Below are 56,423 nucleotides of genomic sequence, written 5' to 3'. Positions count from 1 at the left end.
GCCGGAGTGGCGGACGACGGCGGCTGGACGGCTGGCTTGTTGACTGGCATGACAAAGGGCGGAAGTTGGAGGTGAATCCGACTCCCGCCCTTTGCGGTTGCTGACTCCGTTAGTTCTTCGGGGTGGAGTTCGGCCACCACTCCGGCGCGGCCACAACCGTGCTGCTGGAGTTGCCCCCGTTGGCGGAAACTGCTGCCGAAGCCGAAAGGCCCGCTGCGGCCAAGGCTCCGGCGACGAGGAGTGTTGCGAGGGTCTTCTTCATTTGGATCTCCTGTTACGTAAGAGGCAGATGTGACTCAAGTGGTGCGGATTTAGTATATGGGCTGCCGACACGCCGTCTCATAACGATTTGAAGGGTTGTGTAAAACCTGTGCTATTTGTGCGCGGCTCCTGCGCCTCAAAGTGCAGGTAGTCGAGTGTGTTGCTCGTTTTAGCCGCTCCGGCGACGGATACTTGAGACATGCTTGAAAAGGTTGCCTCATCGGCATACGTCGCGGCAGAGCTTCGCGCGCGGCACTACCGCGACAACCATGAGTTCAACGCGGCCGCACAGAGCGCCAAGGAGGCCGCGCTTATTGCTGGTGAAGACGGCGACCCCGTCGCCAGCTGGGCGATGAAGTTCTTTCAAGCTGAGAGCCTCATGGAGACGGGGAATTTCGATGAGTGCGCGCACTTGGCCCTCGAGCTCTTGGCCAACCCGCAGGGTCCTCCCGCCGTTCAGGCCAGCGCGCGTGCCAATATCCTTCTTTCTAAGGCTTGGCAGGGTGCAGGGCTTCTGGAAGATGCCGCTGAAGCGGCCCGGGCTGCGGTGCATCTCTCCACCGACGAGGCGGACATTGACGTGAATGTCAAGGCCCGCCAAGCTTTGATTGCCGCGTTGGCGGACTGCGGAAAACTCGATGAGGCTTGGACGGAATGTCGTGACCTTGCGAGTGTGATCTCCGATGATGTCGACGAGCAGCTGGCCGGTAAGGCGTTTTGGGTAATCGGAAACGTGGCATTCCTATCCGACAGGGTGGAGGAAGGGCTTAGATATCACGAACTTGCGGCGTCGACTTTTTCCCCTGCTAGAAATTTGGACGTCTGGGCCAAGTTTAATAAGGCCTCGGCGGCCATGCGTTTGGCAGCAGAGGTGGCCGATGCAGACACCCTGCGCTGTATCGAGCGAGCGGAACTGGCGACTGAAGTCATTGGCGGCAGCTCCAATGATCACCTGCTGCTCAGATTGAACCGAGCACATTGGAGTTTTCTCGCTGGTGACCCCGTCGCCACCATCGAATTGCTGGACGATCTGCATAGCTTGGAAGACAACCTGTCGCCTCAGAGGTCTGGAGAAGCGTGCCTCCTGCTTGGCCGGTCACAGTTGGCTCTGGGGAATAAAGCAGAAGCTCGGCTCTGGATCCTTAAGGCTGCGAATCGGTTCGAATCGTCAGGGGCGCGTCACCGTGCGCAACAAGCCCGGGAGCTTATGAAGGCCGAACTGGGCCGGGACTCGCTATGGTCCTGGCTGCTTCGCGTCACGGGTTTCGACCGCAGCTGACTCCTGCTTCCGGGGCATGTCCACCGCCGGCGTCGAACAGTGGGCCTGTCCCGAGGGCTCAACGTTCTAGGTCCGGCGGGCAGGTCGGGCATGTCCACTGCGGGCGTCGTGCGGTGGACATATAGGGATTATGCTCATCGGTCGCGGCCAAGAGTGGGCATGTCCGGCGGCGCTGACGTACGTGGTCCGGCGGGGAGGGCGGGCATGTCCACAGCAGGCGCCGTGCGGTGGACATATAGGGATTATGCTCATCGGTCGCGGCCAAGAGTGGGCATGTCCGGCGGCGCTGACGTACGTGGTCCGGCGGGGAGGGCGGGCATGTCCACAGCAGGCGCCGAGCGGTGGACATTTAGGGATTATGCTCATCGGTCGCGGCCAAGAGTGGGCATGTCCATCGGGGCCGCAGAGCCGCGAAGCCGCGGATTACCCGGCCCGGGATCCCGATCCGTTAGGCCTGGGCGGAACCCGAAGCATCGGGCCGTGCGGCAGGGGTCTTCCGGCCCAGGAACACTGCCGCGGCGCCGACCACAAGGCTCAGCACAAGAAGTACCCAGCCAGCAACGGTGAGTCCCGACGCCAAAGCAACCTGGCCGCCGTCGAGCGTGTCAGCGGCCATCATGGCGTCAATTGCCGCGTTTCCCCACAGCCGCACACCCGCGAACAGCAGCGGCACTGCCCACAGCGCCCAACGGAGCGGTTTCCGAGCCACGTTCGTGCCGATCAGCAGCAACCAGGTGAATCCGAAGATCAGCGGAAACAGTGTCCCTGCCGTCTTGTGCACATAGTTGAGCTGTCCGCGGGCGTCCCCGTCCATGGCCGAGCGCAGCTGCTCCACAAAGCCCCGGTCAAAGCCGCCGAGCAGCGAGTCGGGCATCGGTAGGCCGCCGCTGAGCTGGGTGAGCTGGTTCAGGGTCAGCAGGTGGACGTACCAGAACAGGAACAGGCTCGCCACGACGCCCGCAATCAGGATCAGGCTGCTATTGCTCTGGGCCTTCTGTGGGGTCCGGGTGGTGCTGGGATTGATCACCGCGGGCAGATGGTGCTGGGGGACGGCCGCGCTCGCGCCGTGCTTCTTGATCCGCTGGGCGGGTGTCTTGGCCATGGCTCCATTATCGCCCCTCGCCGGCGCCACACCGGCCGGTCGCAGGCAGGGCTACCGTCAACCCGGTCTGCCTGTTCAGCACCTCCGGGCGCCCGATAGGCTGAACGCGTGAGCGAATCAGGCAGCAACGAACTTGTCAGGCACCGGCTCGGCCGGCACAGCACCGCGGAACTCAGCCCCGAACTGGACGACTACCAGCTCGCCGAGGCCTTGGTGCGGGAGGCCGGCAATCTGGCGCTGCTGATGCGGCAGGCAGGACTGGAGGGGCAGCGGAAAACGTCCGTCTCCGACGTCGTGACCGCCGCGGACCACGCCGCGGAAGCCTACGTGCTCGAACAGCTGCAGCGCTGCCGGCCCGACGACGGCGTCCTCGGCGAAGAAGGTGCCTCCGAGCGGGGCAGCAGCGGCCGGACCTGGGTGGTCGACCCGGTCGACGGAACCTACAACTTCCTGCACGGCTCAAGCTACTGGTGCTCCGCGATCGCGCTCAAGGATTCCTCCGGCCCACTGCTCGGCGCCATCTTCCAGCCGGAGGAAGACAAGCTCTGGCTCGGCGGCACCGCCCGGAAGGCAACCCTCAACGGTGAGGCGCTGACGAGTTTTCGGCCCCGCGACGCAGGTGGCATGGGCCGCGCGGAGACGCCGCTCGCCGAGCTTGGCGCCGCCACCTACATCCATCCCACCTGGCTGGCCGACCCGATGTGCGCCATGCCGTGGCACGCCGCGGCAACCTCGGCGGCGGCGCTGCGGATGTTCGGTTCGGGTTCGTGCGACCTCGGCCGGGTGGCCGACGGCGAACTGGACTGCTGGTTCCAGCACAGCTCCCCGGAGTGGGACTGGCTGCCGGGCCAGGCGATCGTGCTGGCCGCCGGCGGCGCCACCGACGTCGTGCGCGTCAACGGACTTGAGTGGTTCGTGGCCGGAGGCACGACGGCGGTGCGGCAGCTGCGGGCGGCGCTCGAGTCAGGCTCCGTCGGGTAGGGCGCACCGGCGCACGCTCGGCCGGAAGGGACGTGCCCACTCCCGATAACACACGATGGACATGCTCAATCGGGACGTCGGTGAGGAATGGACATGCTCATTCCTCGCGTTCAGGCATGGACACAATGGGCATATGTCCACTGCTGGGCGCAGGCAGGGGGCATGTCCCTCGGTGGACCAGGCGACGGGGACCGTGCCGGCGGCGGCGGAGGGGCATGCCCATTCCTGACGGCGCCGGCGGGGCCTGCTCGATCCTGACACCTGCGGCAGAGGGACATGCTCAATCGGGACGTCGGTGAGGACTGGACATGCTCAATCGGGACGTCGGTGAGGAATGGACATGCTCATACCGGGACGTAGGTGAGGAATGGACATGCTCATTCGTCGCGTTCAGGCATGGACACAATGGGCATATGTCCACTGCTGGGCGCAGGCGAGGGGCATGTCCGGAGGTGGACCGGGAGCCGCGGACGGTGCCGTCAGTGGCACCGCCTAGACTTGTTAACACCATGGATATGTTGTTTGACCCCTACGCCGACGGACCCTTCCAAGCTGCCTCGCATCCGGCCGCGCCGGCCAAAGCGTCCGGAAACCCGGGGACCGGAACCGGAATGCCGGACCTGAGGTCACCCGCTTTCGGGGCCCACGGCGGAAGCGGCGCTGGTAACGGTGAGGACTCGGACCGCCCCCAGCTGCCGAACGCGGAAGAGCTGCTGCAGGGACTGAACCCGCAGCAGGAGGAAGCAGTCAAACACGCGGGGAGCGCGCTGCTGATCGTCGCCGGCGCAGGTTCCGGCAAGACCCGTGTGCTCAGCAACCGCATCGCCTACCTGATCGCCACCCGGCGGGCGCACCACGGCGAGATCCTGGCCATCACCTTCACCAACAAGGCAGCCGCGGAGATGCGCGAGCGGATCGAGCTCCTGGTCGGCGGCCGGGCCAAGACCATGTGGATCTCCACCTTCCACTCCTCCTGCGTCCGGATCCTGCGGCGCGAAGCGGCCAACGTCGGCCTGAACTCCAACTTCTCCATCTACGACTCCGCAGATTCGCTCCGCCTGATTACGCTCGTGGCCAAGAACCTGGACCTGGACCCCAAGCGCTTCGCGCCCAAGGCCATCCAGCACAAGATCTCCGCGCTCAAGAACGAGCTGATCGACGCGGACAGCTACGCCTCCAGCGCGAACTACAGCGACCCCTTCGAACAGGCCGTCGCCGAAGTCTTCAAGGGCTACACGCAGCGCCTGCGCCAGGCCAACGCGATGGACTTCGATGACCTGATCGCCGAAACCGTCTACATGTTCCGGGCCTTCCCGGCGCTCGCCGACTCGTACCGGCGCCGCTTCCGGCACGTGCTCGTGGACGAGTACCAGGACACCAACCACGCCCAGTACGCCCTGGTGCGCGAGATCGTCGGCGAGGGCCCCGGCGCGGCCGAACTCACGGTCGTCGGCGACTCGGACCAGTCCATCTACGCCTTCCGCGGCGCGGACATCCGCAACATCGTGGAGTTCGAGAAGGACTACCCGGACGCCCGGACTATCAAGCTCGAACAGAACTACCGCTCCACCCAGACCATCCTCAGCGCCGCCAACTCGGTGATCTCCCGGAACCCCAACCGGCCGGAGAAACGGCTCTGGACGGCCGAGGGCGACGGCGAGAAGATTGTCGGCTACGTGGGCGAGAACGAGCACGACGAGGCCCAGTTCATCGCCAAGGAAATCGACCGGCTGCAGGACGAGGGCAACCTACGCCCCGGCGACGTCGCGATCTTCTACCGCACCAACGCCCAGTCCCGGTCCATCGAAGACGTCCTGGTGCGCGTTGGGCTGCCCTACAAGGTGGTCGGCGGCACCCGCTTCTACGAGCGCAAGGAGATCAAGGACGCCCTCGCCTACTTGCGCGTTCTGGTAAACCCCGACGACGACGTCAACCTGCGCCGCATCCTCAACGAGCCCAAGCGCGGCATCGGCGACCGGGCCGAGGGCGCCGTGGCATCGCTGGCGCAGCGCGACCGGACCTCCTTCATGGCCGCCGCCCGCCGCGCCGAGGAAGCACCCGGCATGGCCACCCGCTCCGTGAACGCCGTGCTGGGCTTCGTCAAGCTCCTCGACGACCTGGCCGAGGTGGCCTCCGGCTCCGGTGCCGCCGCTGCCCTGGAAGCCGTCCTTGAGCAGACCGGCTACCTCGCCACCCTTCGCTCCAGCACCGACCCGCAGGACGAATCCCGGGTGGAGAACCTCGCCGAGCTCGTCGCCGTCGTCCGCGAATACGAGCGCGACAACCCGGAAGGGTCCCTCGGCGCCTTCCTGGAGCAGGTCTCCCTCGTGGCCGACGCCGACCAGATCCCGGACGCCCCCGGGGCGGATATTGACGCTGCGGTCGCCGAAGCCAAGCGGCTCGGCGTCGTCACCCTGATGACCTTGCACACCGCCAAGGGCCTTGAGTTCCCGGTGGTGTTCCTGACCGGCATGGAACACGGACTGTTCCCGCACCAGCGCTCCGCCACCGACCCCAAGGAACTGGCCGAGGAACGCCGGCTCGCCTACGTGGGACTGACCCGGGCCCGGAAACGGCTCTACCTGACCCGCTCCGAGGTCCGCAGCATGTGGGGACAGAGCCAGTACAACCCCGCCAGCCAGTTCATCGAGGAAATCCCGGCCGAGCTGGTCGAGTGGAAGCGGGAAGGCTCCACCCGCCAGGCCAGCAGCTGGGGGAGCGGCGGATCGATCGGTTCCAGCCGCTACGGCGGGTCCTTCTGGGGCGCCGGCACCGCCCGGGGCGCCGGCGCGGACTCCGCGGCAGGCTTCAACGCGGACGTCCCCGCGGCCATCGCCAAGAACCGGGTGCAGCCGCAGAAAGAGATCGTCGCCGTCAGCGTGGGGGACAAGGTCAACCACACCAGCTTCGGCAACGGCACCGTACTGGCCGTCGAGGGCGCGGGGGACAAGACCGTCGCGAAGGTGAAGTTCGGCGTCGGCGAGAAGCGGCTCCTGCTGCGGTACGCCCCGCTCACCAAGATCGACGCGTGACCGGGGCTCTCAGCCGCCCCGCGGATCCACCGGTAACCGCGCGCCGACAGGCATAATGGAGCGCATGCGACGGACATCTTTGGGGATCCTGGCCGCCTTCCTGGCACTGGCGGCCACGGCGTGCACCGTCACGCAAAAGGACCCGGACTACGTCCCGCCGGCCCCGCTGCCCGCCCTGGAGCAGCTCAAGCAGGCACCCCTGACGGACCCGGCGACATTGGGAGCCGGCCAGGACTCCCTGAGCTTCGTCACCGCGGACCGCAACATCGTTTGTTCACTGACCTCGGCCCGGGGCGAGCACGTCAACCTGCCCTATGAACAGAACGGCTTCGGCGGCAGCGGGAACGGCAAGTTCGCGACCGTGCCGGTGGCCCACTGTGAGCTCGGCGCCTACCCGAAGCCGTCCGCCAAGGACATCCGCGACGACTGCGCCGGCACCGGACTCGGCTACCTGGGCGGCACGGCCCTGCTGACCCCGGCCGAGGCGGTTTACGGGGAGTGCCGCTCCGGCGTCACACAGCAGGAAACCGAATTCGGCCCCAAAGGCACCCGCAACGGTCCGATCTCGCAGCTTCCCGTCCTCGAGGATGGGAAGAACGTCGAGCGCAACGGCCTCCGCTGCTCCGCCTACAACGGCGGTGTAGCCTGCGGAAACGTCTCCGCCGGCGTCGCCTTCTTCGTTGCGCGCGACCGTTACGAGCTGATCTTGCCGGCCCCCAAGGCGGCCTCCGCGGCGCCGTCGGAGGCCCCAAAAACCCCGTAATCTAGCGGTTTTTCTACGCTCAATAGAATAGTGTCCTTACTCACATAACAGGTAGTCTGGGTCGGGCTGGTCCAAACGAAGGACTAGAGTTCGAAAGAGGAGCATTGCGCCGTGTGGCTCGTTTCCAAGCTTGTCGCAGGGTGCGTTTATTCCGCAGCCCGGTAACCGCGAGTACGTGGGGTCCGGCTGTACAGAAACTACTTCGACGTAGAAGGACACTAAACCGTGGACCTGTTTGAATATCAGGCGCGCGATATGTTCGAGGCGCACGGTGTACCCGTGCTTGCTGGCATCGTGGCGCACACCCCTGAAGAAGCAAAGGCAGCTGCCGAGAAGATCGGCGGCGTAACTGTCGTCAAGGCACAGGTTAAGGTCGGTGGCCGCGGCAAGGCCGGCGGCGTTAAGGTCGCCAAGACTGCCGATGAGGCACTCGAGCACGCCACCAACATCCTCGGGATGGACATCAAGGGCCACACCGTCAACAAGGTGATGATTGCCCAGGGTGCCGACATCGCCGAGGAATACTACTTCTCCGTCCTGCTGGACCGGGCCAACCGCAACTACCTGGCCATGTGCTCGGTTGAAGGCGGCATGGAAATCGAGCAGCTCGCCGTCGAGCGCCCGGAAGCCCTGGCGAAGATCGCGATCGACCCGGCCGTCGGCATCGACCAGGCCAAGGCCGACGAGATCGTCGCCGCCGCGGGCTTCGCCGAGGAACTGCGCGGCAAGGTCGCCGCCGTGATCCTCAAGCTCTGGGACGTGTTCAAGAAGGAAGACGCCACCCTCGTGGAGGTCAACCCGCTGGTCAAGACCGGCGCCGGCGACATCGTTGCCCTGGACGGCAAGGTCACCCTCGACGAGAACGCCGACTTCCGCCACCCGAAGCACTCCGCCCTTGAAGACAAGGACGCTGCGGACCCGCTCGAGGCCAAGGCCAAGGCGCAGGACCTCAACTACGTCAAGCTCGACGGCGAGGTGGGCATCATCGGTAACGGTGCCGGCCTGGTCATGTCCACGCTCGACGTTGTCGCCTACGCCGGCGAGAACCACGGCAATGTCAAGCCCGCCAACTTCCTGGACATTGGCGGTGGAGCTTCCGCCGAGGTCATGGCTGCGGGCCTCGACGTCATCCTGGGTGACGAGCAGGTCAAGTCCGTCTTCGTCAACGTCTTCGGCGGCATCACCGCCTGTGACGCTGTCGCCAAGGGCATCGTCGGCGCACTGGCCGAGCTGGGCCACTCCGCGAACAAGCCGCTGGTCGTCCGCCTCGACGGCAACAACGTCGAGGAAGGCCGCCGCATCCTGGCCGAGGCCAACCACCCGCTGGTTACCCTGGCCGCCACCATGGACGAGGGCGCCGACAAGGCTGCCGAGCTCGCCAACGCAGCTAAGTAAAGGGACACGACTATGTCTATTTATCTGAACAAGGACTCCAAGGTCATCGTCCAGGGCATCACCGGCGGCGAAGGCACCAAGCACACCGCCCTGATGCTCAAGGCCGGCACCAAGATTGTCGGCGGCGTCAACGCCCGCAAGGCCGGCACCACGGTCCTGCACGGCGATAACGAGATCACCGTCTTCGGCACCGTCAAGGAAGCCATGGCCGAGACCGGCGCCGACGTCTCCATCGTCTTCGTGCCGCCGGCGTTCACCAAGGACGCTGTCGTCGAAGCCATCGAGGCCGGCATCGGCCTGGTCGTCGTCATCACCGAAGGCGTGCCGGTCCAGGACTCCGCCGAATTCTGGGCGCTGGCCCAGTCCAAGGTCGACGCCGACGGCAAGCAGGTCACCCGAATCATCGGACCGAACTGCCCCGGCATCATCACCCCGGGCGAGGCCCTGGTCGGCATCACCCCGGCCAACATCACGGCCAAGGGCCCCATCGGCCTGGTCTCCAAGTCGGGCACCCTGACCTACCAGATGATGTACGAACTGCGTGACCTGGGCTTCTCCACCGCCATCGGCATCGGCGGCGACCCGGTCATCGGCACCACCCACATCGACGCCCTCGAAGCTTTCGAAGCTGACCCGGAGACCAAGGCGATCGTCATGATCGGCGAAATCGGCGGCGACGCCGAAGAGCGTGCAGCCGACTACATCAAGGCCCACGTCACCAAGCCGGTCGTCGGCTACGTGGCCGGCTTCACCGCCCCGGAAGGCAAGACCATGGGCCACGCCGGCGCCATCGTCTCCGGCTCCGCGGGCACCGCCCAGGCCAAGAAGGAAGCCCTCGAGGCTGCCGGCGTCAAGGTCGGCAAGACGCCGTCCGAGACCGCCAAGCTGCTGCGCGAAGTTTACGCGGCACTCTAGGCACCAGCACCAAGGCAACGCGGGGTCACTTGCGGCCCATTCCACTCGGTGGGATGGGCGCGAAGTGACCCCGCGTTTCTTCGTTAAGGCACGACGGCGGCGAGGACCGCCGCCGTCCGTCTAGTAGTGTTTAGGAAAGGCAAAGTGCGCGCTTGAGTGCGGGCAGGCAGGGGATCACGATGGCAGAAACGCGACGGACGCTGGTCGACGTCGTCGTGGACAAAGTCCTCGAGTACATCCTCAGCGGCCAGATCAAGGCCGACGACGCCCTCCCGCCGGAAGCCGACATCGCCAAGGAGTCAGGGGTCAGCCGCCTGACCGCCCGCGAAGCGATGAAGGTCCTCAAGGCGCAGGACGTTGTCTACGTGAAGCGGGGCCTGGGCACCTTCGTGAATCCGCCCGAGCGCTGGACCGGCCTGGACGCGATCATGCGGGCAGCGTCAAGGGGGGTGGCCTCGGACCAGGTGGCACTGCGCCTGCTTGAGGTCCGCCGGATGGTCGAGACCGGTGCCGCCGAGCTCGCGGCCTCACGCCACAGCCAGGCCGACCTCGCCGCCATGACGGAAAGCGTCGAGCTGATGGAGGCCGCGCACCACTCGGGCGACGTCGACGCGCTGACCCTGGCGGATATCTCCTTCCACGACACCGTGCTGCGGGCCTCCGGCAACCCGTTCGTGCCCGCCCTGCTCGGCCAGCTTTCGACGCTGCTCTACGCCATGCGGCGGGAGACCTCGGCGTTCCCGGATGTGCAGCGGCACGCGATCCACCACCACAAACTGGTCCTGGCCGCCATTGCCGCCGGCGAGCCCGGCGCCGCGCGCTCCGCGATGGACGCCCACATCACCCAGACCTTCGAGGACTACGAACGCTACCTCGCGGTCTCCAGCCGCGGCGCCGCCGCCAGCTGACCCGCGCGGACTCGAGCTGACCCGCGCCGCGAGCTGACCCGCGCGGGCGCTGCGCCGGTTTCGATCCCGCCCGGCTGTTTTACCAATCCTGTTGACGCTGTCCTTTCGTGTGATTAGAATCTCATACAGATATCAGACATCTGATATCTACTTTCGACAAACGAACGCCGCCAGCCAAAGGAGCCTTCATGCGCGCGCACGTCCCTTCCCAGGGCACCCTGATCACCGGTGGAGGCCCGCGATGACCTCCCTGACTGCAGCTCCGGCCCTGAGTGAACTGGGCCAGACCACCCTCCGCAAGGTCCGCCGGCGGCTCATGCCGCTGATTGTCCTGCTGTACTTCGTTGCCTATCTGGACCGCAACAACGTCGGCTTCGCCAAACTTGGCATGCAGGGCGACATCGGCCTCACCGAAGCCGCCTACGGTCTCGGCGCCGGCATCTTCTTCCTCGGCTACGCCCTGCTGGAAATCCCCAGCAACGGCGGCATGTACCGCTACGGCGCCCGCAAGTGGATCGCCCGCATCCTGATCAGCTGGGGCATCTTCGCCACCGCCATGTTCCTGGTCAACGGCGAGACCACCTTCTACATCATCCGCTTCCTGCTGGGTGCGGCCGAAGCCGGATTCTTCCCGGCCATCCTGTTCTACCTGACCCTCTGGTTCCCCGCCGCGCAGCGCGTGACCGTCCTGGGCATCTTCATCCTGGCCCAGCCGATCTCCAACGCCCTCGGCGCGCCGGTGTCCGGCATGCTTCTGGGCCTGGAAGGCGTTGCCGGGCTGCACGGCTGGCAGTGGCTGTACATCATTGAAGGCATCCCGGCGATCGTGCTGGGCCTCATCACGCCCTTCGTCATGACCGACCGCCCGGAGCACGCCAAGTGGCTCAAGCCCGAAGAGCGCGACTGGCTCGCCACCACCATGAGCAAGGAACTGGCCGACAAGCAGAAGTCCGGCAACCACAACTTCCTCGCCGGCCTCAAGGACCCCCGCACCCTGGCCTACTCGGCCCTGTACTTCGGCCTGGTCTGTGGCATCTACGGCCTGGGCCTCTGGATGCCGACCATCGTGAAGGCGCTTGGCAAGTTCGACACCGTCCAGGTGGGCTTCATCGTCTTCATCCCGTATGCCATCGCCGCGGTGTTCGTCTACTTCTGGAGCAAGCGCTCGGACCGCACCGGCAACCGGGTCTGGCACGCCAGCGTCAGCATGGTGATTGCCGCCGTCGGCCTGCTCGGCGCCGGCTACCTGCTCCCGGTCAACGCGGTCCTCGCCATGGTCTTCCTGACCCTCGCGGCGATGGGCATCTACTCGGCGATCGCCCCCTTCCTGGCTATGCCGTCCGCGGCGCTGACCGGTGCCGCAGCAGCGGCCGGCCTCGCCATGGTGAACTCGCTCGGCAACCTGGGCGGCTTCGTCGCCCCGTACATTGTCGGCATCCTCAAGGACGCCACGGGCAACAGCCAGAGCGGCCTGACCTTCCTGGCGGCCTGCCTCGCGATCACCGCCGTCGCCACTTATCTCTACGCCCGCACGCGTCCGGAAGGTGTCTCCGCCCCCCGGGCGACCGCCCCCGCCGCAGACAGCCATTAGGAACCACTCATGACACAGAGCACTTTCCCCGCCGAACGCACCGTCGTCCTGACCGGCGCCGCCTCCGCCCGCGGCATCGGCCGCGCCACGGCCGACCGGCTGGCCCGCGACGGCTGGTCGATCGCGATCCTGGACATCAACGCCGAGGACGCCAAAGCCGCCGCAGCCGAGATCGGCTCCAACCGGGCCGTCAAGGCGATCGGCGTCGGCGCCGACGTCTCGGAGGAGGCCTCGGTGGACCGGGCCATCACCGAGGTCGAGGAGTCGCTTCCGCCCATCGTCGGCCTGGCCAACCTCGCCGGCATCAGCTCGCCGACGCCGTTCATGGAGACTTCCGTCGCCGAATGGGACAAGGTCTTCGCGATCAACATGCGCGGCACCTTCATCGTTTCGCAGCGGGTCCTCAAGGGCATGATCGAACGCCGGCTCGGCCGGATCGTCAGCGTTTCCTCGATCTCCGCGCAACGCGGCGGCGGAACGTTCTCCAAAGTGGCCTACAGCGCCTCGAAGGCCGGAATCCTCGGCTTCACCCGGGCACTGGCCCGCGAAGTCGGAGAGTTCGGCATCACCGTCAACGCGGTGGCCCCGGGCCCGATCGACACCGACATCATGGGCGGCACGCTGAGCGAGGAGCGCAAAGCCGCCATGTCCGAGGGCATCATGATGGGCCGGGTCGGCACCCGCGACGAAGTCGCGGCGCTCATGGCTTTCCTCCTGAGCGAGGACGCCGGCTACATCACGGCCGCCACCTACGACATCAATGGCGGCCTGCAGGTCTCCTGACCTCCCGGCGCCTCTGGAAGTGCCGTGCGGTTCCGGCCGCACGGCACCCGGAAGGATCACAGCATGACCCACGAAACCTACCCCGCCGGCCATCCCACTGCACACCCAAGCGCCCCGGCCGGGCCCGCACCCGCCCCTGAACCCTTGCGCCTGGCCGATGCCCGGCAGCGGATCCGCGACTCCCGCGCCGCAACCGGACGGCGGACCGCAGTGCTCGACGACGACCCGACCGGTTCGCAGTCCGTGCACGGCGTCTCCGTCGTCACCGTGCTCGAGGCAGACGAGTACGCCGCGGCCCTTGCACGGCCGGAGTCGACCTGCTTCATTCTGACCAACACCCGCAGCCTCGACGAGGCCGACGCGGTCGCCCTGAACCAGGCGGCCGGCCGGGCCCTGTTCGAGCTCGAGGAGCGGCTCGGCGCGCCCCTTGACCTGGTCAGTCGAAGCGACTCAACACTCCGCGGCCATGTCATGGCCGAAATCCGCACCCTTGACGCCGTCCGGCGCGAGGTGACTGGCCACGGGTTCGACGGCGTCCTGCTGGCGCCGTCCTACTTCGAAGCCGGACGCTTCACCGCCGGGGATGTGCACTGGGCCATGGTGGGCGGGGAACCCGTCCCGGCCGGGGAAACCGAGTTCGCCAAGGACGCGACCTTCGGATACCGGTCCTCCGACCTGAAGGATTTCGTCGCGGAGAAAAGCGGCGGCACCGTCACGCCGGAACAGGTGCTCAGCATCAGCCTCGAGGACATCCGCCACGGGGGAGAGGACCGGGTTGCGGAGATCCTGCGCTCGGCCAGCGAACTGCAGCTCATCATCGTCAACGCCACCGAGTTCGCGGACCTGGAAATCGTCGTCCTGGGCCTGCAGCAGGTCCAGCGCGAAGGCAAAGTGTTCCTGCACCGCACCGGGCCGTCCTTTGTCCGCGCGCTCGCAGGGCTCGATCCCAAGCCGACCCTGCAGGCGCAGGACATCTGGCCCGACGGCCGCCCGGCCGGCCACGGGCTCGCCGTCGTCGGTTCCCATGTGGGCCAGACGGCACGCCAGGTCGCTGCGGCGCAGGCCCGGGGCGGCGTGACCGAGGTCGAACTGTCCGTCGCCGAGCTCGTCAATCCGGCGGCGCGCGGTGCGCACATTGCAGACACCGCGGCCCGGGTGGTCAGCGCCCTCGCCGACTCCGACGTCCTGCTCTACACCTCGCGGTCGCTGCTCAAGGGCGCCGACGCTGCCGCCAGCCTGGAGATCGCCCGCAGCGTATCCGCGGCCCTGATCGAGGTGGTCCAGGCCGCCCTTCCCGCCCAGCCCGCCTGGGTGATCGCCAAGGGCGGCATCACCTCGCACGACGTCGCCGTGCGGGGCCTCGGAATCAGGCGGGCCACCGTGCTCGGCCAGCTGTTCCCGGGCATGGTCTCGGTGCTCCGGCCCGACGACGCCGCCCCGGGCGTGCAGGGGATGCCGTACGTCGTTTTTGCGGGCAACGTCGGCGACGAGAACGCGCTCGCCGACACCATTGAACTCTTCCGCGGCGCCACGTCCGCGGCACCAGGAAAGGAAGTAACCCCATGACCAAGGTCGGATGGATCGGGCTGGGCGCGATGGGCGGACCGATGGCGGTCGTCCTTGCCGAAGCCGGACACGAGGTCGCCGCCTTTGACGTTGCCGAAGGCCGGGCGCAGTCGCTGGCAGTTCCCGGCCTGACACCGGCGGCCACGGCCAAGGAGGCGGTGGCCGAGGCCGACGTCGTCGCCCTGATGGTCGCGACGCCGGCCCAGGCCGACGCGGTGCTCTTCGGCGTGGACGACCTCGCTGCGGCCCTGCGTCCGGGCACCGTGGTCCTCCTGATGGCCACCGTCGGTCCAGCCGCGGTGGTGTCGCTGGCTGAGCGGCTGGCGGCGTTCGACGTCGAACTGGTGGACGCCCCGGTTTCCGGCGGCACCAAGCGCGCCGCCACCGGCGAGCTGCTGATGATGGTCAGCGGCTCCGAGCGGGCCCTGGCGGTGGTGCGGCCGCTGCTGGACGCGATGGCAAGCTCTGCCCCCGTGGTGGGTGCGAACGTTGGCGACGGTCAGAAGATGAAGCTCGTCAACCAGCTGCTGTGCGGCGTCCACATCGCCGTGGCCGGGGAGGCCCTGGCCTTCGCCGAGGCCCTGGGCCTGGACCCGAAGCAGACCTGGGAGGTGCTGCGTTCGGGCGCCGCGGCGTCGTTCATGTTCGATGACCGGGGCTCCCGGATGGTGGACCCGGACAACACCGAGGTCCGCAGCGCCCTGGACATCTTCGTCAAGGACATGGGGCTTGTGGTCGAGGCGGCGCGGGAAAGCACCTACCCGGCTCCGCTCGCCGCCGCGGCCGAGCAGCTCTACCTCAGCGGCCGGCGTAAGGGGCTCGGCCGGCGGGACGACTCTTCAGTGATCGAGGTGCTGCGCGGGCACTAACGTTGACTGCCGGCGGGCCGGGGGAGTGTTCAGCCCCCGGCCTGGCTGATGGTGAAGGCCGCCAGGAAGCCCACAGCTGCAATGAGGCCCGTCAGGACATGGTGTTCCTCGAAAGCCTCCGGGATCATGGTGTCGGCAAGCATGGCCAGAATCGCGCCGGCGGCGATTGCGGTGATGAAGGCGACCATCTCCGCCGGAGCGTTTTGCAGGCTGGCATAGCCGATCAGCGACGCCAGCCCGGAGATGAGGGCAATGCCTCCCCACACGCCAAAGACGTACCCGGCGCTGCGGCCGGATTTTTTCATCCCCGCTGTGCTGGATAGCCCTTCGGGGACGTTGGAGATGAACACAGCTGCGAGCACGGCCGTGCTGACCGATCCTCCTGAGACGAGACCGAGCCCCAGGACGACGGATTCGGGAATCCCGTCCAGTAAGGCTCCGATGGCGATCGCGGTGCCGCTGCCCGGCTTGTCCTTTTCAGAGGGTTGCTTTCCGCCGGAGCGTTTCCTGTGTTTGGCTCCTCGCCGGGCCAGCAGCGCGTTCGCCCCAACATAGACCAGTGCTCCGGCAAGGAATCCCGCCACGGTCGGCCAGAGACCGCCGCCCTTTTCGGCTTCATCGACGAGGTCAAACGACAGGGCGGAGATGAGGACTCCGGCCCCAAAAGACATGATGGAGGAGACGACTTTGGGGGCGATCGTCCACTTCCAGGCAATGGCCGAACCCAGAACCAGCGCTGCGCCCGCCACGGTTCCCCATAGCAGGGCCTGCACCCATGTGGGCATCTTGTTCCACCTTCCATTCTTTCCATCACGATGACGCCATGGCCGGCACGGCGCAGCGACCCGGCGCGCCGCAAGTCGACCCAGTCACCACTGAGCGCTGCCGCACCCCGATCATGACAATATAAGCATGCTTTCTAAGTTGCGCCGTCGCCGGTCCCGGCGACGGTATACCCGGGGGAGCGATCCCGGAAAGGCTTACGGCCGGCGTCCCGCGGGGCGGGGCGGCTATAGGATTCCAGTATGGCAATCAAGGATCCGGCCGCACGCGGCGTCAGCAGGCAGGTCCTCGCCGACCACGTCTACGAAGCGCTTCTCATCGCCTTGATGGACGGCCGGCTCGAAGCCGGCACCCCGGTCAGCATCGACGGGATGGCCCGGGAACTGGACGTCTCGCCGACGCCCGTGCGCGAGGCGCTGGCCCGGCTGGAAGCCACCGGCATGGTGCGCCGGACCGCCCTGCGCGGCTACCGGGTGGCGCCGCTCTTCACCGCGGACGAACTGGCGGACCTGATGGACGCGCGCCTGGTGATCGAACCGGCCAACGCCTTCATGGCCTGCAGCCATGCCGACGCCGACCTCACCGCCCAGCTGGCGCAGGCCATCGACGACCTCAAAGCCGCGCCCCGGGGGCCGTCCTTTTCCGAGTTCCGCGCCTACTGGGAGGCCGACGAACGGTTCCACCGGCTCATCGCGGAGCACGCGGACAACCAGTTCCTGCTCTCCGCGTACAACGCGCTCGGCGGACAGGTGCAGCGCTTCCGCTTCTTCGGCGGCCTCGGCGTCACCGACGCCGACTTTGCGATCGCGGAGCACACCGAGATCCTGCGGGCCTTTGAGGCCGGCGACGCCGACCTGGCGCGGAAGAAGATGATCGCGCACATCGAAGGGGTCAAGCAGCGTTCCCAGCACGACAGCGAAGTACACGACAGCGAAGTGCGCAGCTAGGCCAAACCCGCCGGCTACGCCGGGCGACGGCACCCTCCGCTGCCCGCTGCCCGCTGCCCGCTGCCCGGCCCCGGCCTCCGGTTCGGCCCGCGTCCCGATCCACAAAAACCCTTGACAAGCCTTCCTATCGGGTGAATCCTATAGGAAATGTGATTCAAGATTTGGAGTGACAATGTCGTACACCGCTGAAAACTGGCCCATCACCGCGGCCCTGCTGCAGTTCCCGGGCGTCCGGCCCGACGGAACCTCCGTCCAGGATGCCCCCGCCGCCGAGTGGCAGCGCGTGTTCGAGGAAGTCGCGGACGCGGGCTTCGCCAACGCCGACCTGACCGACAGCTGGGTGCGTCCGGGGGACCTGAGCCCGGCCCGGCTGGATGAACTCACGGCCGCCGCCCGGCACGCCGGAATCGGCCTCCCGGCCATCTCGGCCATCCGCCGCAGCGTGATCGACGAGGCCAACTGGGAAGACAACCTGGCCTACACGCACCGCACCCTCGACGCCGCCGCGCAGCTCGGCTGCGAGGTCGTGTCGATCGGCCTGCACCAGGCCCTGACTCCCGCCCAGCGCGAACAGCTCTGGTTCTGGACCGTCCAGGGCCACCGGGACCCGGTGGGGGACAAGGAAACCTGGCAGAAGGCTGTCACCCGGATCCGCGAAGTCGGCCGGCACGCGGCCGAGCTCGGGCTCCTGGTCTCCCTGGAGATGTATGAGGACACCTACCTCGGAACCGCCGACTCGTCGGTGCAACTGGTCCAGGACATCGGCCTGTCCAATGTCGGGCTCAACCCGGACATCGGCAACCTGATCCGCCTGCACCGGCCGATTGAGGACTGGCGGGAAATGGTCCACAAGACGCTGCCGTACGCCAACTACTGGCACGTCAAGAACTACGTCCGCGACGAAAACCGGGCGAAAGACCAGTACGTCGCCATGCCCGCGCCGATGGAATCCGGTCTGATCAGCTACCGCGAGGCCTTCCACTTCGCCATCTCCGTCGGCTTCCAGGGCATCATCTGCACCGAGCACTACGGCGGGGACGGGCTCAGCGTCACCGCCGCCAACCAGGACTACCTGCGCCGCCAGGTCCTGCCCAAACGCGACGGGTACGCGCTCGGCACTTCCCTGGTGGCCCAGGGCCGGCAGCTCCCGGCCGCCGTCCCCGCACTCTAAACCGGCGGGGCCCCCGGTCCTGCCGTCTGTTCCAGCCGCTCCAACCGGTTCAACGAGGAATCATGACCAAGATATTTGACGATCCCGCAAGCTTCGCGGACGACGCCCTGGACGGCTTTGCCGCCGCCCACCGCCGGTACGTGGCACGGGTGGATGGCGGTGTTGTCCGCTCCACCGAGACGCCGGAAGGCCAGGTCGCGCTCGTGATCGGCGGGGGATCCGGGCACTACCCGGCCTTCGCCGGCCTCGTCGGCGCCGGACTGGCCGCGGGCAGCGCCTGCGGAAACATGTTCGCCTCGCCATCCGCGGGCCAGGTCTACCGCGTGGTCAAGGCCGCGGAGTCCGGAGGCGGTGTGCTCCTGAGCTACGGCAACTACGCCGGGGACGTGCTGCACTTCGGCCAGGCGCAGGACAAGCTGAACGCCGAGGGCATTGAGACCCGCACCGTGCTGGTGACCGACGACATTGCAAGCGCCCCGCTCGAGGAGATCGCCAAACGCCGCGGTATTGCCGGGGACCTGACGGTCTTCAAGGTTGCCGGGGCCGCCGCCGAGGCCGGGCTGGACCTGGACGAGGTGGAACGGCTGGCAGTCAAGGCCAACCACCACACGCGCTCGCTGGGCGTCGCCTTCGCCGGCTGCACCCTTCCAGGCGCCGCGGAACCGCTGTTCACGGTGCCAGAGGGCATGATGTCCGTGGGCCTCGGCATCCACGGCGAACCCGGGATCTCCGAACAGCCGTTGCCGACGGCCAGCGAACTGGCAGCACTGCTGGTGGACGGACTGCTCAAGGACAAGCCGGAAACCGCGGGCCGCCGCGTGGTGCCGATCCTCAACGGCCTCGGCACGGTCAAATACGACGAGCTGTTCCTCCTGTTCGGGAAGATCGAGGCCCTGTTGACCGCCGCGGGACTTGAGATCGTTGAACCGGAATGCGGCGAGCTCGTCACCAGCCTGGACATGTCCGGACTTTCGTTGACGCTGTTCTGGCTGGACGCGGAGCTGGAAAAGTTCTGGTCCGCACCGGCCGACACCCCCGCCTTCCGCAAGGGCAACCTGGCTCCGCGCCGGGCCCGGACCCTCTCCGCGCAGGACGACGCCGCAGCAGCGCCCGCGCTGGCTGCCACGGCGGCGTCGACCTCGCTGGCCGCCACCGCCGTCGGCGTGCTCAAGGTGGCCCAGTCGGTCGTCGTCGAACACGAGGAAGCCCTCGGCAAACTCGACGCGATCGCCGGCGACGGCGACCACGGCATCGGCATGCGCCGCGGCGTGGACGCCGCCGTCGCCGCGGCCGAACAGTCGCACGCGGCCGGCGCCGGACTGGAGGAACTCCTCACGGCGGCCGGCGAACAGTGGGCCGAACGCGCCGGGGGCACCTCCGGAGCGCTCTGGGGCGCCGCGGTCACCGCCGTCGGCCGGGCCCTCGGCAGCAAGGACGCCTACACTCCGGCGGACGCGGCCGCCGCCGTCGACGCCCTCCGGGACGCCATCATCACCCTCGGCAAAGCCGAAGCGGGAGACAAGACGATGGTGGACGCGCTGCTTCCCTTCGCTGACGTTTTCAACCGGGCAATCGACGACGGCGACGGCGTGGCCCGCAGCCTGCGGACCGCGGCCGAAGCGGCCGCCCAGGCCGCCGAAGCCACGGCGTCGCTCAGCCCAAAGAAGGGCCGGGCCAGGCCGTTGGCCGAGAAGAGCCTGGGCCACCCCGACCCCGGGGCCGTGTCATTTGGCCTGATCGCCGGCCGGGTGGCCGACTACGCAGCCTCCATCGAACGCAGCTGAAGGAGAAATCCCTTGTCACACGAGACACAGAGTCACAGCACCACCGACCCCCAGCCCGGCTGGCGGATTGTCGTCGGCAACGACGAGGCCGGCGTCGAATACAAGAACGCCCTGCGCGAACTGCTCGAGGCGGACCCCCGGGTCGCGTCCGTGGAGGACGTCGGCGTCGGACCGGACGACAGCACCGCCTACCCGCACCTGGCCGTCGCCGCGGCCCGCAAGGTCGCCGCTGGCGAGGCCGACCGGGCCCTGCTGATCTGCGGCACCGGACTGGGCGTGGCCATCTCGGCCAACAAAGTCCCCGGCATCCGTGCCGTCACCGCGCACGACAGCTACTCCGTGGAACGCTCCGTGCTGTCCAACAACGCCCAGGTGCTGACCATGGGCCAGCGCGTCATCGGCCTGGAACTGGCGAAGAAACTCGTCGGCGAATGGCTGGGCCACCGCTTCGACGACACCTCCGCATCCGCGGCCAAGGTGGACGCAATCCACTCCTATGAAGGAGCCCCGGAAGGAATTGAAACCACATGACCCCTCGTAACATCGCCGTCGTCGGTTCCGGCTACATGGGCGGCGGAATCGCGCAGGTACTGGCCCTCGCGGGAGCCCGCGTTGCCCTCGCCGACGTCTCCGCCGAGATCGCCCAGAGCAACTACGAGCGGCTGCTCAAGGAATCCGACGAGTTCGTCGCGGCCGGCCTGTTCCCGGCCGGCTCCACCGAACGCCTGAAGGAAAACCTCTGGGCCGCGAAGGACATCGAAGAGGCCGTCGCGGACGCCGAATACATCGAAGAAGCCGTACCCGAGGTCCTGGAGATCAAACACGGCACCCTGGGCCGGATCAGTGCCGCCGCCCGGCCGGACGCCATCATCGGCTCCAACACCTCCACCATCTCCATCGCGAAGCTCGCCGAAGTCGTGGTGAACCCGGAGCGCTTCCTGGGCGTCCACTTCTCCAACCCGGCGCCGTTCATCCCGGGCGTGGAAGTCATCCCGCACGCGGGTACCTCCGAGGCCGCCGTGGAAGCCGCCCGCGCGATCGTGGCGGAGACCGGCAAGGAAACAGCGACCGTCAAGGATGTCACCGGCTTCGTGCTCAACCGGCTGCAGTACGCCCTCTTCCACGAGGCCGCGCAGGTTGTGGAGGAAGGCATCGCCACGGCCGAGGATGTGGACACCATGGTCCGCACCACCTTCGGCTTCCGGCTGCCGTTCTTCGGGCCGTTCGCGATCGCGGACATGGCCGGGCTCGACGTGTACGCCTTCTGCTACAAGTCACTGCAGACCGGCTTCCCCGAGCGGTTTGCCACGCCGCAGATCCTCCAGGAAAAAGTCGACGCCGGCCAGCTCGGAACCAAGACCGGCTCCGGCTTCCTCAACGTCCCCGCCGACCGGACCGCCGCCCTGGTGGCCTACCGGAACAAGGCCTACGTCGCCATGCAGAAGCTCATCGAGGAACTGGGCCCCGCGCCCCTCGCATGACAACCCCCTCACCCTAACCTCTCAAGGAAACCTCCATGACCTCATTCCCCACAGACCGCACCGTGATCGTGACCGGAGCCGTCTCCGAGCGCGGCATCGGCCGGGCCACGGCGGACTACCTCGCCGAACGCGGCTGGAACATCGGCGTGATCGACCTGGACGACGCCGCCAGTAAGGCCCTGGCCAAGGAACTGGCCGAAAAGCACGGCGTGCAAGCCCACGGCGCCGGCGCCAATATCGGCGACGAGGCCTCGGTCCGCGCCGCGATCGACGAGATCGAGGCCGAACTGCCGCAGCTCGTAGCCCTGGCCAACGTCGCCGGGGTGAGCTCTCCGGTGCCCTACCTGGAACTCGACGCCGCCGAGTGGGACCGGGTGCTCAACATCAACATGAACGGCGTGCACTACGCCACCCGCCGGGCGGCCGAATCGATGGTAAAGCACCGGCTCGGCAGGATCGTCAACATCTCCTCCGTCTCCGCCCAGCGCGGCGGCGGAACCTTCAGCAAGACCCCGTACTCCGTGGCGAAGGCCGGCGTCATCGGTTTAACCCGTGCCACCGCCCGCGAACTGGGCGAGTACGACATCACCGTAAACGCCATCTCACCCGGTCCGATCGATACCGACATCATGGGCGGGACGCTCAGCGAGGAACGCAAGGATGAGCTCGTCAAGGACCTGGTGGTGAACCGCGTGGGCAGCACCCGCGACATTGCGGCCGCGATCCACTTCCTGATCGGCGAGGACGCAGGCTACATCTCCGGGCAGACGCTCAACGTCGACGGCGGCCTGTACATGCACTGACGGCTCCCGACCGCGGGAGCCAGCAGAAACCGCGGGCCGCCGGCCCGCGGGGGAACCACCCCACCTCATCACTCGAAGGAGAGTGCTGTGTCCGTAACCACCGCTACATCCAAGGAGCTTCTGGCCCGTCCGGTCCTGAAGTCCGCGATCTCCAAGGCGGCCCGCCGGCTCATGCCGATGCTGGTCATTCTGTACGTCGTTTCGTTCCTGGACCGGACCAATGTCGGCTTCGCCGAGGCCGCCCTGGGTGCGGACAAGGGCGTGTCCGCTGCGGCCTTCGCCCTTGGTGCCGGCATCTTCTTCATCGGCTACGCGATCTTCGAGATTCCCAGCAACCTGCTGCTCAAGAAGGTGGGCGCCAAGATCTGGCTGGCCCGGATCGCGATCACCTGGGGCATTGTCTCGGCCTGCTTCGCCTTCGTGCAGGGCGAGACCTCGTTTGTGGTCCTGCGCTTCCTGCTCGGTGTCACCGAGGCCGGGCTCTTCCCGGGCGTGATCATGTACCTCGCTGAATGGTTCCCTAACAAGGTGCGCGTGCAGATGTTCGCCATCTTCTACCTGGCCCAGCCGTTCTCCCAGATGATCGGCAACCCGCTCTCCGGCTGGCTGATCAACATCGGTGACCAGGTTCCGGGACTGCGCGGCTGGCAGGTGATGTTCTTTGTCGAGGGCCTGCTCGCCGTCCTGGCCGGCATCGCGGCCTTCTTCTTCCTGATCAACGGTCCGGCAAAGGCTAAGTTCCTCAGCAGCGAGGAGAAATTCGCGCTCAAGGAAGTCATGGCGCTGGAGGACAACATCAAGGACGAGCACGGCCCCCGCGGCATCCTCGCCGCCATGCGCAACGGCAGGGTCTGGTACTTCACCGCGATCTACTTCTGCCTGCAGATCGCGGTCTACGGCGTGACGTTCTTCCTGCCGCAGCAGGTCTCGTCCCTGACCGGGCAGAAGGTGGGCCTCGCCGTCGGCCTGCTGATCGCCGTGCCCTGGTTCTTCGGCATCTTCTCCTGCTACTTCATCGGCAAGGCCGCCAACACGGTGGCCAAACGGCGCAAGTTCGGCACCGCGCTGTTCATCTCGACCGGCCTGTGCATCTTCGGCTCGGCCTGGGCCGGCACCAACCACCAGCCGGTGCTGGGCATGATCTTCATTACCCTGGCGGTCTGCAGCTTCCTCGCGGTCGGCCCGGTGGTGTGGTCCTACCCGACGGCGTTCCTCGCCGGCTCCGCCGCGGCGGCGGGCATCGGCCTGATCAACTCGCTGGGCAACCTGGGCGGCTTCGTCGCCCCGATCCTGCGGACGGCGGTGAACGAGGCCACGCATTCGCCCACGGGTTCGATGGGCGTCTACGCCCTGGGTGTGCTGCCCTTCGTGGCGGCGGCGATGATGTTCGCCACCCGGCGGTTCAGCAACAAGGCGGACGAGCTGCTGGACTAGATCCGGTCCGGCCGCCCAGCCCCAGCTAAAGGAGACCCATGAGCCGCACCTCCGGCACCAGCGCCACCGTCGACCCCCTGTACATCGGTGTCAGCACCAAGATGTACCTGGGTTATCAGGAAAGCCTGCGCTGGCTCTCGGAGGTGCGCGCCGTGGTGGACGCCCGGCCCGCCCTGGCCGCGGGCCGGGACGTCCGGGTGTTCGTCATCCCGTCCTTCCCGGTCCTGGCCGAGGCCGGGAAAATCCTGGCCGGCTCGCCGGCGCTCCTTGGCGCACAGAACTGCGCCTGGGGGGACGGGGCGCTGACCGGGGAGGTCAGCCCGGGCATGCTGGCCGAACTCGGCGTCTCGCTGGTGGAGCTCGGCCATGCGGAGCGCCGGGCACTGTTCGGCGAGAACGACGACGTCGTGGCCCGCAAGGTCCGGGCAGCCGTCGACGCCGGGCTCACGCCGCTGCTCTGCATCGGCGAGCCCGGCACGTTGGGCCCCGAGGAGGCCGCGGCCTTCTGTTTGCGCCAGGTCCGGGCCGCGACCGGGGGCGACGAGTCGCTGACGCCCCGTCTGGTCCTGGCCTACGAACCGGTCTGGGCGATCGGGGCGGACCAGCCCGCCGCGCCAACGTACGTCAACGCGGTGGTGCAGCTGATCCGCCAGGGGCTCGGCGCGCCGTGTCCCATCATTTACGGCGGCAGCGCCGGACCCGGGCTGCTGCCGCAGCTGGCGTCCGCCGACGGGTTATTCCTGGGGCGCTTTGCGCACGACGCCTCGAACCTCGGCCGGGTGCTGGACGAAGCGCTTCAGACCTTCGCGCCGGCCAGCAGCTCCTCGAGCCGCTCGTAGCCCTCGGTCAGGCCGCCTTCCATCCCGGACTGCGCCATGCCGTCACGGGCTTCCATGCTGGGGTAGACGGCATGCGCACTCAGCCGGGTGCGGCCGCCGCCGAGGTCCCGGAAGGTGAGGAACTCGATGCTCACCACGTCCGGGTAGCCGCCGTATTCGAAGGTCTGGGCCGCGAAGTCGTTCTCCCGGACGGTGTGGAAGACGCCGCTGAACCGGTGCGCGACGCCGTCGGGCCCCGTGTGCGTGTAGCGGTAGCTGCCGCCGGTGCGGAAGTCGTAGTGGTCCACGTCCATGGTGATCCGCCGAGGGCCGAGCCACTGGGCGACGAGTTCGGGTTCCTTGTGGGCCCGGAAGACGTCCGCCACGGGAAAGTCGAACTCCCGCTCGAAGTCGATGAAGGGCAGTCCTTCCGGAACCGTGAGTTTCAGGGCGTTGCTCATGATGAGTCCTTTGCCTGGGTGCCGCGCGCGGCGGCCTGGGATCGGAGCACGGCGTCGAGGCTGCGGAACTGCTCCTCGCGGACCAGCCGGTACTGGTCGATCCAGGCGGTGAGCGCCTCCAGCCGTGCGGGGTTCAGGTGGACGGGCCGGCGCTGGGCGTCCCGCGTTCGCGTGACGAGCCCCGCCTGCTCGAGGACCTGGATGTGCTTCGAGACCGCCTGCTTGGTGATCGCGAAGGGTTCCGCCAATTCGTTGACCGTGGCCGGGCCCCGGCTGAGCCGGGCGATGATGCGGCGGCGGACGGGATCGGCAAGCGCCAGGAAGGCGGTGTCGAGGTGTTCGTCGTCGGCCATGTGGTCAAGCTCCGTTATTCAACTGCCGGTTATTCAACTGCCATTATTCAATGCATACGTTGATCAACCTGCTGGTTGTTTAAGGCTAGCCCTGACCCTGCGGGCTGGCAAGAGGTTCAGACTGCCGCGTGCAACCGGGGGAGCGCGTCCACCAGCGGGGCGAGCTCCGGAACCTCCTGCGCCTGGGCCAGGGCGCGCTCCAGCGTGTGGTCGTGGACGGGCCGCGCCTGCTCCAGTAGCTCGATGCCGCTGGGCGTGAGTTCGGTGTAGATCCCGCGGCGGTCGTCCGCGCACAGGATCCGGGTGAGCAGGCCGCGCTCCTCGAGCCGGTTGACCAGCCGGGTGGTGGCGCTGGGGCTCAGGGCCGTGGCCCGGGCAAGCTGCTGCATCCGCATGTGCCAGCCGTCCTGCCGGCTCAGCGCGTCCAGCACCGTGTACTCCACTACCGAGAGCTGCGCCTCGCTCTGCAGCGAGCGCTCCAGCTCCGCTTCGATCAGCCCGTGCAGCGCCGCGAGGGTCCGCCAGCCTTGCGCCCGGACCTCGACGGCGTCGTCTTTGATGCCCATCTGTTGTGCTCCCTTTCAGCTCGGGCAGCCGCGCTCCGAACGGCGAAGTGCGGACAGCCCACAAAAGTAGTTGCTTGCGCGCTATAATTGCGTGTGCAACAATAAATAACGCGTCTGCAACTACTAGCTTACGCTTCGCACATCCCCCCGTACAGTTTTGAAGGAGCTCAGCCATGCCTATCGGCCTGATAGCACTCGCCCTCGGCGGGTTCGGAATCGGACTCACCGAGTTCGTCATCATGGGCCTGCTGCCTCAAGTGGCCGCAGACTTCCGCGTCACCGAGGCCACCGCCGGATGGCTGATCTCCGGCTACGCGCTCGCCGTCGTGGTGGGAGCGCTGCTCCTGACCGCCGCAGTGTCGCGCTTCGAACGCAAACCTGTCCTTGCGGTGCTCATGGTGCTGTTCATCGCGGGCAATCTCGTCTCCGCGGTCGCGCCGGACTACGCCCTGATGATGGTCGGCCGGATCATTGCCGCACTGGCCCACGGCGCGTTCTTCGGGATCGGCGCGGTAGTGGCCGCCAGCATGGTCGCCCCGAACAAGAAGGCCGGCGCCATCGCCATCATGTTCACCGGGCTGACGGCGGCCAACGTCCTGGGCGTGCCGTTTGGCACCATGCTCGGCCAGGCCGCCGGCTGGCGGTCCACGTTCTGGGCCATCACCGGGATCGGCGTACTGGCCCTCGTGGGAATCCTTGCCCTGGTGCCGAAGACCGGGGCGGGTGAAGCTGCCGCTGGCGGACTGCGGGGCGAACTCCGGGCCTTCCGGTCCGGCCAGGTCTGGCTGTCCATCTTCGTGACCATTCTCGGCTACGGCGGCATGTTCGGCGCCTTCACCTACATTGCGTTCACCCTCACCGAGGTCACCGGCTTCTCGGCGGCCACCGTGCCGTGGCTGCTGATCATCTTCGGCGTGGGCCTCTTCATCGGCAACACCGTCGGCGGCAAGGCAGCGGACCGGAACGTGGACCGCACCCTGCTCGTGGTGCTGGCCGCCCTCGTCCTGGTGCTCGTCGTCTTCGCCCTCACCTCGGCCAACCAGCCGATGACCATCGCCTCCATGGTGCTGCTGGGCGGCTTCGGCTTCGCCACCGTGCCCGGGCTGCAGATGCGCGTCATGAAGTACGCCGACAGTGCGCCCACCCTGGCCTCCGGCGCCAACATCGGCGCGTTCAACGTCGGCAATGCCCTGGGCGCGTGGATGGGCGGCGTGACCATCACGGCCGGCCTCGGCTACACCTCGCCGATCTGGGCGGGCGCCGGAATCACCCTGCTGGGCCTGGTCGTGATGGCGTTCGCCGCCGGTGCTGCCAAGAAGGGCGACGGCAAGGGTTCCGCCAAGCACGACGCCGGACGCCTCGCGGCGGCCGTGGCCGGGCCGGCTGCCAGCGACACTAAGGACGCGCGGGAAGACGCCGCGCTGCAGCGGCTCTAACCAGCGGCCGCCGCACGGCTCCGGCAGAGCTCCACGAAGGCGCGGAACGGGGCCTGCCGCTCCTCGGCGGGAAGCTCAAGGGCCTCCGGATGCCACTGCACCGAGGCCACCCAGCGCTCCGGATCTTCCAGGGCCTCCACCGTCCCGTCGTCGGCCACCGCCGTCACCACAAGTCCCTCGGCCACGCGGGCCACGGCCTGGTGGTGGCCGGAGGCAATCTTGACCGTGACTGCGGCTGCAGCGCCGGATCCCGTGGCGGGTCCGGTGTTGCCGTACAGCCCGGCCACCTTCGAGCCTCCGGCGATCCCGACCTCGTGCCAGGCCCACGGGCCCGAGCCATGGACGGGATCCGGCTCGCGGTGCGCCACGGTGCCCGGGTCCATGTCCTGGATGAGGGTTCCGCCGAAGAGCACATTCAGGAGTTGGTGCCCCCGACAGATGCCCAGCACCGGCAGTCCGGCGTCGATGCACTGCCGGGCCACCGCGAGATCCAGCTCGTCCTGCTCCTGGTTGACGTCGTAGCAGGTTCCGCTGTCCTCCTCCCCGTAGAGCCGGGGGTCCAGGTCGCCGCCGCCCGGAAGCACGACGCCGTCGAGCCCGCCAAGTCCCTCGGCGCTGGTCAGCGGCACGGGCTCGCCGCCGCCCTCGCGCACCAGCTCAACGATGTAGTCAAATAGTCCGTTGGCCTCGCCCACCCTGGGATCGGGGTCCAGGGAGCTGCTGAGCCGGACCGGAAGGCCGATGCGGGGGCGGCCGCCGGAGGGCCGTGCTGGAATCTGCATGACTCATTTTGCACCACCGGTTCCGCATCGCAACGCAGGGCTAGGATTGCCGGATGACCAACAGATATCTCGTGTCCCGCAGCCGCTTCATCGCGGCCGCTCCGGAAGCCATCTTCGAAGTGCTTGCCACACCCGCACTGCACAGCGTCATCGACGGCTCGGGCACAGTGAAGGGTGCCCAGCCGCGCGGTCCCGAACGGCTGGCGCTCGGCGCGAAGTTCGGCATGGAAATGAATATCAAGATGGACTACAAGATCCTCAACACGGTCTGTGAGTTCGAGGAGGGCCGGCGGATCGCGTGGCGGCACTTCGGCGGCCACGTCTGGCGCTACCTGCTGAATCCGGTCGCCGACGCCGCCGGAAATCCGGGCACCCTGGTCACCGAGCAGTGGGACGCGCGGGAAGTGCGGGCCAGGATTCTCCTCCGCTTGGCCGGCTACCCCCGCCGCCACCCGGCCAGCATCGAGCAGACCCTCGCCAAGCTCGACGCCTACATGACCTCGGAAGCCGCAGCCGGGTCCGGACCCGCCCCGGACCAGCTTCACTAGGGCCGCCGGATGAGCGCCGCCCGCAGCCTGCATCCGAGTCCGCGCACCCTTGAGGTCGAAAGCGCCGGCAGTTTCGACCGGCTGCTGGCGGCAGGCGCGCGGTCCATGCACGGCTGGCACGTCCAGTCGCTGGACCTGCGTGGCCGCCGGGAGCCGCTGGAGTCCCTCGACGCGCAGGGTGCCATCTTCCTGGGCTGCACCTTCGATGAGGGCGTGGAAGATTCACTGCGCGGCCGCGGCGCCCTGATCTTTCCCAAGCTGGAAAAGGTCCCGTTCAACCCCTACCGCGGCCGGCTCTACACGTCGCAGGAGCTCTACGCGGGCATAGCGGAGGCCCGCTACGAGGACACCCTGGACGCCAGGGTCTACCAGTGGAGCATCCGCCCGGGCCAGCGGCACCGCCTGGACGCGACGCTCGCCGCGGCCCTCCATGACCACTCGATCGGTGATGCGCTCGAAGAGCTGACCCGGTCGGAGCTGTGCCTTGGCCGAACCATGGTGGGCGTCATGGGTGGCCATGCCGCGAGCCGCGGCTCGGCCGGCTTCACCGAGGCAGCGCTGCTGGGCCGCCTGCTGGCGCGGAACGGAAGGGTGGTCGCCACCGGCGGCGGCCCGGGCACCATGGAAGCGGCTAACCTGGGCGCCTACCTCAGCGCGGCGGACGAAACGGATTTCCAGCAGGCGCTGACTGAGCTCGCCGTCGTGCCCGGCTTCCGGCCCTCGGTGTCGGCATGGGCGCGGGCAGCGGCCGCCGTCGTCGAACGCCATCCGGACGGCACGCCGTCGCTGGGGATTCCCACCTGGTTCTACGGCCACGAGCCGCCCAACTTCTTCGCCACGCACATCGCCAAGTACTTCGCCAACGCGATCCGCGAGGCCGTCCTGCTCGAGCTGTGCAACGGCGGGATCATCTTCCTGCCGGGATCCGGCGGCACCGTGCAGGAGATCTTCCAGGACGCCTGCGAAAACTACTACGGCGCCCCGGAGACCATCACGCCCATGGTGCTGGTGGGCGAGGAGCACTGGCTGCGCAGGTTCCCGGCCTGGCCCCTGCTGCAGAGCCTGGCCGCGGGCCGGCGGATGGAAAACCGGATCTTCCTGGTGGACACGGTCGACGAAGCCCTCGCGGTGCTGGAACGCTAGGAGCCCGCGGCGCTCAAGGGGCCGGCGTGCCCAGGGGCCTAGAGGTCCTTGCGGCAGGGGGCGTGGCCCAGCTCGTAGAGGCCGTTCAGGTCCCCGGCGGCCAGCCCGTCCGGCGCGCCGATCTCGGGGTACATCAGCTGCGTGGGGTCGTCCACATGTTCCAGGCCCATCACGTGGCCCAGCTCATGCAGGATCACCGCCGTGGCATACGCCGAGCTGTCCCCGCGGTCCAGGTCCTGCGTGATCTGCGGCGCGTCCAGTTCCAGGCTGCCGGTGACGAAGCTCTTGGGGCCGTCACCGAAGCTGAAGTGGGTGCTGCCGCCGGTGCCGATCACGGCACCCTTGAGTTGCGGCGCCTGCTCCGGGGTGGTCCAGGCGATCAGCAGGGGAGCCCAGCGCTCGCCGTATCTCGCCTTCTGGTACGGCGCGCGGGACTGGGACGGGGCCTCCGTGGTGGGGCCGTCGTTGACGAACTTGATTCCGGTCGCCTCGGAGATGGTCCTGATCGCGTTTTCCACCAGCGGCCCGGCGCCCCTGGGGGCCAGGGCGGAGTTGACCACATAGTGCAGGGGCCGGCAGGGGGAGTAGCCCACCGGGCCGCCGTCGGCGTTGGTGGCCAGGAACTTATAGGACTTGCTGGCGGACGGCGGCGTCTGCGGCTGTCCCAGGGGCTGGTCCTGCTCCTCGTAACCGGGCGGTGGAACAGCCATTTGCGATTCGTCTTCGGGGATTCCGGCTTTCCTGCCCGCCGGACTGGCCGTCGGGTGGCTCGCCGGGGCGCTGGCCGGCTTGGCGTCGGCTCCGCCGTTGAACTCGAAGAGCCCGACAAAACGCGGGTCGCCGTACACCAGCCCGGCCGACAGGAAGGCCGCTCCGGCGATCAGGATGACAGCCGCAACGTTCCGGACCACCCTGACGGCACTGCGGGCGCGGCTGTGCCGCGGGGAGCGGTCCCGGAACCCGGGATCGTCCACTAGGCGACCACCGCGCCGAACACCATGCCCAGAAGATAAGTAACAGCGGCCGCACCGATGCCGATGGCGAGCTGGCGGAATGCGCGGCTGGCAGGGGAGGTGCCGGAGAGCAGGCCGACCACGCCGCCGGTCAGCAGGAGCGCGATCCCCACCAGGACGGCGGAGACCACGAGGGCGGCGATCCCGGTCATGCCCAACAGGAACGGGATGATCGGCACGATCGCGCCGGAGGCGAAGAAGCAGAAGCTCGACGCCGCGGCACTCCAGGCTGTGCCCACGGCCTCGTGCTGGTCCTCCGTTTCGGGAAGTTCCGGCCGCAATGAAAGGCTCGGATCGCAGTCGCAGTCCAGCAGCCCCATGCGCTCGGAGACGCGGTGCTCGGCCGCCTCCCGGGACATGCCGCGGGCCAGGTAGACGAGCAGGAGTTCGTTGTGTTCGATGTCCAGCGACGGCGCCGCCGCGAGCGTGACCTGGGTGGGGCGGGTGGCGGCCAGCAACTCACGCTGGGAACGCACGGAGATGAACTCGCCCGCTCCCATCGACAGGGCCCCGGCCAGCAGGCCGGCCACACCGCTGAGCAGGACCACGGAGCTGCCCACGCCGGAGGCGGCCATGCCCATGACGAGGGAGAGGTTGCTGACCAGCCCGTCGTTGGCGCCGAACACCGCGGCGCGGAAGCTCCCGGCGAGGCGGTTGCGGCCGCGCGTGGCCAGCCCGCGGACTACTTCCTCGTGAATCTGCTCGTCGGCGACCATGGCCGGCGTGGCGTTGGGGTCGTTCGCATACGGGGAGCGGCTCTCGGCGCGCTGCGCCAGGGCCAGGACAAACACAGAGCCGAAATGCCGGGCCAGGAAACCGAGGAACTGGCTGCGGAGCGAGGCGGGGCGCGGCCGGCCGGCATGTTCGCCGAGGAGCTGCAGCCAGTGCGCCTCGTGGCGTCCCTCGGCTTCGGCCAGGGCGAGCAGGATGTCGCGTTCCTCGCCGCTGCGGTTCTGTGCGAGGTCGCGGTAGACGGATGCCTCGGCGCGTTCGTCGGCGAGGTACTGCCGCCAGCGCTTGATGTCCGCCGAGGTGGCGGCGGGACTTGCCGTGAGGCTTGCCGCCGGGCGCGGCGGGGATCCCGCGGCGGGGCTGTGGGCAGAATGGTTTGGGTCAGATGGGGCGTGCTGAGACACGTAAACTCCTGGGCTTGATGGGGCATGGTTCGGCCCCATTGCGACTCCAGCGTACCCCGTAATTCCGCGGATTTTCGGCTGGCAATCCTCAGTGGAAAGTTTCGGTACGCCGTAAAGTAAGCACCCTTACTTCCCGGCGGCGTCCGGGCAGGACGGCCCTTGACCCCCACTGCCGGCGGTGTTCGAATAAAGGTCAGGGCGGGTTCTTCGGCAGGCCCGTCCGGCCGTTTCCGGGCGTGAGCCTGAGGGCCCGGGCGGCTTGAAGACCACTGCCGCAGCCCGAGCGCACGGAGGTCGCACCATGGACAACACCGGACCACAGGCCGCCCAGCCGGCCAGGGACTCCGTCGAGTCTGATCCTGCCTACGACTTTGCCGAGGATGCCCCGGTCGGCGATGCGGAGACCGTGGACGAGGAGCTTCTCGAAGAAGCAGACCGAAACGTCCCGCTCGATGCGGAGGATTTCCTCGGAGACGACCAGCCGATAGTGCCTGCCGATACGGACGAGTTCCGTGAAGCCGAGGAAGAAGAGTAGACGGCCCGCGTCAGACCGGCTGTTTCAGCAACAATCCGGACAGTACGACGGCGGTGCCTCTCCGGGTGGGAGGCACCGCCGTCGTTGTTGTGGGAGCCGGTGCTGCCTGGCCCGCTTTCCCGGGCCGGGCATGTGTTCAGGCGTGGACTAGTGGCTCAGCGCCGGGACCTTTTCCTGTTCCTCCGTGACGTCGCCGGCAACACGGTCGTGCCAGTTCTTCATCACCGCGGGATCCGTCGGCCTGGTCAGCAGTGAGACCGCGACGTAGACCACCGCGGAGGCCAGCAGGCCGTAGTAGATCGGTTCGTTGGCGTAGATGCCGTCCAGCGGGACCTCGGCATTGATCTCCAGCACGATCATGGTGCCGAGGGTCAGGACCGACCCGACGGCCATCGAGGCAGCCGCAGCCACCCCGGTGCCGCGCTTCCACACCAGGCCGCCAAGGATCGCGACCAGCAGGCCGCCCACGAGGATGTCGTACGCGATGGTGAGCGCCGCGACGACGTCCTTGGTGATGATGGCGATCACGATCGCGACGACGCCCAGGCCCAGCACCCACAAGCGGTTGGCCCTGACGTCGTGCTCCGGGTTGTCCGTGTCGTCGGTATTGATGGTCTTGCCGAACCAGCCGGCGACGAAGGGCAGGACGTCGGCGCGGGCCACGGTTGCGGCGGCGATCAGGGCGCCGGAGGCGGTGGACATCATGGCGGCAACGGCCGCGGCGAGCACCAGGCCGCCGATGCCGATCGGCAGCAGGTTGGTCGCGACCTCGGCGTAGACCACGTCCTTGCCGAGCGCTTTGACGTCGATGTCGGGCAGGGCGACCCGGGCGCCCAGGCCGATCAGGGCGCCGGCGGCGCCGTAGAGGATGCAGTAGACGCCGGCCGTCGCGCCGCCCCAGCGCGCGACCGTGGGGGTCTTGGCGGTGAACACGCGCTGCCAGATGTCCTGGCCGATCAGCAGGCCGAGGGTGTAGACGACGAAGTAGGTGATGATCGTCTGGACGCCGATGCCGTCAATCTGGAAGAAGCTGGCATCCACGCGGCTGCGGATGCCGTCGAGGCCGCCGGCGGCGTTGAGTGTGAACGGCAGCATCAGCAGGAAAATACCGACCGTCTTGATCACGAACTGCACCTGGTCGGCCAGGGTAATGGACCACATGCCGCCGATGGTCGAGTAGACCAGGACGATGGCGCCGCCGATGGCGATGGCCAGCGCCCGGTCCCAGCCGAAGAGGACGACGAAGATTGTGGCGTACGCGCCTGTGGAGGTGGCGCAGAGCATCAGCGTGTAGGCGAGCATGACGATCCCCGAGGTCTGGGTGGCCCGGCTGCCGTAGCGCAGGGTCAACATCTGGGAGACCGTGTAGATCTTGAGCTTCTGGATGGTGCTGGCGAAGAGCAGGCTGAGCAGCAGCACCCCGGCGCCGATCGCGACCACGAGCCACATGCCGGAGATACCGAACTTGTAGCCGAGGCCCACGCCGCCGACTGTCGAGGCGCCGCCAAGGACGACGGCGGCCATGGTGCCGGTGTACAGGAAAGGCCCGAGCCGGCGACCTGCCACCAGAAAGTCGCTGTTGTTCCTTGTGCGGGACTTGCCCCACCAGCCGAAGGCCAGCATGGCGATGAGGTACACCACCACGATGGCGATGTTGACGAAACTTGCGTCCATAAGGGGGCTCCTTGGAGCTGTTCGGAAGCAGCGCAGGGCGTCCGGGCCGCAACCTTGCGGCCGGCGTCCGTTACTGCTTGACGGTAGATTGCGGGAGGGCAGCCGGTGAGACTCCCGCCATTGCCCAATAGGCAACAGTTGTTGCCAAACAGTAAGTTGTGACGGGGGTAACAGTCAAGGTCTTTCCGCGGCGTGTCCTTCCGGGCATCCCGGTGCCGGTCTGCGGCTAGGATTGGCTCCAATGATGGGGCCGCGCGGCCGGCCGTGAAAGGTTCCCTTATGAAGGCTCTACCCGTAGAACCGAGCAACGTTCCCGTTGCCATCGGTTCCAGGATCCGTGCCGCCCGGCAGTCTCAGCGGCTCACCATCGAACAGGTCGCTGATGCCACCGGCCTGACCAAAGGCTTCCTCAGCAGGGTCGAGCGGGATCTCACCTCGCCCTCCGTGAGTTCGCTGGTGACGCTGTGCCAGGTCCTCTCCATCTCGATCGGCGAGCTGTTTGCCGCGCCGGAAACCCACCTCACCAAGCAGGGCGAGGGCCCCCGGATCTCGCTCGGCGGCGAAGGGATCGTGGAACGCCTGCTCACCGCCCGCTCCGAGCGCCGGGTGCAGATCATCCAGGCCGTGATCGAGCCCCGCGGGCGCGGCGAATCCGAGTTGTACGCCGTGGACTGCGACGTCGATGTGCTCCATGTGGTCAAGGGCAGCATCCGGCTCATCCTGACCAACGAGGAGTTCGAGCTGGGAACCGGAGACACCGTGACCTTCCCCGGCCGCGAGCCGCACACCTGGATCAACCCCAGCGACGAGCCCGTTGAGGTGCTCTGGGTGCTGGTTCCGGCCGCGAGCCGGTAGGTTCTCCGGGCCCGGCCGGACCCGCCAGGCGGCCGCGCTGCCTGGGCCGGCCGCTGCGTTCCTGCCCGGTTGTTGGCTCCCCGGCTAGTGCCTGGCCGAGGCGAGCCCCGGAGTACCGCGGGTCGACGCTGCAGCGCGGGAGTCCGACGTCGAAGAACTGGGCTGGAACGTCAGCGGGCAGACTGCGGGCCCCGGCCCAGCACGGCCCGGATCTCGGCCAGGACGCGTTGCGGCTCGAACCAGATGTGTTCGGGCATGTACCGGAGCACGGCAAACCCGTGCAGGGTCGAGGCGTTGTTCCGGCCCAGGTCGCGTCGGAGCGCGTCGCGGTTGGAATGGAACGCGAAGCCGTCCACCTCCACAATGAGGAATCCGTCGAGCAGGAAGTCCACCCGGCCAATTCCGGGCAGGTAGACCTGGGCGTCGTAGCCGATTCCGTTGGTTTTGAAGAGGTGCTGGGCGTCGACCTCGACAATGGATTCGGCCCGCAGGTCCAAGAGATGCAGTGCCGTGCGCACCGGTCCGGATCTTTTGCCCGGGAGCTCGCCCTTCAGCAACTCCAGAGGCACACCATGCAGCCGTAGCGCCGAGGTCGCCATCGCCGTCGACGCCGGGGGAGCGAGGCAGCTCATGGCGTGCAGGACCACGTCCTCGACCGCCGCCAGCGGTAGTGTCGCATGACCCTCGAACCTGACGGTCCTGTGTCTGATGAAGCCGGATCCGTGGCCGTGGTTGCAGGCGAGGTGGTGCCGGTCCGGCGGTTCATGCAGCCAGAGGCCGTAGTGCCCGGCGGCGCTGGCGCAGCTGACCCGGGCATTGTGCCGGACTGCGGCTACGAACTCGGGAGCGCATCCGGGAAGGACAAATACGCCCCGCCGCAGCTGGCGCACGCCGGCGTCAGGCAGCCGGGCAACGTCCGTTCGGGAAAAGCCGGCAGCCAGGACTTGGCCGGTCCGGGCGACGCCGCCCACCCGGCCGAGGTAGTCGAGGAGGTCCATCAGGCCAGTACAGGGGCGTGACCGGTCCGGCGACACCCGGCAACCGGGCTATCTGGACAAACCCCGAGGGCGCCCGGACCCGCCCGGACCCGTCGGCGGCCGCGTTCCCGCCCAGTTCTCCAGGCCCGGCCGGCCCCGGTGGACGTGGAAAGCCCGGAAAGCCGAGGACCGGCCGCGGCGGCGCACGCTGCGCGACCCAAGAACTGGGCGGGAGCGCTCGCTGCCGGTCCGAGCGCGAGCTCAGTCGCCATCGTTGGTAAACAACTGATGCGCAGCAGACAACTCCGAGTGTATGATGGCAGTCACACCCGTCGGACAACCCTCGAAGGAGACTCCTCCCTTGGAAGAGCTGCGCATCGAGGCCAATGGCAACCTTGGCCCCATCGATTCCTCCCGCATCCCGCGCTACGCCGGCGCCGCCACTTTTGCCCGCCTGCCCCGGCTGGACCAGGTGGCCAAGGCTGACGTCACGGTGGTCGGCGTTCCTTTTGACTCCGGTGTCTCCTACCGCCCCGGCGCGCGCTTCGGCGCCAACCACGTCCGTGAAGCCAGCCGGCTGCTGCGGCCGTACAACCCGGCCTGGGACATCAGCCCCTTCGAGAACATCCAGGTCGCCGACGCCGGGGACATGGCCGTCAACCCGTTCAACATCAACGAGGCCATCGAAACCATCCAGCAGAACGCGCTGGACCTGACCGCTGCCGGCGGCAAGCTGCTGACGCTGGGCGGAGACCACACCATCGCGCTGCCGCTGCTTCGCGCCGCCGCCGAACGCGCCGGACAGCCCGTCGCCATGCTGCACTTCGACGCGCACCTGGATACCTGGGACACCTACTTCGGCGCCGAATACACCCACGGCACCCCCTTCCGCCGCGCCGTCGAGGAAGGCATCCTGGACACCGAGGCGATCAGCCACATCGGCACCCGCGGCCCGCTCTACGGCAAGAAGGACCTCGACGACGACCACCGCTTCGGCTTCGGCATTGTCACCTCCGCCGATGTCTACTACCAGGGCGTGCTGGAAACCGTCGCCAAGGTCCGCGACCGGATCGGCAACCGCCCGCTCTACATCTCCGTCGACATCGACGTCCTCGACCCCGCCCACGCGCCCGGCACCGGAACCCCGGAAGCCGGCGGCATCACCAGCCGCGAACTGCTGGAGATCATCCGCGGCTTCCGCGGCATGAACCTGGTGGGGGCCGACGTCGTCGAGGTCGCCCCGGCGTACGACCACGCCGAGATCACCGGCGTCGCCGCCAGCCATGTCGCCTACGAACTCGTCACCCTGATGGCCGACAGCGCCGTCGACGGCGACCGGACCGGCGCGCCCAACGGCTACGCCGCGCAGGCCCTCGGCCACGAGTCCCGCCGTCCGGCCGGCTTCGCCGCTCCGGCAGCCCAGCCGGTCGAAACCGGGGCCTCCCAGTGACCGGCGTGCGCAACGGCGGCGACCTCGTCGTCGAAACCCTCGAGGCGCTCGGCGCCAAGACCGTCTTCGGCATCCCCGGCCAGCACGCCCTCGGACTCTTCGATGCGATGGGCCGCGGAAAACTGCATTTCATCTCCTCGCGGGTGGAGAACAACTCCGCCTTCGCCGCCGACGGCTATTCCCGTGCCACCGGTGAAGTCGGTGTCCTGTTCCTCTCCACCGGCCCCGGGGCGCTGACCTCCCTGGCCGGCCTGCAGGAGGCCTACGCCACCGGGGTGCCGATGGTGGTGGTGGCCAGCCAGATTCCGCTCGACGGCCTGGGCGCGCGGCGCAAGGGCATGCTGCACCAGCTCGATGACCAGAAAGCTTCGGCCGCCAACGTCACCAAGAGCCAGCGGCTGATCCAGCACGCCTCCGGCATCCCCTCGGCCATCCAGGACGCCTGGACCGAGGCCATCTCCTCACCGCAGGGCCCGGTGTGGATCGAAATCCCGCAGAATGTCCTGCTGGACCCGATCATGGTGCCCCCGGTGGAGGACGCACTCGCCGAAGCCGCGGACAACCCGCCCCGCGTGGAGCTGGTTCGCGAAGCCGCGAAATGGCTTGCGGAGGCGAAGCGTCCGGCCATCATCGCCGGCGGCGGCACCCGCCGCGGCCACGCGGAGAAGTCGCTGCTGTCCCTCGCGGAGAAGCTCCACGCGCCGGTGATCTGCACTCCCGGCGGCAACGGCGCGTTCCCCTGGACCCATGAACTCTCGCTCCAGTCCTGGATCGAGGACCAGTACATGACGGAGCTGCTCGAGGACGCCGACGTGCTGATCGTCATCGGCTCCTCGCTCGGCGAGGTCACCTCCAATTACTTCACCTTCGAACCCCGCGGCCGGATCATCCAGATCGACGCCGAGCCGCGGGTGCTCGAATCCAACCGTCCGGGCCTGGGCATCCGTGCCGACGCCGGCCAGGCGCTCGCAGCCCTCGACGAGGCCCTGGCAGCCGCACCGGCCGACGCCCGCCCCGACTGGCACGGCAGTTCGGCCGAGAGCATGGTCAAAGAGACCCTGGTCAAGGTCAAGGCCCGGCTGGAATCGCAGGACCTCGCCAAGGAACTGAAGTTCATGGCCGACATCCGCGAAGCCGTTCCTTCGCAGATGCAGACGTTCTGGGACATGACGATCTCCGCCTACTGGGCCTGGAGCTGCTGGGACGCCCGCGAGGGCCAGTTCCACTCCGCCCAGGGCGCCGGAGGCCTCGGCTTTGGCTTCCCGGCGGCAATCGGCGGCGCCGTGGGGCTGGAGACCACCGGTAAACCGGGCGGTTCGGCCCGGGTGCTCGCGGTGTCCGGCGACGGCTCGGCGATGTACTCGATCTCCGAGCTGGCCACCGCCAAGCAGCACAACGTTCCGGTCACCTGGCTGATCGTCGACGACGGCGGCTACGGCATCCTGCGCGAGTACATGGTGGGCGCGTTCGGCAAAGCCACTGCCACCGAGCTGGCCCGCCCCGACTTCGTGAAACTGGCTGAGGCCTTCGGCGTCCCGGCGGTCCGGGTGGCCCCCGAGGACGTCGGTGACGCGCTGAAGGCGGGCTTCGCGGCGGACGGGCCGAACGTCGTCGTCGTCGAAACCCTACTCAAGATGTTCGCCCCCACGCACCTGGACGTCTAAACCCCCATCCCAACGAACGAACACAACAGGGCCCCGAATCCTCACGGATCCGGGGCCCTGTTGTGTATGGGTGCGCTCCCCGTCGAGGCTTCTTAGTTTCCCAAAGCAATCAATTTATTGTATTGTTGCTTCAGGCAAGTAAGTAAGGGGCTTCCAAACATGTCAGTTGCATCGACCACTGCAGCCAAGCTGGTCCACCAAATCTTCGATCTCCAGCGCGCCGTCCGGTGCGTCGCCGCGGCGAACCTTCGCGGCGACGATACCGGCGTCGCGCTGCAGGGCGTCCTGCGCTTTGTGGGGGAGGGCGAAACCCGTGCCACGCAGCTCGCGGAGCGGCTGGGCGTCAGCGCCCCCGTCCTCAGCCGGCACCTCGCCGAACTGCTCGAGCAGGGCTACGTGGTCCGGCGGCCGGATCCCGAGGACGGCCGGGCGCAGCTCATCGCGCTCTCGCCGGCCGGGACCGAGAAACTGCGCTCCATCGAGGCGCAGCGCGCCGCCACGCTGCAGGGCTTCCTGCAGGACTGGAGCGAGGACGACGTCGAAGAGACCTCGCGCACCTTGAAGAAACTAGCTGAATCCCTCAGGAGTTCAGCCCGGGCAAAGACGGCCGGATCCGCCGACACGACCAACTTTGTTGAGGAGTAAATCTATGGCCAGCCACGCTGCCGCCGCCGGGCCGTCCCCGGCCACCACCGCGCAAGCGGCCCCCGCACCGCAACCGCACCACGAACCGCAGGCGGCCATGAGCCACCGGCAGATCATGGAAGCGCTGACCGGCCTGCTGGCGGCGTTCTTCACTGCCATCCTGAGCAGCACCATCGTTGCGAACGCGCTGCCGACCATCATGTCCGAACTCAAGGGCACCCAGACGGACTTCGCCTGGGTCATCACGGCCGCATTGCTGGCCAACGCGGCCACCACCCCGATCTGGGGCAAGCTCGCGGACCTCTTCAACAAAAAGGTCCTCGTCCAGCTCAGCATCGTGATCTTCGTGGCCGGCTCCGTCATGGCGGGCCTGTCCGAGACCATCCCGCTGCTGCTGACCGCCCGCGTCATCCAGGGCATCGCGATGGGCGGCCTCACCGCCCTGGCGCAGGCCATCATCGGCTCGATGATCCCGCCGCGCGACCGCGGCAAGTACTCCGGCTACATGGGCGGCGTCATGGCCGTCGGCACGGCGGGCGGCCCGCTGCTCGGCGGCTTCATCGTCGACAGCCCGCTCGGCTGGCGCTGGACCTTTTTCGTCTGTGTCCCGCTCGCCGTCGTCGCCCTGATCCTGCTGCAGGTCACACTGAAGATCCAGCACGTCAAGCGCCCCGCCAAGATCGACTGGCTCGGCTCCATCCTGCTGACCTCCGGCGTCAGCCTGCTGCTGATCTGGGTCTCCTTCGCCGGCAACCCGGACTACTACGACTGGTGGTCCTGGCAGACGGTCGCCATGGTGGGCGGCGGCATTGTGCTCCTGGGCCTGCTGGTGCTGGTGGAATCCAAGGTGGCCCAGCCGATCATCCCGCTTAAGATCATCTCCGAGCGCACCACCGCCCTGGCGATCCTCGCCTCCGTGGCCGTCGGGGTGGGCATGTTCGGCTCCTCGACGTTCCTGGGCCAGTACTTCCAGGTGGCCCGCGGTGCCACCCCCACCGAAGCCGGCCTGCTCACGCTGCCCATGATCGCGGGCAACCTGATCGGCTCCGTGCTCTCCGGCCAGCTGATCAGCCGCACCGGCAAGTGGAAGCGCTACCTGGTCGCGGGCGCCGTCGCGCTGATCGGCGGCCTCGGCCTGGCCGGCAGCATGGACCACACAACCGAGCTCTGGCTGACCGGGATCTACACGGCCATCCTCGGCGTCGGGCTGGGCTTGCTGATGCAAAACCTCGTGCTTGCCGTCCAGAACACGGTCCAGGCCAAGGACATCGGCACGGCCAGCGCCTCGGTAGCCTTCTTCCGGTCCGTCGGCGGCGCCATCGGCGTCTCGGTCCTCGGCGCCGTGCTGGGCAACCGGGTCAAGGATCTGGCCGTGGAAGGCCTCGCTGCCGCCCGGATCAAGGTCCCGGCAGGATCCACAGGGGCCAGCATGGACCTCAAGGACATGCCCGCACCGATCCGCGACATCATGCGGGCCGCCTACGGTGACGCGATCGCAGAGGTCTTCCTGATCTCTGCCATCATCGGTCTCGTGGCGCTGGTGGCCATCCTGTTCATCAAGGAAAAGCCGCTCCGCCGCACCGTCGACATCCGACCGGAAGCTTCGGCCTCCGCCGCCGTCACCGGGTCCGGAACCGCCGCCGACGTCGAAGCTGCCGCCGGGGTGGCTGCCCACGCCGCCGCCGCTTCCGGCCCCGCAGCGGGGCCCGCCGCGGCTCCCACGCAAGGGCACGACTCCGCCGAGACCGGCATCGTCGACCTGGACCGCGAGTTCATCGAGGTCCTGAGCCGGCAGCGCGCCACCGGGTCCCGGTTCCCGGACGCCGCGCGGCTGGGTGCGGACAACCGCCAGAACAGTGACGGCGAAGCCAGGGCCGAGCGTGAAGGCGCCCGGCTCCGGGCCCGGACCATGGTGGCCGAGGCGCGCGCCGACGACGCCGACGTCGTGCCCCTGCTGCTCCAGACCCAGCGGTTGCTGGCCGAACAACAGGTGCAGCTGGCGGATGCCCTGCGTGCCGTCCACGAGCAGGCGGCGGAACAGCGCGCGATCGCGGCCGAACAGGCCCGGGTGGCGGAGCAACTCACCACCCTGCGGCGCCAGCTCGCCAAGGAACGCAAGCTCCAGCGCGCGGCGGCCGACTACATCGCCACGCAGGGCCGGCACCGCGGAGAGTAAACGACCCCACGAAAGCGGTCCCGCGTCTGCCCTCCGGGGGAGCCGCGGGGCCGCTTTTGGACGCCTCGGCGCCCTGGCGGTGGCCGCCGCAGCGGGTTAAGTACAACGATTGGCTGACATCCGCAGCTGGAGGTACCACCCCGGCACGGGATTTCGTAGAGTGGGACAGCTAAGGCTGTCGGTCCCGGCTGCTATAACTTTCCTTGTTCGTCTGCTGTTCTTCCTCTTCTGCGCTTCATGAACCATTCTTAAGGACCCGTGGGCATGCTTGTCACCCTCATACGGCGCTATTCCAAGCCGTATTTGCCGTTTATTGCGGCCGTCGTCATCTTCCAGTTGGCCTCCACTATCGCGGCCCTGTACCTGCCCAGCCTCAACGCCCAAATCATCGACGAGGGAGTCTCCCGCGGCGACACGGACTACATCTGGCGCACCGGCGGTCTCATGCTCGGCGTCGCCCTGGTCCAGGTGGTCACCGCGATTGCCGGTGTGTACTTCGGTTCCAAGGCCGCGATGGCGTTCGGCCGGGACCTGCGCCGGGGCGTTTTCCGCAAGGTCAGCAGCTTCTCCGCCAGGGACGTCAACGTCTTCGGCGCCCCAACGCTGATCACCCGCGGCACCAACGACGTCCAGCAGGTCCAGATGCTCATGCTGATGGGGCTGAACTTCATGGTGGCCACGCCCATCATGTGCATCGGAGGCATCGTCATGGCCCTCCGCGAGGACCTCAACCTGTCCTGGCTGGTCTGGGTCTCGGTGCCGCTGCTGGTGGTCGTGGTCGGCTACCTCGTGGTCCGCCTGATGCCGCTGTTCCGTTCCATGCAGGCCAAGATCGACCGGCTCAACGGCATCCTGCGCGAGCAGATCATCGGCATCCGCGTGGTCCGTGCGTTCGTCCGCGAGCCGCACGAAGCGCAGCGTTTTGGCGCCGCCAACAAGGAACTCACCGAGGTCTCGCTCAAGATCGGCGCCTTGTTCGTGCTGATGTTCCCTGCGATCGGGATGATCCTGCACGTTTCCACCGCCGCCGTGCTCTGGTTTGGCGGCCAGCGGGTGGACGCCGGGGAGATGCAGGTGGGCTCGCTGACGGCGTTCCTGCAGTACCTGCTGCAGATCCTGATGGCCGTCATGATGGGCACGTTCATGGCGATGATGATCCCGCGCGCCTCCGTCTGCGCGGACCGCATCGGCGAGGTGCTCGACGTCGAACCCTCCATCCACGAACCGCTCGCCCCTGTGGCTCCCGCCGCCAAGGCCGGCCGGGTGGAGTTCCGGAACGTCTCCTTCGCCTACCCCGGTGCCGAGGCACCGGTGCTCAGTGACATCAGCTTCACCGCCGAACCGGGCCAGACCGTCGCGATCATCGGGTCCACCGGCGCAGGCAAGACCACCCTGCTGGCGCTGCTGCCGCGGCTCTTCGACGCCGCCTCCGGCGAGGTGCTGCTCGACGGCGTCCCGGTCACCCAACTGGACCGCGCCGAAATCACCGGGCGCGTCGCGATGGTGCCCCAGCGGCCCTACCTGTTCTCCGGCACCATCGAGCACAACCTGCGCTTCGGCAAGTCCGAAGCGACCGACGAGGAACTCTGGGACGCCCTCACGGTGGCCCAGGCCGCAGACTTCGTCCGTGAAAAGAAAAACGGACTCGGCGCCCGGATTTCCCAGGGCGGCACCAACGTCTCCGGCGGCCAGCGGCAGCGTCTCTGCATCGCCCGCGCACTCGTCACCGAACCCAAGGTCTTCCTGTTCGACGACTCCTTCTCCGCCTTGGATGTCGCCACCGACGCCCGGCTGCGGAAGGCGCTCAAGGCCAAGACGGCCGACGCGACGGTGATCATCGTGGGCCAGCGCGTCTCCACCATCGCGGACGCGGACCAGATCCTCGTCCTGGACAACGGCCGGATCGTGGACCGCGGAACCCACGAGGAGCTCCTCGCCAGCTCCAGCACCTACCAGGAAATCGTCGAATCCCAGCTGACCGCGGAGGCCATCGCATGAGCACCAACGAAAAGCTCAGCCACGGCTCCGCCGGCAAGGCTCCCCACGAGGCGCCCGTGGAGGCCCCCGCCGAAGCTCCCGAGGAGGACTTCTACGAGGAGGAATTCACCCCCGGCGAAGCCGACGGCGGCATGTTCGGCGCCGTGCCGGCGAAGAAGGCCCAACACTTCTGGCCCTCGGCGAAGCGGCTGATGGGCCTGCTGAAACCCGAGCGGGCCGGCATCGCCGCGGTCCTCGCGATGGTGACAGTCGCCGTCGTCCTCAACGTGATCGCCCCACGCATCCTGGGCCAGGCGATGGACGTGATCTTCGGGGGAGTGGTCGGCAAACAGTTGCCGGCCGGCGCCACCAAGGACCAGTTCATCGCCGGACTGCGCTCCCAGGGCCAGGACAACTTCGCGGACATGCTGGCCCGGATGGACGTTGTGCCCGGCGTGGGCATCGACTTCCAGAAGCTCGCCTTCCTCATCAGCATCGTCCTGGTGATGTACTTCGTCGCGAACATTTTCCTGTGGCTGCAGGGCTACGTCCTGAACGTGCTGGTCATGCGGGTGGTCCGCCGGCTGCGCGACGACACCGAGAAGAAGCTCAATAAGCTGCCGCTGGGCTACTTTGACACCCGCCAGCGCGGCGACATCCTTTCCCGCGTCACCAACGACGTCGACAATATCCAGCAGGCCCTGCAGCAGGCGTTCGCGCAGCTGGTGAACTCGGCACTGACCGTGATCGGCATCGTGATCATGATGTTCATCGTGTCCTGGCAGCTGGCCCTGATCGCGCTCATCGCCCTCCCGCTCTCGGGGGTGGCCGCCGGCATCATCGGCGCCCGCAGCCAGAAGCTCTTCGCCGCGCAGTGGAAGAACACTGGCGAGCTCAACGGCCAGATCGAGGAATCCTTCTCCGGCCACGACCTGGTCCGCGTCTTCGGTCGCGACGCCGACATGCTGGCCCGCTTCGACGAACGGAACGAGGAACTCTACAAGGCCAGCTTCGGCGCCCAGTTCGTGTCCGGCATGATCATGCCGGTGATGCAGTTCGTCTCCTACCTCAGCTACGTGGGGATCGCCGTCGTCGGCGGGCTGCGGGTGGCCTCGGGCGGGATGAGCCTGGGCGACGCCACGGCGTTCATCCAGTACTCGCGCGAGTTCACCCAGCCGCTGGGGCAGATGGCCGGCATGGCCAACATGCTGCAGTCCGGCGTGGCCTCCGCCGAGCGGGTCTTCGAATTCCTCGACGCCGACGAACAGGACGCCGAGACCGCCCTCGAGCACCTCCCGGCCAAAACTGACGGGCACGTTGAGTTCAAGCACGTCACCTTCAGCTACACCCCGGACAAGCCGCTGATCGAGGACCTGTCCTTCACCGCCGAGCCCGGGCACACCGTGGCCATCGTCGGCCCGACCGGGGCGGGCAAGACCACCCTGGTGAATCTCGTGATGCGCTTCTACGAGCTCAACGCAGGCAGCATCACGCTCGACGGCGTCGACGTCACCCGGCTCAGCCGCGCCGAACTGCGCTCCAAGGTGGGCATGGTCCTGCAGGACGCGTGGCTGTTCGGCGGCACGATTTACGAGAACATCCGCTACGGCAAGTTGGACGCCACCGAGGACCAGATCATGGCCGCGGCGAAGGCGACCTTCGTGGACCGCTTCGTGCGGGCGCTGCCGGAGGGCTACAACACCGTCATCGACGAGGAAGGCAACAACGTCAGCGCCGGGGAGAAGCAGCTGATCACCATTGCGCGGGCCTTCGTGGCCAACCCCTCGCTGCTGATCCTGGACGAGGCCACCAGCTCGGTTGATACCCGCACCGAGGTTCTGGTCCAGAAGGCCATGGCCGCGCTGCGCACCGAGCGGACCAGCTTCGTGATCGCCCACCGCCTCTCCACCATCCGGGACGCGGACACCATCCTGGTGATGGAAGCCGGACGCATCGTCGAACAGGGCAGGCACGCGGAACTGCTCGAACTGCGCGGTGCCTACTACCGCCTGTACATGTCCCAGTTCGCCGGCGAAGACGCTGAGGCGTCTCTCGAGGAAGAGCCGACGGCGGTGCACAGCTGAGCGCCGGAACCGGGGTCGGGAGCATGCCCGGAACCAGCGAACCCCGGCGCCTCGAGGTGCAGGTGCCGATGCGATGGGGCGATATGGACGCCTACGGCCACATCAACAACGTGCAGATCGTCCGGATCCTGGAGGAGGCCCGCATCGCCGCCTTCGGGCCGCCGCGGGGAGCGGGCCTGCCCGGCATGGAACCCCAGGTGTCGCTCTTCAACGACATCCCGGAGGGCACGCTGGCGCTGGTCGTGGAGCACAAGATCCGCTACGTCCGGACGCTGGAATACCGCAACGTTCCCGCCGTGGTGCAGTTGTGGGTCGGCGCGGTCAAAGGGGCCAGCTTCGACATCCACTACCTGGTCCAGGACCCCGTCACCGGCGAAGACTGCGTCAAGGCGAGCAGCCACCTCGCGTTCGTGGACGAAGCCACCGGGCGGGTGCTTCGGCTGACCCCCGAGCAGAAGGCAAAGCTCGCGCCTTTCGCGGCGGCCCGCCACGAACCCAACTGACTGGCAGTAGTCGTCGTTTTGAGCCCGCTAAACGACAACTAATGCGAGCTAGTTGGGCCGGCGGCCCGCCAGACCCACTAGCCCCTACCTCGCTGCCGGGATCGGTCCTAGACTGAACAGGCCCGCGGGAAGCCGGCAGGATGCAAACCTTAGGAGCACGGATCATGGCCAAGCGAAGCAAGATGAAGGCGCGGAAGAAGACCTGGAAAGAGCTCTCGCCGATGGCGAAGTTCGGCACCATCACAGCGGCCGTCGTCCAGCTCTCCCTCCTGATTGCCGCCCAGCGCGACATCTCGCGCCGCCCGGCGGAGGAGATCCGCGGCAGCAAGGCGTTGTGGCGGGCAGCCACTCTCATCAACTTCGTCGGCCCGGGCAGCTATTTCACCTTCGGCGTCAAGCGCCGCCCGGCCGTCAAGTAATACCCCGGCCGCCCTCCGCGGGCGCTCTGCGGGCTCCGCCAGAACCGCGGAACAAAGCTACTCGCCGGTAGTTCTGATCTGCGGCGTGATGCGGGCGTTCAGCTTAAGCCTGTAAATTGAAGGCATGACCCCCAACAAAAAGCCCGCCATGCACCGCGCCCTCGGCATCTCCAAAGAGATCGAAGACGCGGCGTGGTTTGTACTGGGCCCGGGGCTGCTCGGCAAGGCGTCGCCGCTGGACGGCCGGACTAGGACGTGGTCGGTTGCGGCGGCCTCGGAGTTGCTGGAGCGGCTGGAGCGGGGCATCCCGGACCCCAAGGCGCCGATGATGACCAACCTCCGCGAAAACCTTGAGGGCGCCACCCGCGGGGCGAAGCAGCTGGCCGTCGAGCTATTGTTCCTGCAGTCGCTGCCGCTGGCGCACGAGGTCAAGTCACTCAAGGTCAAGCGGGCCCGCGTCGCAGAGGCGGCGTCCTGGCTGGAGCCTCCGCTGGCGCTCCCGGACGAACTCTATGCGGGCATGACGGACCACGGGGTGATCCGGGACCGCACCGCGGAGTTCAACTGGACGATTTGGGACCACCTGAAGTGGCTCTGCCGCTTCGTTCGGCACGTCGCCCAGCGACCGGCCGGCGTCGTCCAAGCCGCGATCAAGGACCCGCTGGCCTTCCACGAACTCACGATTGGCACCCCGGAAGACCAGCCCGCGATCCGGCGCAGCATCGAATTCCTGGTCTGGCCCGGCTACTTCGAGCCCGTCGTTGCCGACGTCGAACGCCAGGAGATCCGGGATGCCTTCGCCTCCCTGGTTGGCGGTGCCAGGGGTGACTCCGACGAGGAAATCTCCGCGGACATCCACCGCATCAGGCTGCACCTCGACGAGCAGGCCGGGCAGCGGATCGACTGGTACTCGCGGCAGCTGGTCAGCCAGTGGCGGAAGGTGGCCGATCCCGGCCGCCGCGCGTGGCTGCTGCGCAGCCACCACGACAACGCCGAGCTGCTGGCCGCCTGGCAGGACGACGAAGCGGTGACCCTCGACGTCGAACACCTCCGTCTGTTGGACCCGGGCGTGACCGCCGGCCTGGTCCAACACGCCGTGGACGAGGACTACAAGCACCTCAGCTACGTGGAACGTGAGGACACCAAGACCGCCGTCTTCGCCTTCCTGACCGTGATGAAACCGGGCGACTTCACGCTGTACCAGAACTCGGGGACCGTCCGAGTCGGCGTGGTGCTGGGCGAACCCGAACACCATGATGACAACCGCCGGCTACGCCGGAAGGTCCGCTGGTTCGACGAGGTCCACTCGATGGCCGAATTGCCCCGCCACGTGCAGCGCCAGCTGGCCAGCTCGGGGCTCATCGTGGACGTCACCCGGGTGATCCAGGCGCTCGAGACCTTGCTCCCGGCCGAAGCCGAGGCAGAGACCGACGACGGCGCCGAGCCGGACGCCGTCGTCGAGCCATGCGAGGGCTTCCGGCCGCTGACGGCGGAATTCGCCGCGTCCCTGCACATGGACCTCGAACCGCTGCAGGAAATCGCCGAACTGCTGGAGGAAAACCGCCAGTTGGTGCTCTACGGCCCGCCCGGCACCGGCAAAACCTACCTGGCCAAGCACCTCGCCGCCGAACTGGCCGGGGACACCGGCGACGAGCGGGTCAAACTCGTCCAGTTCCACCCCTCCTACGCGTACGAGGACTTCTTCGAGGGCTACCGGCCGGACAAGACCGACGAGGGCCAGGTGTCCTTTAAGCTGGTGGCCGGACCGCTCCGCAGGCTGGCCGAGGAGGCCGCCAAACCCGGCAACGAGGGCAAGCCATACTTCCTGATCATCGATGAGATGAACCGGGCCAACCTGGCGAAGGTCTTCGGCGAGCTGTACTTCCTGCTGGAGTACCGCGACGACCGGATCTACCTGCAATACAGCCCCACGGAGCCGTTCTCGCTGCCGGACAACCTGTACATCATCGGCACCATGAACACCGCGGACCGCTCCATCGCGATGATGGACGCCGCCATCCGCCGGCGGTTCTCCTTCATCGAACTGCATCCCAAGACCGAACCGGTGAAGGGCTCGCTGCTGCGCTTCCTGCAGGCCCGGGGCCTGGACACGACGCCGGCGCTGCTGCTCGACGAGCTGAACAACGCCATCGACGAGTGGGACCGGGACCTGATGATCGGGCCGTCCTACTTCATGAAAAAAGCCGCCCAGACACCCACCGGGCTGCGCCGGATCTGGAAGTACGAGCTGATGCCGCTGCTGGAGGAGCACTACCACGGCCAGCTCAACCGGGCGCAGCTGGAGGAACGGTTCGGACTGGAGCAACTGTTGAGCCGCCTTGCGCGCGTCTAGCCTCGCCCCTTCCGGCACCGTCCGCCACATCGTCCTGGATGAGCTGTCCGGGGGAGTGGTGGAACGGGTCGATGCGGGCAGCGCCGCGTACATCAACGGCAGCGGACTGGCCAAGGCTTCTCCGCTGGGCATGGGCCTGTTCCGGATCGAACCTGTCGGCAAGGTGGGCTCCGTGCGCACCCCCTCAGTGCAGCTGGAAGTCCGGCCCAAGGAACGGCTGGGTCTCGGCCGGCTGCTGTTCCTGCTCGGCTACACGGAGAACCAGGGCTTTCGGGATGACGCCGTGGCCGCGGTCGAGGACACCGATCTCTGGAGCGCCCTCGCCGAGTCGCTGGCCCAGCTCGCCGACCGGGCCCTCAGCCGCGGGGTGCTGCAGGGCTACCTGAACGTCGACGAGTCCCTCCGCACCGTCAAGGGGCGGATCAGGATGTCCGACCAGATCTCCCGCCGCCCCGGCATGCTGGTGCCGCTCGAGGTCTCCTACGACGAGTTCACCGAGGACATCCCGGAAAACCGCATCCTGCGCGCGGCCCTAGAACGGATGTCGCAGGTGCCGGGGGTGCGGGCCGATGTGCTGAGCCGGCTGCGGCGGTTGAAGGGAAAGCTCGACGCCGTGACGCGCCTGCAGTCCGGCGCCCCGTTGCCGCGGTGGCGGGCCAGCCGGATGAACACCCGCTACCACGCGGCCCTGCGGCTCGCGGAGGTCATCCTGCGCAACGCCTCGGCCGAAGCCGGGGACGGAAAGCAGCACTCGGCGTCGTTCGTGGTGGACATGTCCAAAGTCTTCGAGGACTTTGTCGGCATCGCGCTGCGCGAGGCCATGGCCGCGTATCCGGGGGAGATGCGGCTGCGCTACAACTCGATGCTGAATGAGGCGGTGCGGGATTCCGACCGGATCATGGTGCAACCGGGTGCGGTGCATCTGCTGGGCGGCCGGCCCGTGATGGTGTACGACGCGAAGTACAAGGCGGCGTCCGACATCGGCGCCTCACTGTCCGCTGACCACTACCGGATGCTCGCGTATTGCACGTCGCTGCGGGTGCCGACGGCGTGGCTGGTTTACGCCGGCGCGGGGGAGATCAAGCTGCGGCGGATCCTCAACACGGATATCGATGTGGTGGAATTTCCGCTGGATCTGTCGCTGCCGCCGTCGGAAATCCTGGCGTCAGTGGCTGACCTGGCGCAGCAGTCGTGGGGCGAAGTGGTCCGTCAGGCGACGATCAGCCGCTGACGGGGTGCCCATCTAAGCGGTGTCATCCTGCAGGGTCGTGGAGACTGACAGCAGGTGGTTCAGGAGCGCTTTTTCCGGCTCCCCGGGATTGTTCGCGACGTGCCAGCGGAGCTGTTCCCGGACCAAGGCCTCGTCCGGCTTGGTCTCTTCAAGAATCGCCTCGATGATGGCGGAAACCTGACGGCGCAGGGGCTCCAGATCCTCATGTGTTTCGGGGCTCCGGGCGGCGTGCCGCGTGCGGGTCTCGGTAGACAACAACAAGTGTGGCATGGTGCTCTCCTGCGGAGTTTGTAGTATCCCCACGTACTGACCAATAGAGTCCTAGTCCCCGAGTTTTGATCTTAGCTCAGGGAGACCAGTCTGTCTCGCGTAGCGGTACTATATTTTTGATGTCTGTTTCAACCAATTCCCAGGCTCCCTCTCCACAGCCCCATGGCGCGGGCAGTGGTGGCGTTCCTGCGTCCGGCGGTGGGACCAACGCCGGTGGTGCTGAGATTACCGGGATCCGGGAGCGTATTTTGGATGTCGCGTACGAATTATTTTCGCGTCGCGGCGTGCGGGACGTGGGCATTAACGAACTCATCGGCCGCTCCGGAGTGGCGAAAGCCAGCTTCTACCGGCACTTCGGCTCCAAGGACGAGCTGGTGCTGGCTTTCCTGGAACGCCGCGACCGGCAGTGGACCGTAGCCACCATCATTTCCGAGGCCCGACGCCGGGGGCGCACCCCCGTGGAGCAGCTGCTGGCCATCTTCGATGTGTTTGCCGATTGGTTCGCGCGGGACGACTTCGAGGCCTGTTCCTTCGTGAACATCCTGCTGGAGATGGGCCCGTCGCATCCATTGGGCAGGGCGAGCATCGATTACCTCGACAAGATCCGGGGCCATGTGCAGCAGCTCGCCGAGGAGGCGGCCCTGGCGGATCCTGACGGCTTCGCCCGGTCCTGGTACATCCTGATGAAGGGCTCGATCGTCGCCGCGGCCGGAGGAGACCGCGCAGCCGCCGGCCGGTCGCGGGAGATGGCCGAGTGGCTGATTGCGCACCACCAGTCCTAGCGCAGACTTAGCGGCCGAGGAAACTGTCCAGTTGCTGCTCGAGGGCCGAGAGGTCTTTGAGCTCGCACTCCCAGACGGTGAGAACGTCCCAGCCCGAACGTTCGAGCAGGCGGCGCTGTTCGGCGTCGCGGGCCCGCGTGCGGGCGCGCTTGGTTTCCCAGAAATCCGCGTTGGATTTGGGTGCATGCTGGCCGACCCTGCAGTCATGGAAATGCCAGAAGCAGCCGTTGATGAAGATGACTTTATGGCGGCTGGCGAACACCAGGTCGGGGTTTCCGGGGAGCCTGCCGCCACGGGCGGTGCCGTGCAAGCGGTAGCGGTAGCCTTTCGCGTGCAGCATCCGGCGGACGAGCAGTTCGGGCTTGGTGTTCTTCCCCCTGATGCGGGACATGTTCCAGCTGCGCCGCTCCGGGGTCAGACTGTCCGCCATGGCTTAAGTCTAGGCGGCGGCTGTCTGCCGCGAATTTGGCCTAGATTTCCCGTTCGGGGTGTTCGCCGAACTGGAAGTGCCGGCCGCTGACCGACGTCGGAGCAATTTCGACGTAGAAGTCTTTCAGCGTCGGCACCCACGGTTTAAGGCCCAGCGCCTCGGCCACGGCGATGTCCGCCGACTGCTCCAGGACCCGTGCCGTGCCGCGAACGACCACCGACCATGCCTCTTCGGAGAGGATGCCGTCGGTTTCAAACAGCACCTTGGAATTGATGGTCAGTTCGGCCAGCTTGTTGCCGGGCGCCGTGCGCAGGTAAAGCTTCCGGTTGTCGACGGCGTAATTCACCGGGAAAATATCCGGTTCGCCGGCCACGGTGACGACGAGCCTGCCGTGTTTAGTTCCTTCGATGAGTTTCCAGGTCTCATCCTCGGACAGGTTCAAGATGGGGCTGCTGTCTGCGTGTTCGAACATCATGGGCTCATTGTTCTGTCCCGTGTAGAAAAACGCCAGAGGCAATCGGAATTGATTGCTTAGTCGGTCGTGAGGTTGCGGTCGCTATATTGTCCGACCCCCTCCCTATCGTTCATCTTGTTCGGATTGCATCGCATCCAGCGGTGGCCCATCAGGGTGTTTTTCCGTTGGACGAGATGCCCCTCCGCGCCATGGGGGCGCTTGGGCCCGGACACTTCGCACCGCCAGGCACCGCCTGGCCATGAGTATGGGGAATCATGAGTACTTTCAATTCACACGGCACCGCGCCCGCGGATGCGCCCACGTCCACCGTTCCGAGTATGGGCGGCGCTCCTGTTGCCCCGCGGGGCAACGGCTGGGGCATCACCGCACTGGTGCTCGGCATTGTTGCTGTCGTCTTTTCGTTCATCCCGGTGATGGGCGTCGTCGCCTTTGTCCTGGGTCCACTGGCCGTCCTGTTCGGGATCATCGGTGCTACCCGCAAGTTCGCCAAGAAGGGTGCCGCGATTGCGGGCATCGTTCTTGGCATTCTGAGCATTGTGATCGCGGCTATCTGGATGGCCGTGGTGTCCGCCGCTGTTTCCTCGGCCGATCAGGCGCTGAACTCGGAGCACAAGGTCCAGTACGTGGTGACCACGAACGGCAAAGCCTCGGTCAGTTACTGGACCAGCGGCGGGACGTCCAACGTTGATGTCAGCGCTGGCTGGAAGAAGGAGCAGACCGTGAAGAATTCGGATCTGCTCTCCTTGGTTGTCAGCGGGGATTTTTCGAATGCCGCGGCAAAGGTTGGCTGCGAAATTCTGTTTGACGGCAAGTCGATCTCGAAGAACTCCGGAACCGGCCAGGGCGCCATGGCAAGCTGCAGCGGCTCGGGCCTCGGGGCGGACAAACAGAAGTAGGAAGCTGAGCCGGGCCTGAAATCCGGCCGCACGGCGGGGGCGTTGCCGGAACTTCTGCAACGCCCTGTTTGCGTTGGCAATTGGGGGCGCGTTTGGGGTGTCTTTGTAGTGCGTTTGGGGGTGTCTTTGGGGGTGGGGAGTGAGGTATTTGGGGCGCCTGCTTCCCTAGGGGCGCGTGGTTCAGAAGTGAGGCGGGGCCTGTGGATAACCCTTACGGCGAGAGTGTGGTGTCAGTTACCCTTAGGCATTGTTTGGATTCATGCGTCTTGATTTCTATCGGGGGATTAGCTGAACATGACATCTCGCACTCCAACCTCCAGCCGCAGGCTCACCGCCGCGGCCGCCCTGCTCACCGGTATTGCCCTGATGGGAACGGCATGCACCGCCGGCCAGGCGCCGCCGAGTGCGGCACCGAGCGATGCGTCGACCAGCATGTCCACGTCCCGGACTCCCAGCGCCACCGCGACGCCCATCGCCACTGCCAGTTATAAGCCGGCCGACGCCAAGGGGAGGGCCCAGAACGTCCCGGTTCCGGTGCTGCCGGAGGCTGCGAAGGCGAAGACGAAGGAGGGGCTGGAAGCGTTCGCGAGGTATTGGTTCGAACAACTCAACTTCGCGTATGAGACCGGCAATACATCTGGACTGTCGTCCATCACATCGGAAAATTGCGAATTCTGTTCCAATATCAGGAAGGCTCTGCAAAAGAACTACCAGGGAGACCGCTGGCTGGTCGGTGGACGCATCAAAGCCCCGTCGATGAATACCAATTTCGGAGCCGAATCTGAGGGAACCTATCAAGTCGTCGTTCAAGTTCAGCAGGCGAAGATCACCTATCTCAACGCTGACGGCTCTGAGTTCCGCTCACCCACGCCACCCTCCGACACTGGAAATGTGATGCTGACAGCCTTCCGAAATGGATCGTGGCAAGTTACAGCGCTCCATCCGATCCGATGAGCTCCTGTCGTATTCTGCCCAAAATGTTATTGGTGCTAGCCCTTGTTGCACCGTTTGCTGGTGGCCTCCCGAGTCCCGCAGCCGCCGATGACGGGATAGACGCTGGCTTTGGGAACCAAGGCGTCAACGTAGGCGGCTGGCGAATGGACCCAGGAACGGGCAAATTCGTCCCCGTCGAACCAGGAGCTCCTTCTGCCGACCCCTTCCAGTACAAATACGAACTCCAATGCCATCTTGGCGGTGGCGACTTCGACGCTGAGTGCCTGGCGACCGTGATGGAGTGCAAGAACGGTCCCGGTGGTAAAGACGGGATTCCCGTCACTTGGTTCAAGGCTCCTGCAGGGGTCCCCAACCCAGTCTGGAGCTACCATTCCGGGCCGACGTGCCTGTTTGATGCGCGGCCCGAAGACTTGCTGCCCCGCATCGCCGCCATGATCCAAACCGAATTCCAGAAACTTCCGATCGCCGCGGGCCGAGTAACCGCGCAACCCAGTCCGCACACGCTTCGGGGCGCTGAGACGAACTTCTTTGCTGAGGCAGCAGAACAGCAGTTCGACATCAAGATTCTGGCCCAGGCCGTCCATGTCGACGCCAAGCCCGTCCAATACACCTGGAACTACGGTGACGGCAGTTCGCTGGGCCCACAGGGCTCGGCCGGCGGACCACTGCCGCAGGACCGGTGGGGCGAAAAGACGACCACCAGCCACATCTACACCCAGACCGGGGACTTCTCCGTGACGCTAACCACGTATTTTCAAGGGACCTACTCCGTCAACGGCGGCCCGCCGCTGCCGATCCCGGGCCAAGGACAGTTCAGCTCCCCGCCACAGACCGTCAGCGTCTGGCGGTCCATCACCCGCAACTATGCCGACGATTGTCTCCAAAATCCGGAAGGCCAGGGTTGCCCCGGCTCACCACCGACCTCGCGGTAATTCAGGCGTGATCTGAGTCTCAACCGGAATAGTTGCAGACGCTATGAAGTTTCCGCCAGTGGACCCAATCCACTCCGAAAGGAACTGCGCATGCTGTTTTCCCCCTTGACCCTCGGCCAGCTTGAACTACCGAACCGGCTCGTGATGGCGCCGCTCACCCGCGTCCGTTCGGGCAAGGAAGGCGTTCCCGGGCCGCTGGTGGTGGAGCACTACCGGCAGCGAGCCTCGTTGGGGCTGATCGTCAGCGAAGGTACCTACCCCAGCCCGGCCGGACGGGGATTCCCGGGACAGCCCGGCTTGGTCACCGAGGAGCAGCTCAAGGGCTGGGCCGACGTCACCGCCGCCGTGCACGCCGAGGGCGGCAGGATCTTCGCCCAGGTAATGCACGCGGGCCGCGTCACGCACGAGGACACCACTGGCGGCCATGAGGTCGTCGCCCCGAGCGCGATCGCCATTGACGGCGAGACCCGTACCTACGAGGGCAAGCAGGCTTTCCCGGTGCCGCGCGCGCTGGCTACTGATGAACTGTCCGGCATCCGTGAAGAGTTCGTTCAGGCGTCCCGCAATGCGATCGACGCAGGGTTCGACGGCGTCGAGCTTCACTCCGCGAATGGCTACCTGCTGCACGAATTCCTGACGCCGGCGGCGAACCAGCGCGAGGACAACTACGGCGGCTCACCCGAAAATCGTGCCCGCTTCGTCATCGAAGTCGTCCAGGCTGTTGTGGACGCCGTCGGCGCGGACCGCGTAGGTATCCGCATCTCGCCGGAGCACAACGTCCAGGGCGCCCTGGAACTGGACGCCGCCGACGTCCGCGCAACCTACGGCTACCTCGTGGACGCCCTGGCCCCGCTGAAGCTGGCCTACCTCAGCGTCCTTCACAAGGAGCCGACGAGCGAACTGGTCCAGGAACTGCGCACGCGCTTCAATGGAACCTTCCTGCTGAACACCGGCTTTGGCGTCATCACGACTGCCGAAGTAGCCAAGTCCCTGGTCTCGGACGGCCACGCTGATGCTGTGGTCGTTGGACGACCGGC

53 protein-coding genes (1 of these 53 only partly in view) are annotated in these 56,423 nt (G+C 67.2%); 39 read left to right on the top strand and 14 right to left on the bottom strand.

The features are described from left to right. Positions 1-109: 109 nt before the first annotated feature. Positions 110-262 carry a hypothetical protein gene (locus AC1DB8_RS11790; protein ID WP_476893132.1) on the bottom strand — a complete coding sequence of 51 codons (153 nt, stop codon included), beginning with the start codon at positions 260-262 and terminating at the stop codon, positions 110-112. Between the two features lie 198 nt (positions 263-460). Between AC1DB8_RS11790 and AC1DB8_RS11785 the strand changes: the two genes are divergently transcribed. Next, positions 461-1,540 carry a hypothetical protein gene (locus AC1DB8_RS11785; RefSeq protein WP_476893131.1) on the top strand — a complete coding sequence of 360 codons (1,080 nt, stop codon included), beginning with the start codon at positions 461-463 and terminating at the stop codon, positions 1,538-1,540. Positions 1,541-1,988: 448 nt separating this feature from the next. Here the strand turns inward: AC1DB8_RS11785 and AC1DB8_RS11780 are convergent, their stop codons facing one another. Then, the gene (locus tag AC1DB8_RS11780; protein ID WP_476893130.1) at positions 1,989-2,642 is read right to left on the bottom strand and encodes a hypothetical protein; all 654 of its coding nucleotides are present in this window, start codon (positions 2,640-2,642) and stop codon (positions 1,989-1,991) included. Between the two features lie 108 nt (positions 2,643-2,750). Between AC1DB8_RS11780 and AC1DB8_RS11775 the strand changes: the two genes are divergently transcribed. The 10 genes from AC1DB8_RS11775 (at position 2,751) to AC1DB8_RS11730 (ending at position 15,445) form a co-directional block, all read left to right on the top strand. After that, on the top strand, positions 2,751-3,623 hold the full coding sequence (locus AC1DB8_RS11775; protein ID WP_476893129.1) for an inositol monophosphatase family protein: 873 nt from the start codon (positions 2,751-2,753) through the stop codon (positions 3,621-3,623). A 509-nt stretch (positions 3,624-4,132) separates the two neighbouring features. Then, on the top strand, positions 4,133-6,655 hold the full coding sequence (gene pcrA / locus AC1DB8_RS11770) for a DNA helicase PcrA (RefSeq protein ID WP_476893128.1): 2,523 nt from the start codon (positions 4,133-4,135) through the stop codon (positions 6,653-6,655). A 55-nt stretch (positions 6,656-6,710) separates the two neighbouring features. Then, positions 6,711-7,418 carry a hypothetical protein gene (locus AC1DB8_RS11765; protein ID WP_441418288.1) on the top strand — a complete coding sequence of 236 codons (708 nt, stop codon included), beginning with the start codon at positions 6,711-6,713 and terminating at the stop codon, positions 7,416-7,418. 225 nt (positions 7,419-7,643) lie between these two features. Next, on the top strand, positions 7,644-8,813 hold the full coding sequence (gene sucC / locus AC1DB8_RS11760; protein WP_175322051.1) for an ADP-forming succinate--CoA ligase subunit beta: 1,170 nt from the start codon (positions 7,644-7,646) through the stop codon (positions 8,811-8,813). A gap of 12 nt (positions 8,814-8,825) precedes the next feature. Next, complete coding sequence (gene sucD, locus AC1DB8_RS11755; RefSeq protein WP_476893127.1) at positions 8,826-9,728, top strand: succinate--CoA ligase subunit alpha; 903 nt, start codon at positions 8,826-8,828, stop codon at positions 9,726-9,728. A 179-nt stretch (positions 9,729-9,907) separates the two neighbouring features. Further along, positions 9,908-10,636 carry a FadR/GntR family transcriptional regulator gene (locus tag AC1DB8_RS11750; protein WP_441418290.1) on the top strand — a complete coding sequence of 243 codons (729 nt, stop codon included), beginning with the start codon at positions 9,908-9,910 and terminating at the stop codon, positions 10,634-10,636. Between the two features lie 241 nt (positions 10,637-10,877). Next, positions 10,878-12,227: an MFS transporter gene (locus tag AC1DB8_RS11745; protein WP_476893126.1), complete on the top strand. Its 1,350-nt coding sequence runs from the start codon at positions 10,878-10,880 to the stop codon at positions 12,225-12,227. Between the two features lie 9 nt (positions 12,228-12,236). Continuing rightward, complete coding sequence (locus AC1DB8_RS11740; protein ID WP_476893125.1) at positions 12,237-13,010, top strand: SDR family NAD(P)-dependent oxidoreductase; 774 nt, start codon at positions 12,237-12,239, stop codon at positions 13,008-13,010. A gap of 63 nt (positions 13,011-13,073) precedes the next feature. Beyond that, entirely contained in the window at positions 13,074-14,576 is a 1,503-nt protein-coding gene (locus tag AC1DB8_RS11735; protein ID WP_476893124.1) for a four-carbon acid sugar kinase family protein, read from the top strand. Then, on the top strand, positions 14,573-15,445 hold the full coding sequence (locus tag AC1DB8_RS11730; protein ID WP_476893123.1) for an NAD(P)-dependent oxidoreductase: 873 nt from the start codon (positions 14,573-14,575) through the stop codon (positions 15,443-15,445). Before AC1DB8_RS11735 ends, AC1DB8_RS11730 begins: the two co-directional genes overlap by 4 nt. 29 nt (positions 15,446-15,474) lie before the next feature. Here AC1DB8_RS11730 and AC1DB8_RS11725 read toward each other — a convergent pair whose 3' ends face one another. Continuing rightward, a complete protein-coding gene (locus AC1DB8_RS11725; RefSeq protein WP_441418295.1) occupies positions 15,475-16,230 on the bottom strand; it encodes a ZIP family metal transporter in 756 nt (251 codons plus the stop codon). Positions 16,231-16,470: 240 nt separating this feature from the next. On the opposite strand from AC1DB8_RS11725, the gene AC1DB8_RS11720 reads away from it, so the two are divergent. The 8 genes from AC1DB8_RS11720 to AC1DB8_RS11685 all read left to right on the top strand — a co-directional run bounded on the left by AC1DB8_RS11720 (position 16,471) and on the right by AC1DB8_RS11685 (position 24,687). Next, positions 16,471-17,175, top strand: coding sequence for a GntR family transcriptional regulator (locus AC1DB8_RS11720; RefSeq protein ID WP_441418296.1), 705 nt, complete (start codon positions 16,471-16,473; stop codon positions 17,173-17,175). A 172-nt stretch (positions 17,176-17,347) separates the two neighbouring features. Then, positions 17,348-18,346, top strand: a complete 999-nt coding sequence (locus AC1DB8_RS11715) for a sugar phosphate isomerase/epimerase family protein (RefSeq protein ID WP_476893122.1) — start codon at positions 17,348-17,350, stop codon at positions 18,344-18,346. 62 nt (positions 18,347-18,408) lie between these two features. Further along, complete coding sequence (gene dhaL, locus AC1DB8_RS11710; RefSeq protein ID WP_476893121.1) at positions 18,409-20,130, top strand: dihydroxyacetone kinase subunit DhaL; 1,722 nt, start codon at positions 18,409-18,411, stop codon at positions 20,128-20,130. A 12-nt stretch (positions 20,131-20,142) separates the two neighbouring features. After that, positions 20,143-20,661: a ribose-5-phosphate isomerase gene (locus AC1DB8_RS11705; RefSeq protein WP_476893120.1), complete on the top strand. Its 519-nt coding sequence runs from the start codon at positions 20,143-20,145 to the stop codon at positions 20,659-20,661. After that, on the top strand, positions 20,658-21,611 hold the full coding sequence (locus AC1DB8_RS11700) for a 3-hydroxyacyl-CoA dehydrogenase family protein (protein ID WP_441418299.1): 954 nt from the start codon (positions 20,658-20,660) through the stop codon (positions 21,609-21,611). Before AC1DB8_RS11705 ends, AC1DB8_RS11700 begins: the two co-directional genes overlap by 4 nt. 35 nt (positions 21,612-21,646) lie before the next feature. Then, on the top strand, positions 21,647-22,414 hold the full coding sequence (locus AC1DB8_RS11695; protein ID WP_441418300.1) for an SDR family NAD(P)-dependent oxidoreductase: 768 nt from the start codon (positions 21,647-21,649) through the stop codon (positions 22,412-22,414). A gap of 87 nt (positions 22,415-22,501) precedes the next feature. Continuing rightward, on the top strand, positions 22,502-23,848 hold the full coding sequence (locus AC1DB8_RS11690) for an MFS transporter (RefSeq protein ID WP_441418301.1): 1,347 nt from the start codon (positions 22,502-22,504) through the stop codon (positions 23,846-23,848). Positions 23,849-23,886: 38 nt separating this feature from the next. Continuing rightward, positions 23,887-24,687: a triose-phosphate isomerase family protein gene (locus AC1DB8_RS11685; protein ID WP_476893119.1), complete on the top strand. Its 801-nt coding sequence runs from the start codon at positions 23,887-23,889 to the stop codon at positions 24,685-24,687. Here AC1DB8_RS11685 and AC1DB8_RS11680 read toward each other — a convergent pair. The 3 genes from AC1DB8_RS11680 to AC1DB8_RS11670 all read right to left on the bottom strand — a co-directional run bounded on the left by AC1DB8_RS11680 (position 24,645) and on the right by AC1DB8_RS11670 (position 26,046). Beyond that, positions 24,645-25,127 (bottom strand): SRPBCC family protein, encoded by a 483-nt coding sequence (locus tag AC1DB8_RS11680; protein WP_476893118.1) that lies wholly within the window; start codon positions 25,125-25,127, stop codon positions 24,645-24,647. The genes AC1DB8_RS11685 and AC1DB8_RS11680 overlap by 43 nt on opposite strands. Then, positions 25,124-25,480, bottom strand: coding sequence for an ArsR/SmtB family transcription factor (locus AC1DB8_RS11675; RefSeq protein ID WP_441418304.1), 357 nt, complete (start codon positions 25,478-25,480; stop codon positions 25,124-25,126). Before AC1DB8_RS11675 ends, AC1DB8_RS11680 begins: the two co-directional genes overlap by 4 nt. Before the next feature lie 116 nt (positions 25,481-25,596). After that, complete coding sequence (locus tag AC1DB8_RS11670; protein WP_476893117.1) at positions 25,597-26,046, bottom strand: MarR family winged helix-turn-helix transcriptional regulator; 450 nt, start codon at positions 26,044-26,046, stop codon at positions 25,597-25,599. Between the two features lie 173 nt (positions 26,047-26,219). Here AC1DB8_RS11670 and AC1DB8_RS11665 point away from each other — a divergent pair, with 173 nt between their 5' ends. Continuing rightward, positions 26,220-27,482, top strand: a complete 1,263-nt coding sequence (locus tag AC1DB8_RS11665; RefSeq protein ID WP_476893116.1) for an MFS transporter — start codon at positions 26,220-26,222, stop codon at positions 27,480-27,482. On the opposite strand, the gene AC1DB8_RS11660 is transcribed toward AC1DB8_RS11665, so the two are convergent. Further along, positions 27,479-28,264, bottom strand: a complete 786-nt coding sequence (locus AC1DB8_RS11660; protein WP_476893115.1) for a gamma-glutamyl-gamma-aminobutyrate hydrolase family protein — start codon at positions 28,262-28,264, stop codon at positions 27,479-27,481. The two genes, AC1DB8_RS11665 and AC1DB8_RS11660, sit on opposite strands and share 4 nt — an antisense overlap. 53 nt (positions 28,265-28,317) lie before the next feature. On the opposite strand from AC1DB8_RS11660, the gene AC1DB8_RS11655 reads away from it, so the two are divergent. Together AC1DB8_RS11655 and AC1DB8_RS11650 are read left to right on the top strand one after the other, a co-directional pair. Next, complete coding sequence (locus AC1DB8_RS11655) at positions 28,318-28,812, top strand: SRPBCC family protein (protein ID WP_476893114.1); 495 nt, start codon at positions 28,318-28,320, stop codon at positions 28,810-28,812. Positions 28,813-28,821: 9 nt separating this feature from the next. Further along, on the top strand, positions 28,822-29,955 hold the full coding sequence (locus AC1DB8_RS11650; protein WP_476893113.1) for an LOG family protein: 1,134 nt from the start codon (positions 28,822-28,824) through the stop codon (positions 29,953-29,955). Positions 29,956-29,993: 38 nt separating this feature from the next. On the opposite strand, the gene AC1DB8_RS11645 is transcribed toward AC1DB8_RS11650, so the two are convergent. Next, on the bottom strand, positions 29,994-30,929 hold the full coding sequence (locus AC1DB8_RS11645) for a matrixin family metalloprotease (protein ID WP_476893112.1): 936 nt from the start codon (positions 30,927-30,929) through the stop codon (positions 29,994-29,996). After that, entirely contained in the window at positions 30,929-32,104 is a 1,176-nt protein-coding gene (locus AC1DB8_RS11640) for a VIT1/CCC1 transporter family protein (RefSeq protein WP_476893111.1), read from the bottom strand. The genes AC1DB8_RS11645 and AC1DB8_RS11640 overlap by 1 nt, the downstream gene beginning before the upstream one ends. Positions 32,105-32,405: 301 nt before the next feature. On the opposite strand from AC1DB8_RS11640, the gene AC1DB8_RS11635 reads away from it, so the two are divergent. Continuing rightward, positions 32,406-32,639 (top strand): hypothetical protein, encoded by a 234-nt coding sequence (locus tag AC1DB8_RS11635; protein ID WP_441418312.1) that lies wholly within the window; start codon positions 32,406-32,408, stop codon positions 32,637-32,639. 147 nt (positions 32,640-32,786) lie between these two features. Here AC1DB8_RS11635 and AC1DB8_RS11630 read toward each other — a convergent pair whose 3' ends face one another. Beyond that, complete coding sequence (locus AC1DB8_RS11630) at positions 32,787-34,313, bottom strand: sodium:solute symporter family protein (RefSeq protein ID WP_476893110.1); 1,527 nt, start codon at positions 34,311-34,313, stop codon at positions 32,787-32,789. 279 nt (positions 34,314-34,592) lie between these two features. Between AC1DB8_RS11630 and AC1DB8_RS11625 the strand changes: the two genes are divergently transcribed. Next, complete coding sequence (locus tag AC1DB8_RS11625) at positions 34,593-35,168, top strand: helix-turn-helix domain-containing protein (protein WP_441418314.1); 576 nt, start codon at positions 34,593-34,595, stop codon at positions 35,166-35,168. Positions 35,169-35,338: 170 nt separating this feature from the next. Here the strand turns inward: AC1DB8_RS11625 and AC1DB8_RS11620 are convergent, their stop codons facing one another. Further along, on the bottom strand, positions 35,339-36,166 hold the full coding sequence (locus tag AC1DB8_RS11620) for a DUF559 domain-containing protein (protein WP_476893109.1): 828 nt from the start codon (positions 36,164-36,166) through the stop codon (positions 35,339-35,341). A 340-nt stretch (positions 36,167-36,506) separates the two neighbouring features. Here AC1DB8_RS11620 and speB point away from each other — a divergent pair, with 340 nt between their 5' ends. The 10 genes from speB (at position 36,507) to AC1DB8_RS11570 (ending at position 50,647) form a co-directional block, all read left to right on the top strand. After that, on the top strand, positions 36,507-37,595 hold the full coding sequence (gene speB, locus AC1DB8_RS11615; protein WP_476893108.1) for an agmatinase: 1,089 nt from the start codon (positions 36,507-36,509) through the stop codon (positions 37,593-37,595). Continuing rightward, positions 37,592-39,259, top strand: a complete 1,668-nt coding sequence (locus tag AC1DB8_RS11610; RefSeq protein WP_476893107.1) for a thiamine pyrophosphate-binding protein — start codon at positions 37,592-37,594, stop codon at positions 39,257-39,259. Before speB ends, AC1DB8_RS11610 begins: the two co-directional genes overlap by 4 nt. Positions 39,260-39,418: 159 nt before the next feature. Further along, positions 39,419-39,904 carry a MarR family winged helix-turn-helix transcriptional regulator gene (locus AC1DB8_RS11605; protein WP_476893106.1) on the top strand — a complete coding sequence of 162 codons (486 nt, stop codon included), beginning with the start codon at positions 39,419-39,421 and terminating at the stop codon, positions 39,902-39,904. Positions 39,905-40,001: 97 nt separating this feature from the next. Continuing rightward, the gene (locus AC1DB8_RS11600) at positions 40,002-42,080 is read left to right on the top strand and encodes an MDR family MFS transporter (RefSeq protein ID WP_476893192.1); all 2,079 of its coding nucleotides are present in this window, start codon (positions 40,002-40,004) and stop codon (positions 42,078-42,080) included. A 264-nt stretch (positions 42,081-42,344) separates the two neighbouring features. Continuing rightward, complete coding sequence (locus AC1DB8_RS11595; protein ID WP_476893105.1) at positions 42,345-44,078, top strand: ABC transporter ATP-binding protein; 1,734 nt, start codon at positions 42,345-42,347, stop codon at positions 44,076-44,078. Continuing rightward, positions 44,075-46,141 (top strand): ABC transporter ATP-binding protein, encoded by a 2,067-nt coding sequence (locus tag AC1DB8_RS11590; protein ID WP_441418320.1) that lies wholly within the window; start codon positions 44,075-44,077, stop codon positions 46,139-46,141. Before AC1DB8_RS11595 ends, AC1DB8_RS11590 begins: the two co-directional genes overlap by 4 nt. A 68-nt stretch (positions 46,142-46,209) precedes the next feature. Further along, positions 46,210-46,644 (top strand): acyl-CoA thioesterase, encoded by a 435-nt coding sequence (locus tag AC1DB8_RS11585; protein ID WP_441418398.1) that lies wholly within the window; start codon positions 46,210-46,212, stop codon positions 46,642-46,644. A gap of 164 nt (positions 46,645-46,808) precedes the next feature. Continuing rightward, entirely contained in the window at positions 46,809-47,063 is a 255-nt protein-coding gene (locus tag AC1DB8_RS11580) for a hypothetical protein (protein WP_175322085.1), read from the top strand. Positions 47,064-47,187: 124 nt separating this feature from the next. Then, positions 47,188-49,416, top strand: coding sequence for an McrB family protein (locus tag AC1DB8_RS11575; protein ID WP_476893104.1), 2,229 nt, complete (start codon positions 47,188-47,190; stop codon positions 49,414-49,416). Then, positions 49,403-50,647 carry a 5-methylcytosine restriction system specificity protein McrC gene (locus AC1DB8_RS11570; RefSeq protein ID WP_476893103.1) on the top strand — a complete coding sequence of 415 codons (1,245 nt, stop codon included), beginning with the start codon at positions 49,403-49,405 and terminating at the stop codon, positions 50,645-50,647. The genes AC1DB8_RS11575 and AC1DB8_RS11570 overlap by 14 nt, the downstream gene beginning before the upstream one ends. A 12-nt stretch (positions 50,648-50,659) precedes the next feature. Here the strand turns inward: AC1DB8_RS11570 and AC1DB8_RS11565 are convergent, their stop codons facing one another. Then, positions 50,660-50,917, bottom strand: a complete 258-nt coding sequence (locus tag AC1DB8_RS11565) for a hypothetical protein (protein ID WP_441418324.1) — start codon at positions 50,915-50,917, stop codon at positions 50,660-50,662. 119 nt (positions 50,918-51,036) lie between these two features. Between AC1DB8_RS11565 and AC1DB8_RS11560 the strand changes: the two genes are divergently transcribed. After that, a complete protein-coding gene (locus AC1DB8_RS11560; RefSeq protein ID WP_441418325.1) occupies positions 51,037-51,699 on the top strand; it encodes a TetR/AcrR family transcriptional regulator in 663 nt (220 codons plus the stop codon). A gap of 7 nt (positions 51,700-51,706) precedes the next feature. Here AC1DB8_RS11560 and AC1DB8_RS11555 read toward each other — a convergent pair whose 3' ends face one another. Continuing rightward, positions 51,707-52,129 (bottom strand): very short patch repair endonuclease, encoded by a 423-nt coding sequence (locus AC1DB8_RS11555; RefSeq protein ID WP_476893102.1) that lies wholly within the window; start codon positions 52,127-52,129, stop codon positions 51,707-51,709. 40 nt (positions 52,130-52,169) lie between these two features. Beyond that, entirely contained in the window at positions 52,170-52,604 is a 435-nt protein-coding gene (locus AC1DB8_RS11550; RefSeq protein WP_441418327.1) for a pyridoxamine 5'-phosphate oxidase family protein, read from the bottom strand. A 254-nt stretch (positions 52,605-52,858) separates the two neighbouring features. Between AC1DB8_RS11550 and AC1DB8_RS11545 the strand changes: the two genes are divergently transcribed. The 4 genes from AC1DB8_RS11545 to AC1DB8_RS11530 form a co-directional block, all read left to right on the top strand. Continuing rightward, complete coding sequence (locus AC1DB8_RS11545) at positions 52,859-53,500, top strand: DUF4190 domain-containing protein (RefSeq protein ID WP_476893101.1); 642 nt, start codon at positions 52,859-52,861, stop codon at positions 53,498-53,500. A 294-nt stretch (positions 53,501-53,794) separates the two neighbouring features. Next, complete coding sequence (locus AC1DB8_RS11540; RefSeq protein WP_476893100.1) at positions 53,795-54,454, top strand: DUF6318 family protein; 660 nt, start codon at positions 53,795-53,797, stop codon at positions 54,452-54,454. Between the two features lie 143 nt (positions 54,455-54,597). Beyond that, entirely contained in the window at positions 54,598-55,386 is a 789-nt protein-coding gene (locus AC1DB8_RS11535; protein ID WP_476893099.1) for a PKD domain-containing protein, read from the top strand. A 90-nt stretch (positions 55,387-55,476) separates the two neighbouring features. After that, positions 55,477-56,423, top strand: the 5' portion of a protein-coding gene (locus AC1DB8_RS11530) for an alkene reductase (RefSeq protein WP_476893098.1). The gene runs 124 nt beyond the window's last position; the window shows 947 of its 1,071 coding nt (coding positions 1-947); it begins with the start codon at positions 55,477-55,479; its stop codon lies beyond the right edge, outside the window.

Source organism: Arthrobacter sp. 10N410 (genome assembly GCF_056394945.1).
This window is presented reverse-complemented; position numbering and strand designations above follow the sequence as displayed.

Coding starts and splice junctions, on each gene's coding strand:
- sucD (WP_476893127.1), top strand. CDS start 8,826: ATGTCTATTTATCTGAACAAGGACTCCAAGGTCATCGTCCAGGGCATC.
- AC1DB8_RS11685 (WP_476893119.1), top strand. CDS start 23,887: ATGAGCCGCACCTCCGGCACCAGCGCCACCGTCGACCCCCTGTACATC.
- AC1DB8_RS11550 (WP_441418327.1), bottom strand. CDS start 52,604: ATGATGTTCGAACACGCAGACAGCAGCCCCATCTTGAACCTGTCCGAG.
- AC1DB8_RS11635 (WP_441418312.1), top strand. CDS start 32,406: ATGGACAACACCGGACCACAGGCCGCCCAGCCGGCCAGGGACTCCGTC.
- AC1DB8_RS11555 (WP_476893102.1), bottom strand. CDS start 52,129: ATGGCGGACAGTCTGACCCCGGAGCGGCGCAGCTGGAACATGTCCCGC.
- AC1DB8_RS11780 (WP_476893130.1), bottom strand. CDS start 2,642: ATGGCCAAGACACCCGCCCAGCGGATCAAGAAGCACGGCGCGAGCGCG.
- AC1DB8_RS11660 (WP_476893115.1), bottom strand. CDS start 28,264: ATGCAGATTCCAGCACGGCCCTCCGGCGGCCGCCCCCGCATCGGCCTT.
- AC1DB8_RS11630 (WP_476893110.1), bottom strand. CDS start 34,313: ATGGACGCAAGTTTCGTCAACATCGCCATCGTGGTGGTGTACCTCATC.
- AC1DB8_RS11670 (WP_476893117.1), bottom strand. CDS start 26,046: ATGGGCATCAAAGACGACGCCGTCGAGGTCCGGGCGCAAGGCTGGCGG.
- AC1DB8_RS11560 (WP_441418325.1), top strand. CDS start 51,037: ATGTCTGTTTCAACCAATTCCCAGGCTCCCTCTCCACAGCCCCATGGC.
- AC1DB8_RS11745 (WP_476893126.1), top strand. CDS start 10,878: ATGACCTCCCTGACTGCAGCTCCGGCCCTGAGTGAACTGGGCCAGACC.
- AC1DB8_RS11790 (WP_476893132.1), bottom strand. CDS start 262: ATGAAGAAGACCCTCGCAACACTCCTCGTCGCCGGAGCCTTGGCCGCA.
- AC1DB8_RS11650 (WP_476893113.1), top strand. CDS start 28,822: ATGAGCGCCGCCCGCAGCCTGCATCCGAGTCCGCGCACCCTTGAGGTC.
- AC1DB8_RS11565 (WP_441418324.1), bottom strand. CDS start 50,917: ATGCCACACTTGTTGTTGTCTACCGAGACCCGCACGCGGCACGCCGCC.
- AC1DB8_RS11625 (WP_441418314.1), top strand. CDS start 34,593: ATGAAGGCTCTACCCGTAGAACCGAGCAACGTTCCCGTTGCCATCGGT.
- AC1DB8_RS11785 (WP_476893131.1), top strand. CDS start 461: ATGCTTGAAAAGGTTGCCTCATCGGCATACGTCGCGGCAGAGCTTCGC.
- dhaL (WP_476893121.1), top strand. CDS start 18,409: ATGACCAAGATATTTGACGATCCCGCAAGCTTCGCGGACGACGCCCTG.
- AC1DB8_RS11600 (WP_476893192.1), top strand. CDS start 40,002: ATGAGCCACCGGCAGATCATGGAAGCGCTGACCGGCCTGCTGGCGGCG.
- AC1DB8_RS11730 (WP_476893123.1), top strand. CDS start 14,573: ATGACCAAGGTCGGATGGATCGGGCTGGGCGCGATGGGCGGACCGATG.
- AC1DB8_RS11595 (WP_476893105.1), top strand. CDS start 42,345: ATGCTTGTCACCCTCATACGGCGCTATTCCAAGCCGTATTTGCCGTTT.
- AC1DB8_RS11545 (WP_476893101.1), top strand. CDS start 52,859: ATGAGTACTTTCAATTCACACGGCACCGCGCCCGCGGATGCGCCCACG.
- AC1DB8_RS11715 (WP_476893122.1), top strand. CDS start 17,348: ATGTCGTACACCGCTGAAAACTGGCCCATCACCGCGGCCCTGCTGCAG.
- pcrA (WP_476893128.1), top strand. CDS start 4,133: ATGGATATGTTGTTTGACCCCTACGCCGACGGACCCTTCCAAGCTGCC.
- AC1DB8_RS11680 (WP_476893118.1), bottom strand. CDS start 25,127: ATGAGCAACGCCCTGAAACTCACGGTTCCGGAAGGACTGCCCTTCATC.
- AC1DB8_RS11575 (WP_476893104.1), top strand. CDS start 47,188: ATGACCCCCAACAAAAAGCCCGCCATGCACCGCGCCCTCGGCATCTCC.
- AC1DB8_RS11735 (WP_476893124.1), top strand. CDS start 13,074: ATGACCCACGAAACCTACCCCGCCGGCCATCCCACTGCACACCCAAGC.
- AC1DB8_RS11750 (WP_441418290.1), top strand. CDS start 9,908: ATGGCAGAAACGCGACGGACGCTGGTCGACGTCGTCGTGGACAAAGTC.
- AC1DB8_RS11700 (WP_441418299.1), top strand. CDS start 20,658: ATGACCCCTCGTAACATCGCCGTCGTCGGTTCCGGCTACATGGGCGGC.
- AC1DB8_RS11725 (WP_441418295.1), bottom strand. CDS start 16,230: ATGCCCACATGGGTGCAGGCCCTGCTATGGGGAACCGTGGCGGGCGCA.
- AC1DB8_RS11695 (WP_441418300.1), top strand. CDS start 21,647: ATGACCTCATTCCCCACAGACCGCACCGTGATCGTGACCGGAGCCGTC.
- AC1DB8_RS11765 (WP_441418288.1), top strand. CDS start 6,711: ATGGAGCGCATGCGACGGACATCTTTGGGGATCCTGGCCGCCTTCCTG.
- AC1DB8_RS11590 (WP_441418320.1), top strand. CDS start 44,075: ATGAGCACCAACGAAAAGCTCAGCCACGGCTCCGCCGGCAAGGCTCCC.
- AC1DB8_RS11585 (WP_441418398.1), top strand. CDS start 46,210: ATGCGATGGGGCGATATGGACGCCTACGGCCACATCAACAACGTGCAG.
- AC1DB8_RS11580 (WP_175322085.1), top strand. CDS start 46,809: ATGGCCAAGCGAAGCAAGATGAAGGCGCGGAAGAAGACCTGGAAAGAG.
- AC1DB8_RS11605 (WP_476893106.1), top strand. CDS start 39,419: ATGTCAGTTGCATCGACCACTGCAGCCAAGCTGGTCCACCAAATCTTC.
- AC1DB8_RS11655 (WP_476893114.1), top strand. CDS start 28,318: ATGACCAACAGATATCTCGTGTCCCGCAGCCGCTTCATCGCGGCCGCT.
- AC1DB8_RS11535 (WP_476893099.1), top strand. CDS start 54,598: ATGGACCCAGGAACGGGCAAATTCGTCCCCGTCGAACCAGGAGCTCCT.
- AC1DB8_RS11675 (WP_441418304.1), bottom strand. CDS start 25,480: ATGGCCGACGACGAACACCTCGACACCGCCTTCCTGGCGCTTGCCGAT.
- AC1DB8_RS11720 (WP_441418296.1), top strand. CDS start 16,471: ATGGCAATCAAGGATCCGGCCGCACGCGGCGTCAGCAGGCAGGTCCTC.
- AC1DB8_RS11540 (WP_476893100.1), top strand. CDS start 53,795: ATGACATCTCGCACTCCAACCTCCAGCCGCAGGCTCACCGCCGCGGCC.
- AC1DB8_RS11665 (WP_476893116.1), top strand. CDS start 26,220: ATGCCTATCGGCCTGATAGCACTCGCCCTCGGCGGGTTCGGAATCGGA.
- AC1DB8_RS11740 (WP_476893125.1), top strand. CDS start 12,237: ATGACACAGAGCACTTTCCCCGCCGAACGCACCGTCGTCCTGACCGGC.
- AC1DB8_RS11620 (WP_476893109.1), bottom strand. CDS start 36,166: ATGGACCTCCTCGACTACCTCGGCCGGGTGGGCGGCGTCGCCCGGACC.